55 protein-coding genes (2 of these 55 running past the window's edge) are annotated in these 57,671 nt (G+C 41.9%); 19 read left to right on the forward strand and 36 right to left on the reverse strand.

The genetic code is table 11. From position 1 onward, the window contains the following. From infB to NSMS1_RS16780, 6 genes are all read right to left on the reverse strand, one after another. Window positions 1-329, reverse strand: the beginning of a protein-coding gene (gene infB / locus NSMS1_RS16755; protein WP_224085743.1) for a translation initiation factor IF-2. 2,797 nt of this gene lie to the left of the window's left edge; 329 of the gene's 3,126 nt are visible here — the first part of the coding sequence; it begins with the start codon at window positions 327-329; its stop codon lies beyond the left edge, outside the window. A gap of 71 nt (window positions 330-400) precedes the next feature. Beyond that, window positions 401-691 (reverse strand): hypothetical protein, encoded by a 291-nt coding sequence (locus NSMS1_RS16760; RefSeq protein ID WP_224085745.1) that lies wholly within the window; start codon window positions 689-691, stop codon window positions 401-403. A gap of 105 nt (window positions 692-796) precedes the next feature. Then, complete coding sequence (locus tag NSMS1_RS16765) at window positions 797-1,069, reverse strand: YlxR family protein (RefSeq protein ID WP_224085747.1); 273 nt, start codon at window positions 1,067-1,069, stop codon at window positions 797-799. A 148-nt stretch (window positions 1,070-1,217) separates the two neighbouring features. Beyond that, window positions 1,218-2,495, reverse strand: a complete 1,278-nt coding sequence (gene nusA, locus NSMS1_RS16770) for a transcription termination factor NusA (protein ID WP_224085749.1) — start codon at window positions 2,493-2,495, stop codon at window positions 1,218-1,220. 160 nt (window positions 2,496-2,655) lie between these two features. Next, entirely contained in the window at window positions 2,656-3,117 is a 462-nt protein-coding gene (gene rimP / locus NSMS1_RS16775; protein WP_224085753.1) for a ribosome maturation factor RimP, read from the reverse strand. Between the two features lie 290 nt (window positions 3,118-3,407). Continuing rightward, window positions 3,408-4,847 (reverse strand): hypothetical protein, encoded by a 1,440-nt coding sequence (locus NSMS1_RS16780; RefSeq protein ID WP_224085755.1) that lies wholly within the window; start codon window positions 4,845-4,847, stop codon window positions 3,408-3,410. Window positions 4,848-5,063: 216 nt separating this feature from the next. Between NSMS1_RS16780 and NSMS1_RS16785 the strand changes: the two genes are divergently transcribed. Next, a complete protein-coding gene (locus NSMS1_RS16785) occupies window positions 5,064-5,771 on the forward strand; it encodes a peptidoglycan-binding protein (RefSeq protein ID WP_224085757.1) in 708 nt (235 codons plus the stop codon). On the opposite strand, the gene NSMS1_RS16790 is transcribed toward NSMS1_RS16785, so the two are convergent. From NSMS1_RS16790 to NSMS1_RS16805, 5 genes are all read right to left on the reverse strand, one after another. Further along, window positions 5,768-6,664, reverse strand: a complete 897-nt coding sequence (locus NSMS1_RS16790) for an SDH family Clp fold serine proteinase (RefSeq protein WP_224085759.1) — start codon at window positions 6,662-6,664, stop codon at window positions 5,768-5,770. The two genes, NSMS1_RS16785 and NSMS1_RS16790, sit on opposite strands and share 4 nt — an antisense overlap. Before the next feature lie 114 nt (window positions 6,665-6,778). Further along, the gene (locus tag NSMS1_RS16795) at window positions 6,779-7,579 is read right to left on the reverse strand and encodes a Uma2 family endonuclease (protein ID WP_224085760.1); all 801 of its coding nucleotides are present in this window, start codon (window positions 7,577-7,579) and stop codon (window positions 6,779-6,781) included. A gap of 72 nt (window positions 7,580-7,651) precedes the next feature. Continuing rightward, window positions 7,652-7,828: a hypothetical protein gene (locus NSMS1_RS35340; protein ID WP_317986520.1), complete on the reverse strand. Its 177-nt coding sequence runs from the start codon at window positions 7,826-7,828 to the stop codon at window positions 7,652-7,654. 102 nt (window positions 7,829-7,930) lie between these two features. After that, entirely contained in the window at window positions 7,931-8,023 is a 93-nt protein-coding gene (locus tag NSMS1_RS35345) for an HNH endonuclease (protein ID WP_317986602.1), read from the reverse strand. Between the two features lie 70 nt (window positions 8,024-8,093). Continuing rightward, window positions 8,094-8,333: a hypothetical protein gene (locus tag NSMS1_RS16805; protein ID WP_224085763.1), complete on the reverse strand. Its 240-nt coding sequence runs from the start codon at window positions 8,331-8,333 to the stop codon at window positions 8,094-8,096. 328 nt (window positions 8,334-8,661) lie between these two features. Here NSMS1_RS16805 and NSMS1_RS16810 point away from each other — a divergent pair, with 328 nt between their 5' ends. Further along, on the forward strand, window positions 8,662-9,135 hold the full coding sequence (locus tag NSMS1_RS16810; RefSeq protein WP_224085765.1) for a hypothetical protein: 474 nt from the start codon (window positions 8,662-8,664) through the stop codon (window positions 9,133-9,135). Window positions 9,136-9,422: 287 nt separating this feature from the next. Here the strand turns inward: NSMS1_RS16810 and NSMS1_RS16815 are convergent, their stop codons facing one another. The 3 genes from NSMS1_RS16815 to radA all read right to left on the reverse strand — a co-directional run bounded on the left by NSMS1_RS16815 (window position 9,423) and on the right by radA (window position 12,324). Next, window positions 9,423-9,662: a WD40 repeat domain-containing protein gene (locus tag NSMS1_RS16815; RefSeq protein WP_224095258.1), complete on the reverse strand. Its 240-nt coding sequence runs from the start codon at window positions 9,660-9,662 to the stop codon at window positions 9,423-9,425. A gap of 305 nt (window positions 9,663-9,967) precedes the next feature. Next, entirely contained in the window at window positions 9,968-10,723 is a 756-nt protein-coding gene (locus NSMS1_RS16820; protein WP_224085766.1) for a Uma2 family endonuclease, read from the reverse strand. An 86-nt stretch (window positions 10,724-10,809) separates the two neighbouring features. Further along, window positions 10,810-12,324, reverse strand: a complete 1,515-nt coding sequence (gene radA / locus NSMS1_RS16825; RefSeq protein ID WP_224085768.1) for a DNA repair protein RadA — start codon at window positions 12,322-12,324, stop codon at window positions 10,810-10,812. Window positions 12,325-12,499: 175 nt separating this feature from the next. On the opposite strand from radA, the gene rpaB reads away from it, so the two are divergent. The 8 genes from rpaB (at window position 12,500) to NSMS1_RS16865 (ending at window position 18,491) form a co-directional block, all read left to right on the forward strand. Continuing rightward, window positions 12,500-13,228 (forward strand): response regulator transcription factor RpaB, encoded by a 729-nt coding sequence (rpaB, locus tag NSMS1_RS16830; RefSeq protein WP_067774651.1) that lies wholly within the window; start codon window positions 12,500-12,502, stop codon window positions 13,226-13,228. Window positions 13,229-13,276: 48 nt separating this feature from the next. Then, window positions 13,277-13,930, forward strand: coding sequence for a cofactor assembly of complex C subunit B (locus NSMS1_RS16835; protein WP_224085770.1), 654 nt, complete (start codon window positions 13,277-13,279; stop codon window positions 13,928-13,930). A gap of 59 nt (window positions 13,931-13,989) precedes the next feature. Beyond that, window positions 13,990-14,640, forward strand: a complete 651-nt coding sequence (locus tag NSMS1_RS16840) for a Uma2 family endonuclease (RefSeq protein WP_224085772.1) — start codon at window positions 13,990-13,992, stop codon at window positions 14,638-14,640. 24 nt (window positions 14,641-14,664) lie between these two features. Next, window positions 14,665-15,183 (forward strand): DUF456 domain-containing protein, encoded by a 519-nt coding sequence (locus NSMS1_RS16845; RefSeq protein WP_224085775.1) that lies wholly within the window; start codon window positions 14,665-14,667, stop codon window positions 15,181-15,183. Continuing rightward, the gene (locus tag NSMS1_RS16850) at window positions 15,184-16,053 is read left to right on the forward strand and encodes an Rpn family recombination-promoting nuclease/putative transposase (RefSeq protein ID WP_224085777.1); all 870 of its coding nucleotides are present in this window, start codon (window positions 15,184-15,186) and stop codon (window positions 16,051-16,053) included. Continuing rightward, window positions 16,053-16,307 (forward strand): DUF4351 domain-containing protein, encoded by a 255-nt coding sequence (locus tag NSMS1_RS16855; protein WP_224085779.1) that lies wholly within the window; start codon window positions 16,053-16,055, stop codon window positions 16,305-16,307. Before NSMS1_RS16850 ends, NSMS1_RS16855 begins: the two co-directional genes overlap by 1 nt. A gap of 377 nt (window positions 16,308-16,684) precedes the next feature. Then, complete coding sequence (locus NSMS1_RS16860; protein ID WP_224085781.1) at window positions 16,685-17,419, forward strand: PEP-CTERM sorting domain-containing protein; 735 nt, start codon at window positions 16,685-16,687, stop codon at window positions 17,417-17,419. A gap of 397 nt (window positions 17,420-17,816) precedes the next feature. Continuing rightward, window positions 17,817-18,491, forward strand: coding sequence for a PEP-CTERM sorting domain-containing protein (locus NSMS1_RS16865; RefSeq protein WP_224085783.1), 675 nt, complete (start codon window positions 17,817-17,819; stop codon window positions 18,489-18,491). Window positions 18,492-18,645: 154 nt separating this feature from the next. On the opposite strand, the gene NSMS1_RS16870 is transcribed toward NSMS1_RS16865, so the two are convergent. From NSMS1_RS16870 to NSMS1_RS16920, 11 genes are all read right to left on the reverse strand, one after another. Continuing rightward, window positions 18,646-21,126 carry a pre-peptidase C-terminal domain-containing protein gene (locus NSMS1_RS16870; RefSeq protein WP_224085784.1) on the reverse strand — a complete coding sequence of 827 codons (2,481 nt, stop codon included), beginning with the start codon at window positions 21,124-21,126 and terminating at the stop codon, window positions 18,646-18,648. 731 nt (window positions 21,127-21,857) lie between these two features. After that, the gene (nblB, locus tag NSMS1_RS16875) at window positions 21,858-22,520 is read right to left on the reverse strand and encodes a phycobilisome degradation protein NblB (protein WP_224085785.1); all 663 of its coding nucleotides are present in this window, start codon (window positions 22,518-22,520) and stop codon (window positions 21,858-21,860) included. Window positions 22,521-22,711: 191 nt separating this feature from the next. Next, window positions 22,712-23,170: a CBS domain-containing protein gene (locus NSMS1_RS16880; protein ID WP_224085786.1), complete on the reverse strand. Its 459-nt coding sequence runs from the start codon at window positions 23,168-23,170 to the stop codon at window positions 22,712-22,714. A gap of 109 nt (window positions 23,171-23,279) precedes the next feature. Then, a complete protein-coding gene (gene mutT / locus NSMS1_RS16885; protein WP_224085787.1) occupies window positions 23,280-23,705 on the reverse strand; it encodes an 8-oxo-dGTP diphosphatase MutT in 426 nt (141 codons plus the stop codon). Window positions 23,706-23,866: 161 nt separating this feature from the next. Next, a complete protein-coding gene (locus tag NSMS1_RS16890) occupies window positions 23,867-24,211 on the reverse strand; it encodes a DUF760 domain-containing protein (protein WP_224085789.1) in 345 nt (114 codons plus the stop codon). 249 nt (window positions 24,212-24,460) lie between these two features. Next, window positions 24,461-25,417, reverse strand: coding sequence for an RNA polymerase sigma factor, RpoD/SigA family (locus NSMS1_RS16895; RefSeq protein ID WP_224085791.1), 957 nt, complete (start codon window positions 25,415-25,417; stop codon window positions 24,461-24,463). A gap of 925 nt (window positions 25,418-26,342) precedes the next feature. After that, window positions 26,343-29,615 (reverse strand): carbamoyl-phosphate synthase large subunit, encoded by a 3,273-nt coding sequence (gene carB / locus NSMS1_RS16900; RefSeq protein WP_224085794.1) that lies wholly within the window; start codon window positions 29,613-29,615, stop codon window positions 26,343-26,345. A 719-nt stretch (window positions 29,616-30,334) separates the two neighbouring features. Further along, window positions 30,335-30,889, reverse strand: a complete 555-nt coding sequence (locus NSMS1_RS16905) for a Dps family protein (RefSeq protein WP_224085796.1) — start codon at window positions 30,887-30,889, stop codon at window positions 30,335-30,337. A gap of 490 nt (window positions 30,890-31,379) precedes the next feature. Next, on the reverse strand, window positions 31,380-32,243 hold the full coding sequence (locus tag NSMS1_RS16910; protein ID WP_224085799.1) for a fructosamine kinase family protein: 864 nt from the start codon (window positions 32,241-32,243) through the stop codon (window positions 31,380-31,382). Between the two features lie 353 nt (window positions 32,244-32,596). Beyond that, window positions 32,597-33,145 carry a hypothetical protein gene (locus NSMS1_RS16915; RefSeq protein WP_224085801.1) on the reverse strand — a complete coding sequence of 183 codons (549 nt, stop codon included), beginning with the start codon at window positions 33,143-33,145 and terminating at the stop codon, window positions 32,597-32,599. A 305-nt stretch (window positions 33,146-33,450) separates the two neighbouring features. Beyond that, window positions 33,451-34,728 carry a M16 family metallopeptidase gene (locus NSMS1_RS16920; protein WP_224085803.1) on the reverse strand — a complete coding sequence of 426 codons (1,278 nt, stop codon included), beginning with the start codon at window positions 34,726-34,728 and terminating at the stop codon, window positions 33,451-33,453. 160 nt (window positions 34,729-34,888) lie between these two features. On the opposite strand from NSMS1_RS16920, the gene crtD reads away from it, so the two are divergent. Beyond that, window positions 34,889-36,397, forward strand: a complete 1,509-nt coding sequence (gene crtD / locus NSMS1_RS16925; RefSeq protein WP_224085805.1) for a C-3',4' desaturase CrtD — start codon at window positions 34,889-34,891, stop codon at window positions 36,395-36,397. 174 nt (window positions 36,398-36,571) lie between these two features. Beyond that, entirely contained in the window at window positions 36,572-36,931 is a 360-nt protein-coding gene (locus NSMS1_RS16930) for a Dethiobiotin synthetase (protein WP_224085807.1), read from the forward strand. Between the two features lie 32 nt (window positions 36,932-36,963). Here NSMS1_RS16930 and NSMS1_RS16935 read toward each other — a convergent pair whose 3' ends face one another. Continuing rightward, complete coding sequence (locus NSMS1_RS16935) at window positions 36,964-37,644, reverse strand: Uma2 family endonuclease (RefSeq protein ID WP_224085808.1); 681 nt, start codon at window positions 37,642-37,644, stop codon at window positions 36,964-36,966. 1,003 nt (window positions 37,645-38,647) lie between these two features. On the opposite strand from NSMS1_RS16935, the gene NSMS1_RS16940 reads away from it, so the two are divergent. The 3 genes from NSMS1_RS16940 (at window position 38,648) to NSMS1_RS16950 (ending at window position 43,026) form a co-directional block, all read left to right on the forward strand. Further along, window positions 38,648-40,387: a diflavin flavoprotein gene (locus tag NSMS1_RS16940; RefSeq protein WP_224085809.1), complete on the forward strand. Its 1,740-nt coding sequence runs from the start codon at window positions 38,648-38,650 to the stop codon at window positions 40,385-40,387. Window positions 40,388-40,750: 363 nt separating this feature from the next. Next, window positions 40,751-42,463 carry a diflavin flavoprotein gene (locus NSMS1_RS16945; RefSeq protein WP_224085811.1) on the forward strand — a complete coding sequence of 571 codons (1,713 nt, stop codon included), beginning with the start codon at window positions 40,751-40,753 and terminating at the stop codon, window positions 42,461-42,463. A gap of 323 nt (window positions 42,464-42,786) precedes the next feature. Further along, complete coding sequence (locus NSMS1_RS16950; RefSeq protein ID WP_224085814.1) at window positions 42,787-43,026, forward strand: hypothetical protein; 240 nt, start codon at window positions 42,787-42,789, stop codon at window positions 43,024-43,026. Window positions 43,027-43,056: 30 nt separating this feature from the next. On the opposite strand, the gene NSMS1_RS16955 is transcribed toward NSMS1_RS16950, so the two are convergent. From NSMS1_RS16955 to NSMS1_RS16990, 8 genes are all read right to left on the reverse strand, one after another. Continuing rightward, a complete protein-coding gene (locus NSMS1_RS16955) occupies window positions 43,057-43,842 on the reverse strand; it encodes a TrmH family RNA methyltransferase (RefSeq protein WP_224085817.1) in 786 nt (261 codons plus the stop codon). Continuing rightward, a complete protein-coding gene (locus tag NSMS1_RS16960) occupies window positions 43,842-44,054 on the reverse strand; it encodes a hypothetical protein (protein ID WP_224085820.1) in 213 nt (70 codons plus the stop codon). The genes NSMS1_RS16955 and NSMS1_RS16960 overlap by 1 nt, the downstream gene beginning before the upstream one ends. A gap of 12 nt (window positions 44,055-44,066) precedes the next feature. Then, entirely contained in the window at window positions 44,067-46,541 is a 2,475-nt protein-coding gene (locus NSMS1_RS16965) for an HD family phosphohydrolase (protein ID WP_224085822.1), read from the reverse strand. Window positions 46,542-46,683: 142 nt separating this feature from the next. Beyond that, window positions 46,684-47,619 carry an ADP-ribosylglycohydrolase family protein gene (locus tag NSMS1_RS16970; protein ID WP_224085825.1) on the reverse strand — a complete coding sequence of 312 codons (936 nt, stop codon included), beginning with the start codon at window positions 47,617-47,619 and terminating at the stop codon, window positions 46,684-46,686. Between the two features lie 284 nt (window positions 47,620-47,903). Then, window positions 47,904-48,347, reverse strand: a complete 444-nt coding sequence (aroQ, locus tag NSMS1_RS16975) for a type II 3-dehydroquinate dehydratase (protein WP_224095259.1) — start codon at window positions 48,345-48,347, stop codon at window positions 47,904-47,906. Window positions 48,348-48,372: 25 nt separating this feature from the next. After that, window positions 48,373-48,471 (reverse strand): DNA topoisomerase I, encoded by a 99-nt coding sequence (locus NSMS1_RS16980; protein WP_162470529.1) that lies wholly within the window; start codon window positions 48,469-48,471, stop codon window positions 48,373-48,375. Between the two features lie 415 nt (window positions 48,472-48,886). Then, on the reverse strand, window positions 48,887-51,532 hold the full coding sequence (gene topA / locus NSMS1_RS16985) for a type I DNA topoisomerase (RefSeq protein ID WP_224085827.1): 2,646 nt from the start codon (window positions 51,530-51,532) through the stop codon (window positions 48,887-48,889). A gap of 134 nt (window positions 51,533-51,666) precedes the next feature. Then, on the reverse strand, window positions 51,667-51,939 hold the full coding sequence (locus NSMS1_RS16990) for a hypothetical protein (RefSeq protein ID WP_224085829.1): 273 nt from the start codon (window positions 51,937-51,939) through the stop codon (window positions 51,667-51,669). A gap of 63 nt (window positions 51,940-52,002) precedes the next feature. Here NSMS1_RS16990 and NSMS1_RS16995 point away from each other — a divergent pair, with 63 nt between their 5' ends. The 3 genes from NSMS1_RS16995 (at window position 52,003) to NSMS1_RS17005 (ending at window position 53,913) form a co-directional block, all read left to right on the forward strand. Beyond that, window positions 52,003-52,296 (forward strand): hypothetical protein, encoded by a 294-nt coding sequence (locus NSMS1_RS16995; RefSeq protein ID WP_224085830.1) that lies wholly within the window; start codon window positions 52,003-52,005, stop codon window positions 52,294-52,296. 94 nt (window positions 52,297-52,390) lie between these two features. Then, window positions 52,391-53,410, forward strand: a complete 1,020-nt coding sequence (locus NSMS1_RS17000) for a DUF6745 domain-containing protein (RefSeq protein WP_224085832.1) — start codon at window positions 52,391-52,393, stop codon at window positions 53,408-53,410. Window positions 53,411-53,601: 191 nt separating this feature from the next. Next, window positions 53,602-53,913 (forward strand): RNA recognition motif domain-containing protein, encoded by a 312-nt coding sequence (locus tag NSMS1_RS17005; RefSeq protein WP_224085834.1) that lies wholly within the window; start codon window positions 53,602-53,604, stop codon window positions 53,911-53,913. 169 nt (window positions 53,914-54,082) lie between these two features. Here NSMS1_RS17005 and NSMS1_RS17010 read toward each other — a convergent pair whose 3' ends face one another. After that, window positions 54,083-55,273: a transposase gene (locus NSMS1_RS17010; protein WP_224085836.1), complete on the reverse strand. Its 1,191-nt coding sequence runs from the start codon at window positions 55,271-55,273 to the stop codon at window positions 54,083-54,085. A gap of 170 nt (window positions 55,274-55,443) precedes the next feature. On the opposite strand from NSMS1_RS17010, the gene NSMS1_RS17015 reads away from it, so the two are divergent. After that, window positions 55,444-56,892: a GTP-binding protein gene (locus NSMS1_RS17015; protein ID WP_224085838.1), complete on the forward strand. Its 1,449-nt coding sequence runs from the start codon at window positions 55,444-55,446 to the stop codon at window positions 56,890-56,892. Between the two features lie 72 nt (window positions 56,893-56,964). On the opposite strand, the gene NSMS1_RS17020 is transcribed toward NSMS1_RS17015, so the two are convergent. After that, window positions 56,965-57,671: the 3' portion of a DevA family ABC transporter ATP-binding protein gene (locus NSMS1_RS17020; protein ID WP_224085840.1), read on the reverse strand. The gene runs 7 nt beyond the window's last position; the window shows 707 of its 714 coding nt (coding positions 8-714); its start codon lies off the right edge, out of view — the gene reads right to left on this strand; its stop codon occupies window positions 56,965-56,967.

Consider the following 57,671-nt stretch of genomic DNA (forward strand, 5'->3'; position numbering starts at 1 on the left):
GGAGCGTTGGAGGTAGTGTTTCTCAATATTTTGGGTTTACGAATTTCCAAAATTTGTTGTTGTTTTTGAGGGGGCGCAGGTCGGTTGCGCGAGCCAGCTGGTGCTGAATTTGGTTTATGGGTGTTTGTATTTAATTCTTTTTTAGATGCTCCGTTTGTAGCTGCCAATTTTTCCGCAGTTTCTCGGATACTTTCTGCCTCAGATTCTGAAATTGTACTGCTATGGCTTTTGACCGCAATGTTGAGCTGGTCGCAAATTGCTAATAGCTCTTTGTTATCCAAATTCAATTCCTTTGATAATTCGTAGATTCTAACTTTGCCGTTGTTCATCCACTCTTCCCCTTAACGTGACAGTTTTTTTGCGGATGGTTGCCTGGAAGTGCGACATCTCCATCCTTTGATTACTGTTTTAGGTTGCCCTTGGTGATTTTGCCGGTGCCTCCAATCAGGAAAGAGAGATGTTTCGGGTTAATGCTGACATCGCCACCGCAAGAGGTGTTTAGAGAACGCCCATAAAAAGTTTTTATGATGTCCGTTGATGCCGAACTGCGCCTGAGCGCTACCAGGTTGCCATTTTTTAGGTTTTTGTTTTGCTGTTTCTGAGCCTTCCACAACACAATTGAGTAAAATTTGTTGGGAGTAATGCTTTGCTCCTCCAAATTTCGGTAGAGCCGCTTGCTAACTACACCCATTTACTATTTTGGCACTAACCCCAAAAAAGCAGAGGGTATGGTTATGGGCGAAATGTTCCGCTTGTGCCACTTTTCCTCTTTCAAATTACAGCCAAGGAATGTTTTTTAGCTGTAGCGTGAATTTTGGGGATCATTTTGGGCGAGATGCCACAATGTTTGGTACAGTGTGTCTGGAACTGACGCTTTTAGCGATCGCCCTAGTCGATTTTTTTTCTGAGCCGCTTGTAGGCAACTCACTTGTTGGCAAATATAGGCTGAACGCCCCATGCCCTCATTTAATTGTACATTCCCAGAAGGAAAGACACGGACAATTCGCCAAAAGTCTTGTTTTAGTCCAACTTTGCGGCAACTAATACAACGTCGATAATTAGGTTGCATCGGTCTTCTGTCACTGTAACAGAACTATGGATGATGATAATTAAACTTGACAATGCCAAGGATAATTTATCTGTATTTGCCTAATTTCTAGTTATATTTAAGACTAATACTTAATTTAATCTTACCAGAAATTCTTGAGGCTAATAAATTACTCATCATCATTGATGTCGAAAGACTCATCCTCTAATTCTTCTTGTTGATCTTCTTCGTCCTCAAATTCTTCAAATTCTTCCTCTTCTTGCTCTTGTTGGTATTTAGCACGAGCTTCCATAAATTTTGTGTCCTCGGCGGCTTGGTCGTACTTAGCTTTATCTTTAATATCAATTTTCCAACCAGTTAACCGGGCAGCCAAGCGGACATTTTGCCCTTCTTTACCAATAGCCAAGCTTAATTGATCTTCAGCTACTAATACATGAGTTTGTCGAGTCTCCGGGTCCATGAGGCGCACTTCATCCACACGCGCCGGACTTAAGGCATTGGCGATATATGTTGCTGGGTCTGGCGACCAACGAATTACGTCTATTTTTTCACCGCGTAATTCGTTGACTACTACCTGAATCCGCGATCCCCTAGCACCGATACAAGCGCCTACTGGGTCAACATCCCTGTCTAGGGTATCTACTGCTATTTTAGTCCTTGGACCTACATAGCGGGAAGGGGGGTTTGCCTCCCTAGCTACGGCAACTATCCGTACCACTTCGTCTTCAATTTCTGGGACTTCGTTGGCAAATAGATAAACTACTAAACCTGCATCAGCACGAGATACTAGTAGCTGTGGCCCCCGTTGCTGACCTTGGGAAACTTTTTTCAGATAGACCTTAAATGTGGCATTGGCGCGGTAATTATCGTTGGGTAATTGTTCGCGCTTGGGCAATTCTGCTTCTACTTCTGGTTGTCCAAAGGTGCTGCTGACTGCCAAAATTACTGATTGACGCTCAAAGCGTAAAACTCTAGCTTGCAGTACAGTTCCTTCCAAATCTTGGAACTCTTCTTGCACCATCTGGCGCTGTTGATCCCGGAGTTTTTGCGCTAGTACTTGCTTGGTTTGCATTGCCGCCATGCGCCCAAATTCACCTTGATCTGGTGTCACATCTAGCACCACTGAATCTCCTAGTTGAGCTTCAGGTGCTACTTGCTGCACTTCATCTAGGGAGATTTGATGGTCAGTATTGCTCACTTCCTCAACAATAGTTTTGGTTGAGAGGACGCGAAATCCTTCATCATCGATATCTAGTTCGACTTCAAAGTTATCGAAGTAGTCTTCATCGAACTGTTTCCGTTCAATATTTTGAGCGCGGCGATAACGTTCATAACCTTTAAGTAGTGCTTCCCTAATGGCAGCTTGTACAGCTAACCTGGGCAAATTCCGCTCACGACTAATGCTTTCTATTAAATCTTTTAATCCTGGTAAACTAACCATTGACATAAGCATTCTCCTTTAAATATGAGGACTTGGTTAATAGCTATGGGAAACTTAGCATGGGAAAAATAGAGGATAGGGAGTAAAAAGTCCTTCATTGCCTCCTTCTCTCCCAGTCCCTAGTTCCCCATTTCTGGTTCCTAGTACCTAGCCTTTAGTCCCTCTTCTATTCGCCCTCATGCAGCAATACCCTAGTAATTAAGGAACGGGGTATTTCTGTGACGCGGCCTTTTTGATTTATGTAAACTTTTGTCTCATCCCGGCGAATCAACTGACCAATCCACTCTTGTTGTCCTTCGTGGGGTGGGGAAGTGGAAACGATTACAGGAAAACCTTTAAAAGAGATAAATTCCCTGTCAGTTACCAGTTGCCGCGAAATACCAGGACTTGACACTTCTAAAACATAGGCATCTGGAATGATATCCGTTGCATCTAAAGCAGCTTCTAAAGCACGGCTCATGCGCTCACAGTCATCCAGACCAGTATCCTGTTGAGGGTTGCGGATATCTACCCGCAAGACTGGTGGTCGTTGGTTAGTGTGAAAAACAATGCCAACAACTTCCAATCCCAGTTGTTCTGCCACTGGGACTGCCAAATCTGTAATTGGTGGAACTAAAGGATGAGTCATGTGCAAATACAATAAAAAAAGTGGGCGTAAACCCACTTCCTGCGATAGGGATATCTTCCAAGAAGTCTTGTGACGAACCGAGGATGGTTCGCCCTAATTTGAGTGTAGCGCATTTTTTAGTTAGTCAGTTGACAGTTGACAGTTGACAGTTGACAGTTGTTTTTCTCCCTTGTCTCCCTCATCTTCCCCCACTCCTGGTCGGTGAATCTCGACTGCGCTCGATTGCCGCGTAGCCTTACCACTCCGTAGAAGCAAGCTACGCGTTAGCGTCTCCGTAGGAGAACCCCTCCCTACTCTCCACTTCCCAGTCTGGAATTTTGAATTTTGAATTTTGAATTTTGAATTGACTTGATTTGTCTGGTTTGCTCGATGATTTGGTCAATGTCTTCTTGGGATAGGCGTTGTACGTAGTTGAGTTTGACTTCTTCTAGGAAATCGAACAGTAGGGTTTGGATTTCTGATAATACGTGCTTTTTTTGCATTTCTGAGCCTAAAGCTTGGCTGAAACTTTGGGTGAGTTTGCCTGTGAGTTTGGCTCCTATTGGGTCTTCGACGGCGCTAACTATGGCATTGTAGAGATTTGTGGTGATTTGTGTTGCTAGTTGTTCGCTGATTTGGGTTTGGGCTTGTCCGATTCCGGGTAAAGTTTGTAAATTTTTGTAGATGGGAACTTGATGGAAGGCGCTATCGATGTTGTGCCGTAATAGGGCAACGAGTTCTGGTTGAATTTTGGGTAGTACTTGATAAACAATTGTATTAATGAGAAGACCAGCGATCGCTTCTATTTCGTTGACGTTATTTATATCTATATATGGACGTATTTTTTCATTTTGTAGCAACCAACGTGTAATCTCTCCCCTTGTAATTGACCCCTGAACCTGATTAATCACTCTGATAACGACAATTTCCGTTAGTTCTTCGGCAAAGTTGGCTACTATTGCTTGGTTAATTTGTTTGCTAATGGGTTGGAGATTAACTATCCGGGCTTGGTCTAGGCGAACTACAACAGGTATGATGCGTAACCACCGCAAAAAGGGACTTAATAAAAATAAGTCATACCAGCGCCAAAAAATAGCATTTAACCAACTAAATCCCGGATGGCGACGTTTGACATAAATCACACGCGCTGATAATTCCAGAGCAAATATTGCAACGAAGGGTAAATCTATCAGCCAGAAATTATCTAAAAACTCTCCGTTTTCCCCAATTCTACGGTAGTAATTGGTAGCAATTAAAGGACGAATGTTTTTATTAAAAAAGTTAATTTCTTGTATCCAGCCTTTTTTACTTAAGTAAGGCTGACTCCAGAAGGTAGCAAAAGCCTGTTTTGCAGAATTATTATTGATGCGATCGCGCATCCGATTTTTGATTCTCTCTAATGTGCCGCTTTTTCCTACGGCTGCAAATGGGTTCCCCTCAATCATCTCATTGCTGAGGCGACGGAGTTCTTCTAGTTGTTTATTAACTTGAGGTGATGTTAAACCTGTTTGGCTGACTTGCTCTGCTAAAGCATTAACTTTATCTAGATATTGTTGAGTTTCCCTGTGCTTTTCAATACCTTTTATCGGGTCATAAGTTTGGGTAACTTGTGGGATTTTTCGTAAATAGAAATCTCGCCAGGGTACGTAACTTAAATCAAAGATTACAAAGCATAAATTAATTGTGGCAATGGTTGCCATTAATCTCTCAAAGTATAAGTTTGGTTTTCTTATTGGTTTGGGGTTAGACATTTTTGGTTACATATTATACTAATTATTAACCAATGACTTCAAAATAAATAAGTTGCAATTTATGACTTGCGACAAAAAATAATAGGATTTTTTGAGATATTAATGTAAATTTAATCAAAAATCATAAACAACGAAAAAAAGACGACAAAGCAAAGTAAGATATTTGGTTTGTTAAGCTTTATCATTTTGCTGATTTAAGCCGAAGGAGTTTTCATTATGTGGTGTGATTTTGGAAAATCAGGCATAGCAATTGCTGCTACCTGTTTAATTACTTCTACTTTAGTAATTTCAAATACAAGCTTTGCTGCTCGCCAACGTAATTATACGCCACAACAATTCCGGGCTGTATTACGCGGTTTGGGCTATAACGTGAAAGTAACGAATACACCCCTAACTGATGCAGAGACAAAAAAAGCTATCAGTGAATTTCAAAAGGGTTATAAACTGACTCCAGTTGATGGCATAGCAGGGCCTAAGACTCAAGATTACGCTGCAAACATCATTCAGATATTGCAGGCAAACATAAACGCGGTGCTGAAGCCAAATCCGCCTCTGCCCCGCGATCAATTTTACGGCCCCAGAACTGAAACTGCCGTTAAGGAATTACAGAAAAAGTTTCAGTTACAAGAAACAGGTATTGCTAATCTAGCATTCCGCCAAAGACTGAACGAAGAAGCTAAGAACGCTATTAGTCAACCAACGCCAACGGCATCGCCAACACCAACGGCATCGCCGACAGCATCACCAACACCGACAGCATCGCCAAAACCGACAGCATCGCCAAAACCAACAACATCGCCAAAACCAACAACATCGCCAAAACCAACGGCATCACCAAAACCAACGGCATCGCCAAAGCCAACAACATCACCGACGGCATCGCCAACAGCAACACCAACAGCATCGCCGACAACTACACCTTAAGAATTAGCCTGAGTAGGCTCTTCTAAAGGTCTACCTTTTGGTGTAGGTAGAAGGGGACGACCACCATCATAAGGCATGGGAATATATTGAACACTAGGTCTTCCGCCTTGGGGTTGGGGATATAAATCCATTAGATCGTAGATAGAACGGGGCAGTCCAACTGTTATGGGCAGCCCCATTTCTGTGGCCTCTTCTACGGTGATGGGGTAGTCATGGGTGACTCGTCCAGTTGTCAAGGCTTCGATGATAGGTTCGATATTTTCTGGGCTGACTTTTTGTGCAGGCATACTATCTTTCAGCAGAGTCCGCACGAAGCGCTGTACTTGCTGAATGGCTTTACCTGCGAGGTCTGCCATAATCAGGGTTTGGTCGTCAATGTCGCCGATGGGTTTATCTTTGACGACTTTGAGAATGCTGGCGGCTGGGAAGTTACCTAGTTGGGGATCAACTGGACCTAGTACCGCGTTGGCATCCATGACAATTTCGTCGGCGGCGAGGGCAAGCATGGTTCCACCACTCATGGCATAGTGAGGAACAAACACGGTAACTTTGGCAGGGTGACGAATTAAAGCTCTAGCAATTTGTTCGGTAGCTAAAACTAAACCCCCTGGTGTGTGAAGAATTAAATCAATGGGTACTTCAGGGGGTGTAAGGCGAATTGCTCGGAGTATTTGTTCTGAGTCCTCAATGGTGATGTAGCGGGAGATGGGAATGCCTAATAAGCTGATGGACTCTTGACGATGTATTAATAAGATGACGCGGCTTTTGCGTTCTTGTTGAAATTCTTGTAAGGCACGAAGACGACGATATTCTACTTGGCGTTTTTGCCAGATGGGTTGTAGAGAGGATAATAAGAGAAAAATCCAGAATAAATCACCAATACCAAATCCCATAAAATTAATTGTCCTAAAATTTGCGATGTCTACGACGATGCTCCGCCTACGCACTTATTGTGACAATTTTTAGGCGATCGCAGTTCTATCTACAGGTTTATCTGGAAGCATAACTTACACTAGCTCATCGGGATTTACTCCTAATTGGCGCAAACGTTCTGCTAGTTGTTCGGCTTTTCTTTTGGCTTGTTCTGCTTCTTGTTCTGCAATTATCGCTCTTTCTGTGGCTGCAACAACTTCCTCGCCGGGTTCAAGAATCAATTCCCCTGCCAAGGTAAACCAGCGTAACCATAGTTTTTCAATACCTCGAAAAACTCCTTGCCATGTACCTAAACTTAAACCCAACTCTGGCATTAATATTCTTCCTTGGGTTAAATTTATCGGTTCATAATGACCGCCTACTAATTGAAATGCTCTAAGTTCGTTAGTGTAGCGACTGAAAACAATGTAATAGGGTATGCGGAGAATTTTTTCGTAAACTTCCCATTTACTAGGAGGTTTATTTTCTGCTTTTTGACTATTGCCTAAATCTTCGTCTTCTGTACCTGGGGATAATAATTCAACTACTACAAAAGGATTTGCTGGTTCTTGCCAAGTGACATAACTTAAACGTAAATCTTGACCTTTATATAATTTTTGTACTCCGACAACGCCAAACCAATCGGGGCGTTTGTACCATAATGGATGCTCTAAATCGTAGTAAAGATTCAGGTCAGCAGCACAGTAAACTAATTCAGGATTCCAATTAATTGGTTGAAAGGTTAAGTATAAAAGTATAGGTTGTAAAAAGTGAAAATCGTCTGGCAAACCTGGCTCCTCTGGGTTATCGCTGGGTAAATCATACATTGTAGGTAAAGTTTCCCAAGGAGGACGAGGCGGATCAGATTGAGGAATATATTTAGGAAAGGTAGTCATATATTATGTGGTGATGGTTTTGATATCAACTAAATTTTAGATGTTCCTGCTGTTTTTATTATCTGTTACTGATTAATTTTCTTTTGGATCTTCACTAGGAGGATGTAACCCAGCTTGAAACCAATAACCCCGCGCACTCTGAATAGAGTCATCTTCTGGATAGCGTTCATCGTTAATATCAAGTCGCTGACAAGTGGCTCTACCAATTGGTGTAATGCCAATAATTGTCCTACCATTAGCTGACCACATAAAATGCTCTGACCAAACTTGTTGACGAGGATTAAATAGGGGTACTATTGCTTTTGTCTCTGGGTCATATCCCGCAACAAAGTTATAACGACGCTCATTACATCAACGACAAGATAAGGCTAAATTACTAAGTTCATCAGAACCACCAATAGATTTTGGAATCAAGTGATCTATTGTAAATCTTGTGGTAGAAATGCGTTATGGAGAATGACAATATTCGCACAAATAATTAGCGCGTTTCCGCAAAATTTCTTTAGTAACGTCATCAATCATTGTTTTGAGCTACTAGCATCGCATTGATATGGGTAAAAATTCTATCTAGCTCTCCAATTTCTTCAAGTTCGATAACTTCTTCTGTTGTTAGTAAATCAGCTTTTTTGCGCTCTAAAAGTTCTTCCATCCGTGCTTGTAGTTGTTCATTAAATTTGAACAGTTGAAATTTATCTACTTTTTCTATTTTGATACTACCAATTAAAGATGAAGGTCTAGCAATTATGGTTGTCATAGAACGATATGTATGATTGATAGATACATTTTGATATAAAGATATTGTATCAAGGAAAAAATTCTATAAATTCTCGTTTCCAGAAGCAAAGCTAGTGATTATAACTACTCGCTGGTTTTGTGTGACAACATTTAAGAACCTCATCATCGGGTATACTTTGATTTGATTGTAGTATTTTGATTATTCAAACTTGTTTAAGGCTGGTAATCAGTAAAATCTTGTTTGTTCAATGGTATAAAAAAATTGGCTTAATTGCTTATAACTAACTATGGTTGACTAGCTGACTTGGGGAATACTGAAACTAAGTGCAGTTAAAGGTGTATGAAAAATGCCAGAATCTAAAGTCAGTGCCAAACTTACCCCAGCAGACAGGGAAGCGGTGATGCAAGCAATTAATACTATTAAAGAAAAGCTCCCATTCTTGGTAGATTTGACAACGGAGGAGCGTAAATCTTTACCTAAGCTGGGTGATAAGAGTCGCGCGTTTGTGAGTAAGGCGTTGGAAATAGCTACACAAAACCCTGATTTTTTACCGCGCTCTTTTGACTTAGACGAAATGCGTCGAGATATTGAATTATTTGAAGCGTTGTATCCCATTTTGCTGTCGTTGACGCAACTGCAAGAACTGGTGGATGATACATCTGTGGCTGTGGGCAGTGAAGCTTATGCTGCGGGGTTGATGGTGTATAACTATGCTAAAGCTAGTGGTAAAGGTGCTGGTTTAGATTCAATGGTTGATGATTTAGGACGAAGATTTGCCCGGAAATCTAAAAAAGTGCAGCCACAAGCCTCGTCAGTTTAGAAATTTACTCGGTGACTTTAGCGGAAAACAACAAATTTTAGCTTCTGAGCTTGGATGTTTCTGTTTGAAGTGAAAAACTCCGAGTTCAGAACTAAAACTTTCCTGTTGTAAGTGAGAACGTTCTTGTTTTAAACGAGAACGTTTTCGTTTGAAGTGAGAACGTTTTTGGTTGAAACGAGAACATTTTTGTTTAAAGTGAGAATGTTTTCGTTTCCAGTTAAAATTTTTGTGTTGAGAACGAAACAGTCGAGGGTTAAAATTTTAATTCTGATGTTCCGATCATTAAACTAGCTGCGTCGCCAAATTTTGATATTGCCGCTATAGTCTCCAGCCGCCAGCCAATTGCGATCGGAGTTAAAGGCGACAGACAAAACTGCGTAAAAATGACTGAGAGTGTGAATTTGTTCTCCTGTGACTATTGACCAGAGTTTGATAGTTGAGTCGTCACTACCACTAGCGAGAATTTGCCCATCACTACTGATAGTCAGCGAATAAACCGAGTCAGAATGACTAGTCAGGATAGTGATCTGAACACTTTATTTGGTCAGCAGACGCTACAAGAGTTATTGGTGTTACATCTACAGGTCGGGCAACTTGTAATAGATTAGATTTAAACGATTTACGCCGTAGCGATCGCTTCATTCAAAATCTCCCACACTTTCTAAGATACAAGGGGGTTTTCATTCTTCTCCTAAAGATTCACGACAAGAAAAGTAGAGATGTTGCACTGCAAATAAAAAAGCTAGAATCGCTCAAATGCTCAATCTAGCTGGCTGGCGACGATGCTCTGCTCCACCGTAGGCGATCGCATTTTCAATTTTGAGTAAACAGTCTAATCTTCCGGTTCAATTCCCGCAGCGCGGAGTTGTGCTGCTAGTCGTTCAGCACGTTGACGTTCTTGTTCAGCGCGTTGTCTTTCTTGTTCAGCGCGTTGGCGTTCTTGTTCGACTAACTCTGAACCCCATAATAGTAATTGTCCGTTTTCATCCCACCAGCGCAGCCAATTACCTGTACGATTTTCTCGCGTACCTTGCCATACACCAAGGTAAAGATTCATTTCCTCTATCCAGTAATGTTGGTTTTCGTTGGCGCTTTGTAGGGTATATCTAGCTGTATTTTGATCTAGGTGATACACTTCCAAATCCCCACTTGCTGGTTCAAAGATGGCGTAATTTGGTACTTTTAATACGCTCTCGTAAAAGAACCATTTACCTGGAGGATAGGTGAATTTGATGGAATATTCACTCCCCTCTGTATCAGACAAAAATTCCATGACAATTGCGGGGATGTCTCCTTCCAGTTGAGGAGTGTAACTGCGGATGACTTCTTCTCTACTAACCTTGATTTGAGGAATATATGCCCAGTCTGGGGCTTTAACAACGGTTTTACTATTCAAGGTGGCGCAAATGCCGTAATTTGTAGTAGTTAGGGCGTTGGCGGGTAGTTTTCCTGCAAGTTCTAAGCTTTCAGTCAGTGCTGCGGCTAGAAAAGGTTGGTTGATGTTGTCCACTGGATCGTCTGGTAGCTTGTAATCATCGGGAAGTTTTTCCCAGGTGATTTGGTAGTTGGGGGTGATGATGGCTGTCATATCTGGAGGGGAGTAGTAAGTGGGGGAGATAAGGGAGCAGGGGAGCAGAGGAAAAAAACAACTGTCAACTGTCAATTGACTAGTATCTATTCTTCGTCCATGTCTAAGTCGTCTTCTGTCAATTCTTGATGGGGGATAGCGGCAATAATTGCATCTATAACTTTGGCAACTGGTAAAATTTCGATGTCAAAGTCGGGAAATTTTTGACCCTTGGGAACGATCGCACGTTTAAATCCTAGTTTAGCTGCTTCTTTGAGGCGTAGTTCCATTTGGGAAACTGATCGCACCTGTCCACCTAAGCCGACTTCGCCTATCAATACTGTACCTGGGTCAACGATGCGATCGCGGAAACTGGCGACAATGGCAATGGCGATACCTAAATCGACGGCTGGTTCTTCTACATTTAACCCCCCAGCCGAGGCGACGTAGGAGTCTAGTTTCGACATGGGTATCCCGACGCGCTTTTCTAAGACGGCGAGTATCTGCACTAGGCGATTGTAATCTATACCAGTACCCGCCCGTCTGGGGGATGGGTAACTGGTAGGGCTGACTAAGGCTTGTAACTCAACTACAATGGGGCGTGTACCTTCGCAGGCGACAACGAGCGCAGTACCCGGTGCAGGATCATCACGGTTGCCTATAAATAACTCGCTGGGGTTAGAGACTTCACGGAGTCCGTTCTGCACCATTTCAAAAATACCGATTTCGTGAGTTGCACCGAAGCGGTTTTTGACTGTACGTAATAACCGATGGGAGGCGAAGCGATCGCCTTCAAAATACAGTACTGTATCTACTAAGTGTTCTAAAACTTTCGGCCCGGCGATCGCCCCTTCCTTGGTGACGTGTCCAACAATCAACATGGTGATGTCTTCGTGTTTCGCCACCTTCATCAAGGCGGCTGTACATTCCCTTACTTGAGCAACTGAACCGGGTGCAGAGGTAAGGGCAGGGAAAAATACGGTTTGAATACTGTCGATTACTGCCACATTGGGTTTAAGTGAATCGACTTCTCGTAAAATTTCTTCTAAATCTGTTTCTGGTAAGACGTATAAATCAGCACCTACACCTTCAGCTATTGATAATTGAGGTGTTTGTTCTGACTCCTCACCATCTTCTCCGACAACGTTTAAGGTTTTTGCTACACCTAAGCGAGAAGCTCTTAATTTTACTTGCTGTCCTGATTCTTCACCAGTTACATAAAGGATACGATATCTCTGCGCTAATTGGTTTGAGACTTGTAATAATAAGGTAGATTTACCAATACCAGGATCACCGCCAATTAACACCATAGAACCCGGAACTACGCCACCGCCAAGCACCCGATCGAGTTCTCCATAGCCAGATTCCCAACGGGCAATTTGGCGATCGGTTATTTGGTCAAATGTTAATGAAGCGCGCGGTTTTGCTGGCTTGACTGCTTTTCCATTATTTTGGGCTGCGTGCCAACCACTGACACCTCCTTTAGGTACATCTACGGAAGATTGAATGGTAAGTTGTTCTTCTAGGGAGTTGTAAGTACCACAAGCTGGACACTTACCAAACCATTGGGGAGATTCAGCACCACATTCGTTACAAATGTAAAAGGTTTTTGGCTTTGGCATTCTTAATTCTTAACTAATATTAAATATCTTAATTTTTGCTTAATTATTGCTCAGATTGAAAATCCCATAAATAGTAGGGTTAGAGCATTTTCCAGATCATTTGAGGGAATGATATCTTAATATTATGGTATTAAAAATTAATCATGAAAATTTTAGTTAAGGAGCGTTGAGAAACTTGGAAACTCATAAAGAAAAAATCCTGGTAGTAGACGACGAAGCCAGCATTCGCCGGATTTTAGAAACGCGCCTTTCAATGATTGGCTACGATGTAGTGACAGCTGGCGACGGCGAAGAAGCTTTAGATACTTTCCGCAAATCTGATCCCGACTTGGTAGTTCTGGATGTAATGATGCCAAAGCTCGATGGCTACGGTGTTTGTCAAGAATTACGTAAAGAATCAGATGTCCCTATCATTATGCTAACAGCCTTGGGGGATGTTGCCGATCGCATCACTGGGTTAGAATTAGGTGCTGATGACTACGTAGTTAAACCATTCTCCCCCAAAGAGCTAGAAGCGCGGATTCGCTCTGTATTACGTCGGGTAGATAAAACTGGTGCTTCTGGTATCCCTAGTTCGGGAGTGATTCATGTTGGTAATATCAAAATCGATACCAACAAGCGCCAAGTTTACAAAGGTGATGAGCGTATCCGCTTAACAGGCATGGAATTTAGTTTACTAGAGTTGCTAGTCAGTCGCTCTGGCGAAGCCTTTTCCCGGTCAGAAATTTTACAGGAAGTATGGGGTTACACTCCAGAACGCCATGTAGATACCCGCGTAGTAGATGTACATATCTCCCGCCTGCGAGCAAAGTTAGAAGATGATCCCAGTAACCCAGAATTAATACTCACCGCACGGGGTACTGGCTACTTGTTTCAACGCATAATTGAACCAGGAGAAGAGTAGAAATTGTTGACTGTTGACTGTTGACTAATGACTAATGACCAATGACTAATGACAAAATCTGATCCTAATCGAGTTTTACGGCGCTTACCTCTAGTGGTTGGAGGACTAGGCGCTACACTTTTGCTGATTAACCGTTTGTTAACACCGGAAATCACCAATTCCCAAGCCAGAGGTGATGTATTGGGGGTGATTTTGAGTGCCGTACTGATTTTAACGGGTTTAATTTGGCAACAGGTGCAGCCGCGATCGCCGGATGCAGTAGAACTAATTGGTGAAGAAGGTTTTGAGTTAGCAGCAGATTTACCAGAAGCCGTGAAAACAGAACTAGCTTGGGCATCCCATTTGTTATTGACTAATACGGTAACGCGATCGCTAGTGGTTTACTATCAAGGCAAAGTTTTGTTACGTCGCGGTATTCTGGCTCCCAAAGCAGAAGTCACACCAGGGCCAATTGTCAAAATGGTTTTGGAAAAACAAAAACCTATTTATTTAGTAGCTTTAAATGTCTACCCAGGACGGATTGAATTTGATTATTTACCTGAAAATACCCAAGGTGTAATTTGCCAACCAATTGGTGAGCAAGGATTATTAATATTAGGAGCTAATGCGCCTAGAAGTTATACCAAACAAGACGAAAATTGGGTAGCTGGAATTGCAGATAAATTAGCAGTCACGCTCCAATCAATAAATAGTAAACCCTAAAAACTCTCAAATGCTGTGCGTCTGTGCGTGAGATGATCTCTTCCCCAGCCTAAATTACTATGATAACAACGCCACAACTTGTAGAAACAAGAACCGTATTACAAAACATTAGTTGGCAAACATTCAAAGCAATATTGGCTGATATGGGAAATGGAAGAAACTCCCGACTTACCTATGACAACGCAATAGTAGAAATAATGACCCCACTCATGCCGCATGAGAACTCTAATCGCTTAATTGAAGGTTTTATTCTCGTGCTATGTGAAGAATTAGGCTTAGAGGTTAAAAGTACAGGTTCACTCACCTTAATAAGAGACGATTTAGAAAAAGGTGCAGAGCCAGATAGTAGCTATTATATTCAGAATGAATTTTTAGTTAGAGATAAAGAAAATATTGATTTAGATAAAGATCCCCCACCAGATTTAGTATTAGAGATAGATTTCTCTAGACCTAAAATCGATAAATTATCTCTTTATGCGGCGATGGGTATCCCTGAGTTTTGGCGATATAACGGGACTGTATTGCGAATCTATACTCTATCAGCTAATAAATACTCAGAAGTAGAATTTAGTCCTACTTTTGTTCCAGTCAAGATAAGAGACATTCCTCAATTTATCCAAGAAAGCAAAAAAATAGGACAAATAGCAGCAAAAAATGCCTTTCGTACTTGGGTAAGACAGCAAATTTCTAATGCACAGGCACATAGTTAAATCGAAATAAAAAATAAACAAATTATGCAAATTATTTATTGGTTACTGATTGCTGTCATGCTTGTAGGAATTGTTGGTGCAGTGGTTCCAGCGATTCCAGGAACAAGTTTAATTTTAATTGCAATTATTATTTGGGGAATTGTGAGTAGTTCTTTTGCAGCAATTAAAATTCCCTTAATTGTTACGGCAATTGTTTTAATTTTAAGTATCGGAGTTGATTTCCTGGCAGGGTACTTAGGCGCAAAACAAGCAGGTGCTAGTAAGTGGGGACAAATTGGCGCATTTGTTGGTTTGTTGTTGGGATTTTTCGGATTATTACCAGCTTTACCCTTTGGCGGCCCCTTGTTAGGTATTTTATTTGGGCCTTTATTGGGTGCAATTGTTGCCGAATATATTTACCGAAGAGAATTTTGGTTAGCGGTGAAGGCTGGTGTCGGTATTATTGTAGGTACTTTGGTAGGTAACTTAATTCAAGGAGTGTTGGCGATCGCGGCAGTTGCGGTATTCTTGTTGACAACGTGGTCACAAGTATTTGGTGGTTAGATGTCATTTGATAATCTTTGCAAGCTGTTATCAGAAAAATATCCCCAAAACTTTGCAAGTTGGGTTTTAGGAACACCGCAAACAAGTGTGAAAGTTCTCAAAACCGAATTAAGCATTGAACCAATACGCGCTGATTACGTCACCTTCTTACAATTGGAAGGACGTATTCTCCATCTAGAATTTCAAACCAAACTTGAATCAACACCCCCATTACCTCTGCGGATGTTGGATTATTGGGTGAGGTTATATCGTTTGTATCGTCTACCAATCACTCAAGTTGTGGTTTTATTGCTTCCTCCCGCACCAGACACAGTGATTGAAACTGTTTTTTCAGTAGAAAATACACGTCATGAATACAGAGTAATTCGGATGTGGGAGGAAAACTCAGAACTATTTCTCAATGACTCAGCTTTGTTACCATTAGCACCACTCACAGCAACAACTCAGCCACAAGTTTTACTACAACAAGTTGTGCAACAAGTTAATCAACTTGAACCTACACAACGCTCAGAAATATCTGCTTATACTCAAATATTAGCAGGGTTAAAATATAAAAAAGACTTGATTAAACAACTATTCCGGGAGGGAATGATGCGCGAGTCAGTCATTTATCAGGAAATTTTGGCTGAAGGTGAACAGCGAGGCGTACAAATAGGTGAGCAGCGAGGCGAACAGCGTGGTATACAAAGAGAGCGATCGCTTATTCTACGACTACTAAGAAAACAGGTGGGAGAATTACCTCAAGATGTGAGCGATCGCCTGGAAACTTTATCCTTAGAACAATTAGAAAATCTGGGCGAAGCACTGTTAGATTTTACTAGCTTGGCTGATTTGCTTTCGTGGTTAGATACTCATTCCGGGAGGGAATAGTGCGCGAGTCAGTCATTTATCAGGAAATTCTCGCCGAGGGTGAACAACGAGGCGAACAGCGAGGTTTACAAAGAGAGCGATCGCTTATTCTGCGACTATTACAAAAACGGGTGGGAGAATTACCTCAAGATGTGAGCGATCGCCTAGAAACTTCATCTTTGGAGCAATTAGAAAATCTGGGCGAAGCACTTTTAGATTTTACTAGCCTGGCTGATTTATTCTCGTGGTTAGATACCCATTCCGGGAGGGAATAGTGCGCGAGTCAGTGATTTATCAGGAAATTTTGGCTGAGAGTGAACAACCAGAGCGATCGCTCAATACTAGGGGAATTTAATTTAAGGGGTGTTGGCGATTGCATCTTTGGTGGTATTCTTATATACGAAGTTTTCATAAGTATTCTTTTATTTAAAAACTTTAACAGAGAATTTACTTTTACTGTCAATCCGTATGTTTTTAGCCTTCAGCAAAAAAGATAAATTTTAACAAAATGTAAATAAATTAACATCCACTTAAACAAATTTGGTGATTATATATTTTAATATACTGAGTAATTATGTACTTATACCGTAAATACGTAAGCATTTAATGAGTATCTGTAACTTAATATACTCAACTATAGTCTAAAAACACTATGAACGTTATCTCTAAAACAAGTTTTTTTAAACGAGCAATTGCAACATTTGCATCTTTGCCTGTAGCTGCTAGTGTATCGATATGTACTGATAATGCCCAGGCTGCTGTCTTGCAAGGCGAATTTATATTATATCCTGGTTACACTATTGGGTTTGGTAGTAGCAATGCTACCCTAACAAAAAATTTCTTAAGTTTCGCACCTAAACCAATAACACCAGTTAATATTATTGTTCAGACCGGAAATTTTTTAAGATTTAATACAGGTAATATTACGAACAATATTACTTTTGGGACTCTTGTTGGGCATGAAAGCTTATTTCTTGATCTCGGTTCAATTCCTGGCGGTGATGTAATTTCACCTAATACTGATACAAGCTCTTTGACGGATAGAAAAAATACTTTCAATCTCACTAATAGTACTTATCGACTTATTCCAAGTCTTACAAGTACTGTGGTTGAGGTTTCGCTTTCGGGGTTCTTCAAGGGTGATAATTCTGATGAAACAACAAATGGCTTTGGATTGCTAACCTTCGTAATCGGCAATAAAACAATTTTTGATGTTCAACAAGTACTTGCTACAGATGGTAGTATTTCAGACTTAAATTTCACTGGTATCGTTTTTACATCTGTATGTGGAGACTGCGGAACTATTCCAGAACCAGCGACAATATTTGGATTGGGGTTAGTCGCTGGGGTAATGGCTGTATCTCGCTGTGTCAAAAACTCAGCTTAGTAAACTTATCTTTATCGATTAGGTTGAATCTGAATTACGTCTTTAAACTCTTGTAATTTCATACATAATCTCAAAACTATCATTTTGATAATACCTAGAACTCCTTAGAGTATGTCTGAAAATCTATGAGGAGGTAATTAGCATTGTTTACAAAATCTTTTTTCTAAGTAGAAATACAAAGAACATTTAGTTTGAGAGTGAAGAGTTTGTAAAGTCGCATAGATGATGTTGCATACCCCCACATACTTATGTAATTCTACTATTAGGTAACAAATACAGTAATTTTCTGCACATAGCGTACTTTATATATTTACTGTGTAAGGTACGTAGTCTGAAGCTAGTGTTTAACTAACATTCAAGACATAATTTCAGTTTCCTCTACTTTTATTAGGAGCCTATGATGGTCATCTGTAAATCTAACTTTTTTAAAGGAGCAGTTGCAATATTAGCTGCTGCACCCGTAGCTGCTGCTGGTGTATTTACCTCTGCTAGTTCTGCTCAAGCTGCTCAGTTGGTAGGTGAATTCTCTTTTGCCAGTGATCCTACTGTTTCTGCAACGATAAAATCAGACTCTGTTACATTCACAAACCCAAAAACGTTTTCCATCAATACGGGTTTATCCACTGGTAACTTTACTGGTTTCACAAGTGGTACCATAAATAACATTACCAGCTTTAGTGCTGGCACATTTGTTAATCCTTTTCTAACTTTGCTTGGTGGTACCCTTAGTGGTAGTACTTTTATTGGAGAGGCTGCCTCATACAGTGTTAGACAAGCTGCTACAAACTTAGTAGCTATCGATATTACAACTACAGGAAAATTTAAGAATGTTCTTACGAATGAGTTGTCCAACGGTGAAGGGATTTTAACCTTACAAACAGGTGGTAGAGGTCTTACAGCCGCCGCTATTAGTTCCTTACTTGCAGGTGGAGGTTCAGTTACAACGACTTTTTCCGGCTTCTACTTTGGTACTCCAACAGCAACTCCTACCCCTGAACCAGCTACTATGCTAGGACTAGGGTTAGTCGGTGTAGGTGTGGCTATGTCTCGTCGTCGCAAAACTCTTGCTTAAGAATGCCCTAAATTTTAAAAAGTTGCTTTTAAAATAAAAAGCAACTTTTATATAATTCCTTGGTTTAGCTAGATTAATCCTAGTTAAATCAATTTTTTTAGTTTTAATTGGGTAAGTTTCACCTACCAAAATTGGTATTTTTTAATCAGTCTTCCTAAGCTATAACAACCCCATAATTAAAAGACTTGCTAAACTCTTCAAAAGACAGGTCAATGAATCCATCGTTAGTACCACTTATTGTTCTACCATCTACACCCCAAGGATTACGCACTACAAATCTTTTTTCACCATTAGTACTAGTATAAACATTTGTCACTGAGTAAGCGTGGTCGCCTACAATATAGGTTGTACCACTGCCTATTGTGGCTGTAGTTACAGCCTTGCCATTAGCTAGAGCTGCGTCAATAGCAGAAAAACAATTAATGTTTGTTGGATCAGCAGTAGTAAATTTATTTCCAGTAATAAACTGAAGAGGACGAGAAAGCGAATCACCGTTCCCAATAAGGTTATAACCAGCCTTGCCGTCTCTCCATTCACGCCATTGAGCATAAGCTTTTTCAACTAAAGCCACCCAAAGAACATTATTATTTCTTTTAGCAGCTACACTGGTAGCGATACGACGATCAACTGTCACATATTGTGCTTCACCAGGCTCGAAAATTGTAGTTGAGTAAAAACGTACAGTATAAGTATTATCTCCATTATCTGTAATCATATTATTGATAACAGAACTAGACTTGTTGCCAGAATCATCAGATTGACGACCAAAAGTTGCACCTAAAGCTGCTAAAAATGCACAATCACCTAAACCGCCTTGGTCAATATCACCAATTCGCGCTTCGTTAGCAGTGCCAAAAAGAGTACCTTGCACGACAGTATAGGTAAGATTTTTACCATTGAACACAGGTGTCGGTGCAACCGTACCCAAAAACCACTGACCAACTTTAGACTCAAAATTACTAGCACTCATATCTACAGTTGCACTATTAGCAACCTGTGTAGAGAGCCACTTCACAGGGTCTTGCAAAGTAAAAGGAGTGCTAGTACCCAACAATGTTTTGAGGTCTTTTACCTCATTAGCATCAATTGCAGAATTATCTTCTACATTTCTAAAGATACTCAGCATATCCTGACGGCTTAAAAGACCGTCGGTTGCTAAGTTGCGTGTCAATGTAATGAGTTGTTGGTCGAGAATATTTTTGCTAAACCAATCGTCAACAGCAGTATCAGTAGCAGTATTAGTAGCAGCTGTTGTTAGTGTAAATGTCTGTTGGATTGTATTACTAGCAGCACCAGTCTTGTCATAGGCTATGCCTTGGAGACTATAAGTACCATCTGCGAGATTTAAGCTACCTAAAGACAAGCTGTAGTTGAAACTCGCTTTATTTGCATTACTAGAATCAGCAGTAAAGCTAGTAGCATCAGCCACATTCAACCATGTTCCGTCTGCTTTTTGAATACGGAAATCTACTCTGGATAGGTCACTGACACCATTGCTATCTGATACCCAAGCACTATTGACACTGAGGGTATCTGTTGGGTTGAGGCTGGTATTATCGAGCTTAAAATCGAGTGAAGTTGGTGCAAAATTCTCAAATATTTTGAGATTGTAATTAGTAGTGCCAGCTTGTGAATAGACTCTAATGAAATAATTACCACTATCTAGAGTTGTACGAATCGATTCACTGTTGCTTCCTGTTTTGTAAGAACCAGTGATAACCTCACCGCCATCAAATAAACCATTGCTGTTAGCATCTCTAATGATCTGTACATCTGCGTTAGCACTCAAGCCATCAACAGCGATATTCAGATTACCACGAGCATTCAGACTAAAACTATAGAAATCATTGATGTTGGTTGAATCTACCTTATCTGTGAAGGTCTGAATATTAACAGTTGGAGAGATTTTTTTATCTGTAGTTAATGTCAGCCCAGGATTATCAACATTCAAACCTAAGCGTACTGTATTACTAGCAGCACCAGTCTGGTCGTAAGCTATGGCCTGAAGAGTATAAGTACCAGCTGTTAGATTCAAGCTATTGAGAGAGAGACTGTAGCCAAAACTCGCTCTGTTGGAATTGTTAGGGTCGGCGGTAAACGTATTAGCATCAGCTACATCTATCCAACTTCCGTTAGCTCTTTGAATGCGGAAATCCACTCTGGATAGGTCGCTAACACCGTTACTATCTAATACCCAACCACTATTGATAGTGAGGGTATCAGTTGCTTTGAGGCTTGTACTGTTGAGTTTAAAATCTAGAGAGGTTGGAGCAAAGTTTTGAAAGACTTTAAGATTGTAGTTAGTATCGCCAGTGTTAGAATAAACCCTAATGAAATAGTTTCCGGCATCTAGAGTTGGGCGAAGCGATTCACTGCTACTTCCTGTCCTGTAAGAGCCACTGATAACTTCGCCGCTATCAACTAAACCATTGCTGTTAGTGTCCTTAATTAACTGCACATCTGCATTAGCGCTCAAACCATCAACAGCAATATTCAGACTACTCCGAGCGGATAAACTAAAACTATAAAAATCATTAGGGTCAGTTGAGTCTACCCGGTCTGTGAAAGTTTGAAGACTAGAAGATAAGGTGAGTTTTCTAGCAGTAGTTAGTGTGTTACCCGCATTATCAGTCATAGTTATGCCTGGTTATAGTTTTTGAAAAAAAGGATGTCAGCATGAGTTAGCGTAGGGACGCAAAGCATTGCATCCTTACACGTCACCCATTTGAGATGTTGTAAAGACTTTGTGAATTGGAATTTATTTGCTGGTCAAGATAATTTGGTAAAGCACACCTTATAAATTTTTAAAAGTTCAATGCCAACATTAGATAGAGTGCAATCTGTTTAATGTTGCTTTTAAATCTTTATATTTAGCCAGGGTGCATTTACCCAATATAAAATTAGGGTATAAATACCGAATTTAAGAATAAATATCTAATAAAGTAACAATAAATATTTTTAAATAAAGAATAATTAAGTATATAAACAAGTATTTCTTTATACTTAATAATCTAGCCGTTCCTAACATGGGAGAACCTCACACAAATTGTAGATGCCAGCTTGAATAAGCAGCAAAAAAGACTTGAATAACTTATTCAAGTCTTTTTTTACTAATATCCAGCAGAAATATTCAAAATATTTAAGGCATATAATAGCATCAAACCTGGAAAATATAGTCTTTAATGTCTAATTTGCGGGAACTTTCTGCAAAATAAATCAAAAACCTATTTTTTCACAGCTTTGATAACTCTAGAACTTGCACACAACAGCTAAAAACATAATGTGTATAAAGATTTTACTCCCCTCCCCCTGTATTAGTAAGACAGGGGGTGAGGATGGGGTTACAAGAGATTTGTCGGACTCATATTAAACTGATTGTAGATATTGTTTGGCTTCAAGAGCGATCGCTTCTACTTCATCATTCACCAGCGTCTCTAGGATAGACTTAGCCTCTGCACCACCCAAACGTCCCAAAGCTTGGGCAACACGATAACGAATTTGCCAATCGGAACTGGTAGCATACGGAGCTAATAAGGGAACTGCTTGATTATTTCCCAACTCACCAAGAGAACTAATTGCAGCCGTTTGCACTAATTCCACATCTGAAGATAGTGCTTCTTTGAGTAGTTCAAACGATCGCGGATCTCCCATTTCTCCCAAAGCCGCAATAATACTGAATTGCACTAACCATTCTGGGGTGTTGTGATAAAGCTGCTGTAAATCATCAAAAGCAGCTTGTAATTTCAACGCACCTAAACAGTCGGCGGCTGCGGCTTGCACATCAGCTTCTGGATCTGTTAATAAACCGCGCAGTATATCTAACGATAAATCTAAATCCTGAGCGCCTAATGTATCGAACTGACTAACTGCTGAATACCTCACACGGGAATTACTGTCAGTAACAGCCACTTGCACTAACTCAAAAGCGATCGCAGGTTCTAAATCACGGATCTGATTTACCGCACGTAAGCGCTCACCTAAATCTTCAGAACTGAGTGATTCTCTCACCGACTCAGGGTTAATACTCATTTAGCTATCCTAATTTATGAACTTATTGACTGTGCCAATTTTAGATTTTAGATTGCCGATTTTAGATTTTAGATTTTTTGGTTCATACCCCGTTCTTAGTGGAGCCACTCTCATGGAGAGAAGTGGCAGAAAAAATCCCAAATTTGGAGGCTCAATCTAAAATCCAAAATCCAAAATCCAAAATTTTTTGACTAACTGGCTGCCATTGCGCGGATAATATCGCCACGGGTGAGGATGCCAATAACTTGACCTGCATCATCTAGTACTGGTAAGCGGTGAATCTTGCGATCGTGCATTAGTTGGGCCGCTTGTTTCACAGACTCATCAGGCGTAATAGTCACAGGATTTTTACTCATTACTTCGCCCACAGTTTGTCCCAACGCCTTATGCAGGTCGCGGTCATAAGCAGTAGGATTCTGTAAATAGATGACACTATCTAAAAACATGAAATATGCAGGAGGAGTCACACCAGTTTCTTGCCACATTAAATCAGTCTCTGAGATAATGCCCAACAACTTACCGTCATCATCTACAACAGGTAGACCACTAATGCGTCGTTCTGCCAGAACCTTAATAGCTTCTTGTAGTGGCGTTTCTGGCTTGACAACAACAGGGTTGTGACTCATCACATCGGCAACAATTTTAGGCATTGGTTCGCTGATACTCTTTTTCCAAAGTCTCTGCGCTTATTGTAGAAAATTCAGGAACTCTACTGATGTTGGTTAATAGATTGTTACGGTAGTTGACAGTTGACAGTTGCTATTCTCCCTTGTCTTCGTCTACTCCTCGCAATGCAGCAATAATCTCGCTATTAGCTTCAGGAAATGTAAACTGGTCTAGTTCATCTAACGTTACCCAGCGAACTTCATCACATTCCAGAGGTTGGGGAATGCCTTTGAGCCAGCAACAGTGATGTACTGTGAGAGTTACACGCAGATGGGTATAGGTGTGATCAATAGTTATGAGACGTTCGCCTACTTCAATTGATATCCCTAGTTCTTCTTTAATTTCTCGTTGAATACATTCTTCTACACTTTCTCCTGGTTCGATTTTCCCACCTGGGAACTCCCACAAGCCACCCATTGCTCCCCCTGGACGACGGCGGTCGATTAATATTTGCTGCTGGTCGTTCCAAATGACAGCAACGCCGATAATTTTATGGGGTGGAGTAGCGATCGCATTCATATTTTTCTGCTATAAATGACCAATAACAAAACTCGGCAGATTTACTATATATCTACCGAGTTTTTACTTATTAAAAATATAACTTAATACGGTTTACATATGTTGTTCGTAGTAAGGACTTTAGTCTACACAAACTTCACCACTAAAGCGCTTACTACAAACTATTCAGCTTCGTTTTGATGACTTTCACTTCCTTGTAAGACTGTTTCAAAGCTCATTCTCTGTTCAGCGTTACGCAAAAAGTAACCACTAATCATTGCTGAAGCCAACAAGCGTCCTAAATTCTCCCGGCTGGTGGTGATGGTAACACCAAAATGCTCTGGAGGTAAGTTACCCAATAATCCGACAATATTGCGTTCCATTACCTGAAAAACTTCTGGTGATGTGGGTTTAGAAAGTTGGGTAACTGTTTCTGGACTTAATGACTTAACATATTGCCACAACAAATTACTTGTTTCTGCATCGCTATCAAAAAATTCTGAAACTCTATTAAATTGGTTACTCACTTATTCCTCCTGCAATAACACTGCTGGCTGTGATGATAGTGACTTTAAATATATGACTTGAGTATCTGTCTATTATTGAACTTGTTTCACCGTTTGGTGTTCCTGTCACTTAATGTAACAAACTCATTCCTATACTAAAGTGGGCGTAACCGAACCATCATCAGGGGATTTTCTCACCTTTTGGTCATTGGTCATTAGTTATTGGTCATTAGTCCATAGTCTGAAACTCTGTTGACTGTTGACTGTTGACTAACTAGCCAAATACTCATCCATGTTGGCTTTAGACTTGCGGAGTTTGGTGAGGGCTTCTCTTTCGATTTGTCTAACTCGCTCACGGCTGATATTGAGTATTTCGCCGATTCTGGCTAGAGTTAGGGCTTGCCCATCAATTAAGCCAAAGCGCAGTGTAATTACTTCTTTCTGTTGCGGCGTTAGTTGCTGCATCAGCACTTCTAGGTCGTTAGATAGGGAAGATTGCATGACAAATTCTTCGGGAGAAGCGCCTGGATCTTCCAGCATCTCGCCTAGTTCGGTGTCGTAATTGTCTCCTAAGCGTAAATCTAAGGATAGGGGGAGACGGGCTTTTTCTAAGTATTCTCTGACTTGTCTGGGTGTAAGTTCTAGTTCTTGGGCTAATTCTTGGGCTGTTGGCGCACGTCCCAATCTTTGGGAAAGTTGACGTTGGGCTTTTTTAATTTTATTTAGTTTTTCGGTGATATGGATAGGTAAGCGGATGGTACGGGCTTTTTCGGCGATCGCACGGGTAATAGCTTGGCGAATCCACCAATAGGCGTAAGTGGAAAATCTATAGCCTTTGGTTGGGTCAAATTTTTCCACGCCCCGTTGCATCCCAATACTACCTTCTTGGATCAAATCCAATAAATCAACGTTGCGTTTAATGTATTTTTTGGCAACGGAAACGACAAGCCGCAAGTTGGCTTCTACCATTTTGCGTTTCGCAATTTCGCCATCGGCGATCGCTTCATTTAAATGGGCTGAGTCTATATTCGCAGCCTTTGCCCATTCTTCTAAGCTTGGTTCACGCCCCAATTGGGTTGCCAACTCCTCTCGCACTTCCTGCAAGCTGGTGGAACGCTGTACTTGCTTACCATAACGAATTTCTTCTTCATGGCTTAAAAGGGGTACACGTCCAATCTCACGCAGGTAAGTCCGCACGAGGTCTGTGGCTGTTGGAGCGGTCTTCATGGCGCTACTCTTTGGTGATGTTGGTTCTGTTGGTAGGGTCATTAACGGATAGATGCTCTTTGCCTTCAAAGCCCAGTTAGCCTGGGATGTTGTTTGATGATTTAGGAGTTAGACACCCGATTATCTCGGCTGTTATAGGAGTTTAAATAGGTCTTTAATTGCTAGACCTTACAGTGATTCCCTCTTCCGCACAACTATCCTTGGTTAGATAAATGGCGACAAGGTTAACATTTTTGGTCTGATCATTGTATTAATAATTGTAACATTTATGAGAAAAAATGATTCATTTAGAATTTACAAATTTATATGATTTATTTTTAGTAGCTAAAAACACATAAAAATGTAGAAATTTTGCTATTTTACTTATCCTCGTAATTTGCCAAGTTACTGAGATTAAGGTTTATTTATGAGAAAGATTTAGCAATAAAAATTGCTAACAAAAATTTCTATACAGTTTTTAACGACGGGTAGAATGCTCTAATTGTTGCTGTGAGCCTTGTCTAAGTTATGGCAAAAGGTGATTTTGCTGATAGTTTGGCTCACAACAAATATATTTGGTGATCTTTGCCATAGATAATCTCTATTGCCTTATATTTGTTAAAATATCTCAATAAAAACAATAATTATTTTTCTATAATAATTACTTAATTTTCTTTGTAAATACCGCTTAATGCAGATTTCATGATGAGAGATAGGGGAGTGAGGGGAGATGTGGTTCTCTGCGTTCGCGTAGCGTGTCGGAGACAGACGCTCCGTGTAGCTTGCTTCCACGAAGTGGTACGGCTACGCGGTAATCGAGCGGAGTCGAGATTCACCAACCGGGAGTGAGGGGAGATAGGGAAGAATTTTTACTTACCCTATATCCAACTCTGCGGTAAGTGAACCTATATACTTCTCATCCCCCTCATCTCTTAGTTCTTAGCCCCTAAAAATTTGGGCAATATTCTTGGATGATTTTTACATCCAAAGTAGTATTTTGCATCGAACGAATGGCGGCAACAGTGGCTTTAGCTCCAGCGATGGTTGTGATGATGGGGATTTTGTAGGCTAAACCTGTACGGCGAATTAATCGCGCGTCGGTTTGTGCTTCTTCTCCTGATGGGGTGTTAATAATCAGTTGGATTTTTTGGTTCTTGATGGCATCAATAACGTGAGGACGGCCTTCGTGCAGTTTTAGGACTAGCTCGACGTTCAAGCCATGTTCTAATAGAACGCGGCGTGTACCATAGGTAGCCATGACTTTAAAGCCTAAGTCAATAAACTCTTTAACTACAGGTACGGCTGCGGCCTTATCGCGATCGCTCATGGAAACAAACACCGTTCCTGATAGGGGTAGCCGTTCTCCTGCACCTAATTCTGCCTTAGCGAAGGCGCGACCAAAGTCGCTGTCGATTCCCATCACTTCGCCTGTAGAACGCATCTCTGGGCCTAATATTGTATCAGTTCCAGGAAATTTATTAAAGGGTAATACTGCTTCTTTGACGGCAATATGATTAGGGATAACTTCTTGGGTAAAGTTCAACTCTTCCAAGGTTTTACCCGACATAATCAAAGATGCCAACTTCGCCAAGGGTATGCCTGTTGCTTTAGAAACAAAGGGTACTGTGCGAGAGGCGCGGGGGTTGGCTTCCAAAATGTAAACTTGGGGTGAATATGTACTTGCACCAATGACGGCAAACTGAATATTCATTAACCCAACTACAGAAAGCGACTGTGCTAGTTGTACCGTCCAAGAGCGGATTTGATTGAGGACGGCTGGTGGTAGAGAAATTGAGGGTAGAGAACAAGCCGAGTCGCCTGAGTGAATCCCCGCTTGTTCGATGTGTTCCATGATGCCGCCAATCACTACTCGCCCCGTATGGTCGGCGATCGCATCCACATCAACTTCGATAGCATTTTCCAGGAACTTGTCGATTAAAATTGGGTGTTCTGGTTCTACTTGCACAGCAAAGGTCATGTAACGTTCCAACTCTGCATCAGAGTAGACGATTTCCATCGCCCTTCCCCCCAATACATAACTCGGACGCACTACCACCGGGTAGCCGATACGTTTAGCAACAATCAGAGCGTCTTCGTAACTCCTGGCAATTCCGTTTGGTGGTTGAGAAATATTCAACTGTTTAAGGATTTTCTCAAACCGTTCCCGGTCTTCGGCTCTGTCTATGGAGTCGGGGGAAGTTCCCCAAATTCTTGTGGTGAGTGTGTCAGAATCATCTGCTAACTGCTGTTGCAGATATTCCTGTAACGGTAGCGCCAACTTTAAAGGTGTTTGTCCGCCAAATTGGACAATGATTCCGACTGGGTTCTCCGCTTCGATAATGTTGAGAACATCTTCTTTAGTTAATGGTTCAAAGTAGAGGCGATCGCTTGTATCGTAGTCTGTAGAAACTGTCTCTGGGTTGGAGTTGACCATAATTGTTTCGTAGCCAGCACCTTTGAGTGCATAGGCGGCGTGACAACAACAATAGTCAAATTCGATTCCTTGACCGATCCGGTTGGGGCCACCTCCTAAAATCATCACCTTGGGTTTGGTTGTGGGGGTGACTTCGCTTTCTTCTTCGTAGGTGGAATAGTAATAGGGTGTAAAGGCTTCAAACTCAGCCGCGCAGGTATCGACAGTTTTATAAGCTGGGATAACTCCTAGCTGTTTGCGGTAAGTGCGGACTTCATCTTCGGTGGTTTTGGTGGCGTAGGCGATTTGGCGATCGCTAAATCCATCGCGTTTAACTGCATACATTTGCTCTTTTGTCAACTGTTGTAATGGTGTCCGCTTGAGGAACTTTTCCACTTCCAACAATTGCTGCATTTTATCTAGAAACCAAGGGTCAATCCCTGTGAGTTCATAGATTTCCTCCGCACTCATACCTAATTGCAAAGCATGACGTAACGAAAAAATCCGATCTGGGTTTGGTGTGCGTAGTTGGGCGCGAATTTGTTCCCCACTGGGTAATTTTTCGGCTTTATCGCAACCCCAACCAGCACGCCCAGTTTCCAGAGAACGCAACGCTTTTTGGAAAGACTCGTTAAAAGTCCGCCCAATGGCCATTGCTTCCCCTACTGATTTCATTTGTGTGGTTAGCACTGGTTCCGAACCTGGGAATTTCTCAAAGGCGAAGCGGGGAACTTTGGTAACGACGTAATCAATTGTCGGTTCAAAGGAGGCGGGGGTTTTCTTGGTGATGTCGTTTCTAATTTCATCCAAGCTGTAACCTACAGCCAACTTAGCCGCCATTTTGGCTATTGGGAAACCCGTTGCTTTGGAAGCCAAGGCTGAACTGCGGGAAACGCGGGGGTTCATTTCGATGACAACTACATCCCCATTAACTGGATTTACCGCAAACTGGATGTTAGAACCGCCAGTTTCTACACCAATTTCACGGATAATTTTAATCGCCATATCCCGCAGCCGTTGGTATTCTTTATCGGTGAGGGTTTGGGCGGGGGCGACGGTAATTGAGTCGCCGGTGTGGATACCCATCGGGTCAAGGTTTTCGATGGAACAGATAATGACAACGTTATCTGCTAAGTCGCGCATCACCTCTAATTCGTATTCTTTCCAACCCAGGAGGGACTGGTCGATCAGAATTTGCGAAACGGGACTTGCATCTATCCCGACTTGAGCCATTTCCTCAAATTCTTCTTGGTTGTAAGCAATACCGCCACCTGTCCCACCCATAGTAAAAGCTGGGCGAATAATTAAAGGATACGTCCCGATGCGTTGGGCGATCGCTTTGGCTTCTTCTAAAGTTGACGCTGTACCACTGGGGCAAACTTGCACCCCAATTTTATCCATTGCTTCGTTAAAAAGTTTCCGGTCTTCGGCTTTTTCGATCGCGGGTAACTTCGCACCGATCAATTCCACGTTATATTTATCTAGAGCGCCATTTTTCGCCAAAGCCACGGCGATATTTAAGGCTGTTTGTCCGCCCATTGTCGGTAGTAAAGCATCTGGGCGTTCTTTAGCGATAACCTTCTCGACGAACTCCGGTGTTAATGGTTCGATGTAAGTGCGATCGGCTGTTTCCGGGTCGGTCATAATTGTCGCCGGATTTGAGTTAACCAGCACTACTTCGTAACCTTCTTCACGCAATGCTTTACAAGCTTGAGTTCCTGAGTAATCAAATTCACAGGCTTGTCCGATCACAATTGGGCCAGATCCCAATAATAGTATCTTCTGGAGGTCTTGACGGCGGGGCATAGTTGTTGGGTGGGAGTACGAGAATACAAATCCTGATTATTTTAAGGGTCTTTCCCCCTCTTAGTGTTGTTGATTATCAAGTTTTCTAGGTTTGATAACAGCTTCTTGCTGGTACAACATGGAAAAAGTCAAAACGATCATATCTCTATATAGTGCGCTGGTCGCTGATTTTACAGCGTCGGTTTTGTTGTCATCTCCATCGCACTGAGTCATTTATTCAACCTTTGGTAGTATATCAATACTAACCTTTGGGGAGAGACATAAATCTCATAATTGCAGTAAATGATTAAGGTTTTATATTTTTATATTTAAAAACAGTTATCTTTATAGTTGCTTAAAAAGTTTTGTTTTGGCGATGGCGTTCCGCCCAGCGTAGCTGATCGCATATTAAAAAAAATCTCAGAAATTCTTCAGTGACCTCTTTACTATGTAAATCAAGTTCGCTCTTTTTAAATTACATAATAGTTATGTAAACAAATAGAAATAATCTGCAAAAATCTTTCATAATCAACTAAAAATATCAATAGATGAAATTAACCGCCGATAAATCAGCAGAAGTTTAGTCTTGTTAATTTGGTAGGGCGGTAAGGTCAGTCGAAAGTATGATATTGACAGATAAAAATAAAAAGAATAGCAGTAAGTGTAAATACTCACTGCTATTCTTGATTTTATTGAGGATTTAACCTTGTTAAGAATACTACTTATAAATTAATCAGAAATTAATTCTGAGCAGGCTGAACAAATCCCAAGGTTAAACTATCTTTAGCTAAGAAGTGAGCTAAGTGGTAAGCTCTTTCTTCAGTTTTTAACAAAATCTTTTCGTAAAGATAACGTGTACCACGATCTCCCAGGCTCTCAGCCTGAGCGGCTTGGCGGCGAATAACGTTAATAATAGCCTGTTCTGCTGCTAGGTCATTTTCTACCATTTTACGGGAAGAATAGACACCATCAGATTCTTGTTCAAAACAAGTTAATTCCGCCAATTTGCTAAAGCTTGCAGCAGGTACGCCGCCTAAACCGTTCAAGCGTTCACCAATTTCATGAACATGGTCTTGAACTTCGTTGTAGCTGGCATTGAAAAATTCATGCAGTGAGTAAAACTCTGCACCTTCAACCACGAAATGATGTTTTTGGTACTGTAAATAAAGTGCCTGAAAACTAGCTAGTAGAACATTTAGTCCTTCTGTTACCGGAGCAGTTACACTCCGATCTAATAAAACTGGATTGTCGTAGACTTGACCAAAATTTTGTAACAAAGTTTGTGTATCAGTCATTGTTCTCCTCGCTTTTAAGCAGTTATGGTTGTTAACTGCTTAGTTCCTACATATTAGCACTTCAAAAAGTGTAATAAGTCTAGTGAATATCACAAAATTCTAAAATTTTTGTTTCCAAAATGCCAATCTTTAGCTTTTAGTCAAATGAATTTATACTCAATAATTAATGTTTAGTTGTAACTCTTATTGAAAGATTTTCTAAACATCACTAAGCTTAACTAAAACCTCTATGCTTATTAGTAGACAAGAGAGACATAGTTAATTAAGAATGGCAGGAAACAACAAATAAAACAGAAAAATTGTCATTTTCTAGACAACCTACTCTACGGTAAAAAAGTAGGGTTTTCAGGAAAGATTATCAAAAAGTTGGGAGGCTGGGGAAAGATGAGGGAGATGAGGGAGATGAGGGAGATGAGGTGAGTAAAAATTCTTCCCTGTCTCCCCCTACTTCCCCTACTCCCCCATCTCTTCCCAGTCCGCAGTTTTCAACTCAACGTAAAATTTGCTCAATCATCCGGTTGGCTTGTGAAGCGTAGCCACCGCCAAATAAATTGAAGTGATTGAGGATGTGGTACAGGTTATAGAGGGTTTTTCGGCGTTCGTAACCTGCATCTAAAGGAAATTCTTGATTGTAACCTTTGTAAAAAGCTGCGGGGAAACCACCAAAAAGTTCTGTCATGGCGATATCAACTTCGCGATCGCCAAAATAAGTTGCTGGATCAAATATCACTGGTTCCCCCGCTACTGTACACCCAGCATTACCTCCCCACAAATCCCCATGTACCAAGGAAGGCTGTACTTCGTGATCTGCTAAAATTTCTGGAAGTGCGGCTAGTAACTCATCTTGTTTCGGAAAACTCCCACCGCGTCGCCTGGCTAAATGAAATTGATAACCAAGGCGATGTTTGGCGTAAAATTGTATCCAATCTGCTGTCCAAGTATTGATTTGTGGCGTAGAACCAATAGTATTATTCATGTCCCAACCGTAACCCTGCTGGTTGGTGGCTTTGTGCATCATTGCCAACTTCCGCCCCATCTCTTCCCAAGATGTGCTGTTACCGCCTCCCATCTCTAGCCATTCCAAAACGATATAACCAGAATTACCAGCAACACCCCAACAAATCGGTTTTGGCACACGGATACTATTTGTTGCCAGCATTTGCTCTAACCCCAGTGCTTCCGCCTCAAACATCGCAACTTGGCTGGCTTGGTTAAGTTTGACAAAGTACGTCAGCGTCCTATCAGATACAGCATACCCTTGATTAATACACCCACCACTAACCGATCGCCTCTGCTGACTCTGGAACTTTTCGCCAATCACACGGCTAATATGAACATCTATTTCTGTCCACATAATCTTTTGGAGAGTAGGGAGTGGGGAATGTAAGGTGGTTTCATACAACAAGAGAAAAAACTAGATCGAGTACGTTAAGCTTGGATAATAGTACGGAGTTCAAAAAAAAACGAGCGCTAGTCAAGTCGCTGCGCTCCAATTAAAAATTATAATCCCCATAAATAAATTTGGGTGCTTGTATCCTTTTTTTCTTCGGTCATCAAGAAGTTGTTGAACATTGGGCAGTGCATCGCCATCTGCTTATACTCGAAAGTGTAGAATATCAGCTACGGTACTGAGTTCTAACTTTAAAATGATAAGCAGCAGTTTTGCCTGTTACAGCAAATAGGTTTTTTGCTGTAACAGGCGTATGCTTACTGCAAATCTGCTCGTCTAGAAGGTGATGCTGCCAGGGTAATGGCAAACTTACTCCCACGTTTAAAGCCTGCAATAGTTGCATTATATTGCAAGGACTGGTTCGCTGGTAAGTAAGATGGCCCCCCGCAAGCTACGTTTAAATCCGTACCATTCTCAACTTTTAAATTAGAGCAGCCATAAATGACCGTTTTATTTCCTTTATCATCGATTTGGCTGATCTCAAGACTTTTAACAACCCCAGTTACACCCGCAGGCAATTTTATAATAGCGCTTCCAACCCTTAGAGCTTGTGGTAACTTCATCGCGTTAGCAGTGAAACTACATCCATTGACATTGTTAACTATCACAGTTGGGGGTATAACATCGATTTCTTTAGGATCTTTTGGGTCTGGTATTATTTTTACATCACCTACGACGGTACAACCTGACTTAATAGGCGCACTCAGTGAATCTGCAAATGCCATTCCAGGAAAGAAAGTTGCACAAATTACAAGTAAAACAGCAATAACACCAAAAATCTTCTGGGAATATTTGAATCGACTCATGATCTTTTCTCCTTAAGTAGATGTTGAAGAACCTCTGTCTAAAGGTAGATTCAGTAATTTCCTCATCAATTACGCAAATTTATTTTAAAAATTGAATTTTTTGTAGGTAAAGTATCTGTACAGTGACTTTTATGTGTCGCTGTACCAAACTAATGTCATTGAGGGTGTAAAGCTTTTAGTCTCCAGCTTTAAGCCCAGAAGTAGTGACGGAGCTTCCAAGCTATATCAACACAAACAGCTGCAAGCCCAAAGTGCGTAAGGCTTAACTCGATGACAACTAATTTGTTTCAACCTTATCTAATTTGTCAGTGTACAGATGGTTTCAACACAACTACCCCATAAGCTTCTGGGCAGAGGTACTGGTTGGCTGCTAAAAGTAAATCGTTAGCTTCTTGGGCTTGGATGTGGGCTGGGTAGTTGAATGCTGGTTCTAAATCTCCTATTAATGTTTGGTAGAAACCATATAAGCCAGCGCGATCGCTTGGTGTTTCGTTACCAAAAATATACCTATTGGTGACACGTTTGCGGACACGGGCAATTTCTTTGTCTGTGACTAACTCTGTTTGTAGTTTGCGGATGTGTTGAGCGATCGCCACTTCTACTGCCTGTATATCTTTTACCGCACATTTGGCAGAAATATAAAAAGTGCCTTGCAGGCGGTTACTCATATTACTTACAGAAATCGAAGTTACCAGTCCTCGTTCTTCCCGCAAATCTTGGACTAACCTTGATGTTCTTCCATGACCCAAAACACCTGCGAGAACATCTAAGGCGTAAGTTTGTTCGAGATAATTTAACCCAGGTACTCGCCAAACCATCACCAGCCTTGCTTGCTGGAGACTTTCATCAACAAATTCCCGACGCACTATTTCTGTAAATCCCGTTTCGAGGGTTGGGGAGTGGGGAGTGGGGAGTGGGGAGTGGGGGATTTTGTCAAACCCTTCGGCAATAACCTCGATTAATTCTTCTTCCGGTAAATTACCTACAGCTACGGCCGTGATTGATTGCGGTTGATACCAACTAGCATGGAAATCTCGCATCTGTTTGGCGGTGAGTTGGGAGATTACCGATTCCGGCCCCAATACCGGACGACGATAGGGTAACTCGGCAAAAGCCATTTCCATCGCCCGGCGGAAGGTACGGCGGCGGGGATTATCTTCAGAACGGCGAATTTCTTCTAAAACCACTAAGCGTTCCCGCTCAAAAGCCTCATCAGGAATACTGGCATTTAAAACTACATCTATTTGTAATGGCGCTAACTTAGCAAAATCTTGAGGCGCAGTATTTATATAGTAGTGAGTATAGTCTTGGCTTGTAGCAGCATTAGTCACAGCCCCCCGTTCTTCAATATGACGTTCAAACTCACCACTGGCTAATCGCTCAGTTCCTTTAAAAATCATGTGTTCTAGAAAATGAGCCATACCGTTGATAGCATCAGATTCTACAGATGAACCAACATTCAGCCATAAACTGAGATTTACTGCTTCAACTGGCATTTGTTCCACTACGATAGTCAAGCCGTTGGAGAGTTTATATAGCTTTGGGGCATTAAGCCGGGGAAATTTCCGCAGGGTTGAGGTCATGGTTGAGTGGTGAGTGAAGTTATCCGTTACTTTATTTTATCTGCGACTGGATTGGCGATTGGGCATTTTGTCATTCGCATAGGAAAAACAACTAACTACTAACACAAGGAGCGCAGTAAAATTATGAGTAGTAATATTAATTTTTGTAAAGCTAATCTTAATGTCTAATATTGTTGCTGAAAAAGGAAAACCGCGTGTAGTTGTTGTTGGTGCGGGGATTGGGGGATTGACGGCTGGGGCATTATTAGCTCATCGTGGTTACAGCGTCTTAATCTTAGACCAAGCCCTTGTACCTGGGGGTTGTGCTTCCACATTTAAACGGCAGGGATTTACTTTTGATGTGGGTGCGACTCAGGTTGCAGGCTTGGAACCTGGGGGTATTCATCACCGCATATTTTCGGAACTGGAAATAGATTTACCAGAAGCAACGCCTTGTGACCCAGCTTGTGCAGTATTTCTACCTGGGGAAAATACACCCATTAATGTCTGGCGCGACCCGCAAAAGTGGCAAGAAGAACGCCAAAGGCAGTTTCCGGGAAGTGAAGGGTTTTGGCAATTGATGGCGACCTTATTTGATGCTAGTTGGGAGTTTCAAGGACGCGACCCAGTTTTACCGCCGCGTAATTTGTGGGATTTGTGGCAATTAACCCAAGCAGTCAGACCTAGTACCTTAATTACTGTACCCTTCACATTGCTAACGGTGGGAGATGCTTTAAGGTTATGTGGTGTGGGTAATGACCAAAGATTGAGAAAGTTTTTAGATTTGCAACTCAAGCTATATTCTCAAGTCAATGCTGAGGAAACGGCATTACTTTACGCTGCCACGGCATTGAGTGTATCGCAACAACCGCAGGGATTGTATCATCTCCAAGGTAGTATGCAGGTATTAAGCGATCGCCTAGTCGAGTCCTTAGAAACAGACGGCGGTAAACTATTGATGCGCCATACTGTTGAACAAATTAAGGTAGAAAATGGCAAAGCCTCGGCGGTGGTAATTAGAAATCAGAAAACAGGCGAAGTTTGGACAGAAGAGGCTGACCATGTAGTCGCTAACGTCACTGTACAGAACTTAGTGCAACTATTAGGAGAAAATGCCCCAACTGGTTACAAACGGCGTGTGGATAAACTACCCCAAGCATCAGGAGCGTTTGTCGTATATTTAGGTGTAGATACAAGCGCCATTCCCCCAGAATGCCCACCCCATCTACAATTTATGTATGATGCTAACGGCCCCATTGGCGAGAACAACTCTTTATTTGTCTCTGTGAGTCATGCAGGTGATGGACGTGCGCCAGAAGGAAAAGCCACAATTATTGCCTCATCCTTTGTAGACCCCGAACAGTGGTGGAGTACCGACGATTACCCAGCATTGAAGCAGAAGTATACCGAAGAAGCGATCGCCAAACTAGCCCAATACTTCTATCTCAAACCAGAAACCATAGTTTATCAAGAAGCTGCTACACCACGTAGCTTCGCCCATTACACAGCCCGCGATCGGGGTATAGTAGGCGGTATCGGTCAAAGAATCCCCACATTCGGCCCCTTCGGTTTTGCTAACCGCACACCCATTAACCATCTATGGTTAGTAGGTGACTCCACCCATCCAGGCGAAGGTACAGCCGGCGTAAGTTACTCAGCACTAACTGTAGTTAGGCAAATTGACAGTTGACAATTGACAGTTAACTGTTAGCTAATGACCAATGACCAATGACCAATGACTAATGACCAATGACTAATGACTAATGACCAATGACTAATGACCAATGACCAATGACTATTGACTATTGACCAATGACTATTGACTAATATCTAATTGTGTAAACATCTACGCTAGGCTGGATAGATGAATTACGAGACAGCTCACAAACTCCTGGTAGGCCAGACAATAGCAAGTGAGGAAAACCCAGATGCCTTGTTGATGCGGATGAAATATGGAAAACCGCCCGTACCTGGTCAAATCACCTCAATTTTATTAGCCTTAAAAGTAGTATTTGAGGCTGTGAAAGATTCCCCCAGTCTAGACAGGGAACTAGTTTATGCGCTTTATCAGTTAACGGTGAAAGCGCAACAATTATTTGTGGCAGGACGTAGAGCTGGTGTAGACTGGCCGCCACTACTGAAAGAGGACTTACTACGAATTGCTTTAGCCAGTGAAAGTATTTTTTCTGGTGTTTGGCAAACCCTACCCCCTGGAAATTTTTAGGCGTGAGGAAATCAATTCATTTTTGCCAGTCCTTAAACAATTGAATCAGGGTCTACACCCATAGCACGCAACCTTTGCGCCAGTAATTCGGCGCGTTGTTGTGCTTGCTTGGCTTGTTCTTCAGGGGTTAAAAGTCGTTCTCCTTGTTCGTTATACCAATACAACCACTCGCGGTTAATTCCTTGGTATGTTCCCCGTTCCATACCAATTCCTAAGCCAACTTCGGCTAACCAAATCGGGTTTCCTTGTAAGGGTTGATACTCGCCATTGATTAATTTGTAAGCTTCTAAACGAGGTTTGCGGCGGCGGATGGGGTGATAAATAACGTAATACAAAACACCTAAGTTAGCGTACTTTGCTTTCTTGGTTGTATATTCACCACGGTAGTTTTGCGATACAACCTCTAAAACTAATGTGGGTAATTTCTCTTCTTCCCACAGCACATAACTAGGGCGTAAATACTCATCATAAAATCGCTCAACACCCAAACTCAAAAATCCATCTGGGACTATGGCGGGTTCATCTGGGTCGTAGTAAATACCCATATCCACGCCAAAAAACCAGTCCATGCGGTCTGGCCAAGCCATTGCTAATGTAGCTTTGAGTAAACCGGGAATTAAATCTTGTAATTCATTATCCACTGGCGTATCGTCAGAGTCGGGCAGCTCCTCAGATGAGGGTAAACAAGCACGGCGGTTGTACTCAAATACCATTGCCGAATGCCTAAATTGGTATAGTAAGCCTTACTATTATATATTTTTGACACTTGCAGTATTTGGGAAAGTCTACGACACGCTCCGCGTTCGCGTAAGCGTCTCGTAGAGAACGTAGAGAAGGCGCAGAGAAGAACGCAAAAGTGTTTTATAAATAAATAAAAATTGTTGTAATGAATGTTTAATACTCGCGCGAGAGTGTTTAATACTCGTGGACGAGTCTTTAATACTTGGCGACGAGTCTTTTTGACTCGCGGATGAGTTTTTAATACTCGTGAATGAGTCTTTGATACTCGCGCGAGAATGTTTCATACTCGCGCGAGAGTCTTTGATATTCGCGGATGAGTGTTTAATACTCGCACGAGAGTCTTTGATATTCGCAGATGAGTGTTTAATACTCGCACGAGAGTCTTTGATATTCGCAGATGAGTGTTTAATACTCGTGAGTGAGTCTCAGAACTTCATTAATGAGTTTTATAGCAATTCATGTGAGAGAATCAGGATCTATGCCGAGCGATCGCAGCCGTTCCGCTAGTAACTGTATTTAGGAAGACATCTCAGCAGAAGAAATTCAACAAATTTTAAATAATTTTGAGCAGCAACATCAATAATGAAGGGTGTACAAAGATACTTAGTATCTTGGGAAAGTCTATTTCTACCTCAGCATAAAGCCAATTCTAGATATTTTTTATATTTCAATAGTTATCAATAATGGATAAACCAGGCTTTTTGTTACGGTAATACTGCTAATAACAATAAGTTATGTATGATATCTTTGCTATTTTAAAATATGCCAAGAAATATCAATATTTAAAACGTGATACGCTAAATATAGTCAGAGTTTTAGGATATTTGTTGAGTTAAAAAAATAGCTAAAAAATAGCAATAATTGCTACAACTTGAATTTTAGGAAATATCGTTTTTATTACAACATAAAATTGCAGTTCGTCGCACAATGGGGGCAGAGAAATAATTACTGTTTACTTGCTCTCGGAGACGAATAATGGTAGCGATGTCTACGACCGGCAACGCCAACGCAGAAAGTGTTCAGCATCGGCTGACTGTAGAAACTGTAGAAATTGCCCCTAATACTACGGCGATTCGCTGTCTAGACTGGGATCGCGATCGCTTCGATATCGAGTTCGGACTGCAAAACGGTACGACTTATAATTCATATCTAATTAGGGGTGAACAAACAGTTTTAATCGATACTTCTCACCAGAAGTTTCGTCAACTGTATTTAGATACACTAAAAAGTTTAATTAACCCCAAGGCTATTGATTACATTATTGTCAGTCATACAGAACCAGACCATAGTGGTTTAGTCGAAGATGTGCTGCAATTAGCACCAAGAGCAACAGTTTTGGCTTCTAAAATTGCTTTACAATTTTTAGAAGGTTTAGTACATGATCCTTTTTCTAAGAGAATTGTTAAAAGTGGCGATCGCATAGATATTGGTAAAGGTCACGAAATTGAATTTGTCAGTGCGCCTAACCTCCACTGGCCTGATACCATCTTCAGTTACGATCGCAAAACCGAAGTTATCTATACTTGTGATGCTTTTGGGATGCACTTCTGCGACAATCGCACCTTTGATGAAGATTTAGAAGCGATTGAAGCTGACTTTAGATTTTACTACGATTGTTTGATGGGGCCTAATGCGCGATCACTGCTGAACGCAATGAAGCGCATGGGAGACTTGGGCAAAATTAAGATTATCGCCAACGGTCACGGGCCTCTGTTGTACCATCATTTAGATGTGTTAACCGAGTGTTACCAAAGCTGGAGCCAAAGACAAGCCAAAGCAGAAACCACCGTCGGTTTATTCTACGTCGGTGATTATGGCTATAGCAATCTGCTGGTGCAAGCCATTGGCGAAGGTATTCAAAAAACTGGTGTTGCGGTAGAAATGATCGACCTCAGCACCGCAGAAATCCAAGAAATTCAAGAATTAGCAGGTAGAGCAGCTGGTTTAATTATTGGTATGCCTCCCACAACTTCAGTAGCAGCACAAGCTAGTATTAGTTCTCTGCTATCTGTAGTCAAAGATAAGCAAGTAGTCGGCTTGTTCGAGTGCTTTGGCGGAGACGACGAACCCATTGATACTATCCGCCGCAAATTTATCGACTTGGGCGTAAAAGAAGCCTTCCCCGCAATTCGCATTAAAGAAGTTCCCGGCTCATCCGCCTACCAATTGTGTACAGAAGCGGGTACAGACTTAGGACAATTGCTGACAAGAGAACGCAACATCAAGCAAATTAAGTCCCTCGATGTCAACATGGAAAAGGCATTGGGACGCATTAGCAACGGCTTGTATATTGTTACTACTAAAAAAGATGATGTCAGCAGCGCCATGTTAGCGTCCTGGGTAGCACAAGCCAGCTTGCAACCATTGGGCTTTACTATTGCTGTAGCTAAAGACCGGGCTATTGATACTTTAATGCAGGTAGGCGATCGCTTCGTCCTCAACGTCTTAGAAGAAGGCAATTACCAAGAACTGAAAAAACAATTCCTCAAGCGTCTGCATCCCGGCGCTGACCGCTTTGCAGGAGTGAGAACCCAAACCGCCAAAAACGGCTCACCCATCCTTACAGACGCTCTAGCATACATGGAATGTGAAATCCAAAGCAGCATGGAATGCAGCGACCACTACATTTTATACTGCACCGTCGAAGACGGTCGTGTCTCCAAGCCCGACGGATTGACAGCAGTGCGCCACCGGAAGGTAGGGAATTACTACTAGGGATGAGGGGAATGTAGCTTTAGCTTTCCTACGGAACGCTTGCGAGAACGCTACCGCGTTCTCGCAGAGTACCCATAGGGTGGGAGATTAAACAGACAAATTAAGGGATTTTCAATAAATAAATTATCCATGTTGTGGGGCGGGCATCTTGCCCGCCCGGAATATAGGACGGGCAAGATGCCCATCCTACAAGAAGATTTTGGATGTTTTTTTATTAAGTCTCTAAATAAAAATTCTTCCTCATCTCTCCCATCTTCCGCTAGTCCTTATTCCCTAATACCTATGAATTTCATCCAATCAATTAAAAACTGGGCAACATCTACCCGGTTTTTCCAATTTTTTGACAAACCTAAAACAAAATCTATGACTGATTCCAAACCCCGTGACGTACAAATTCTTCCTATTGCTACAAATACTAAAGTTCTCAGAGCGCGTAGTTGGTCACGTTTGCGGTTTGAAATTGAATATGCCTTAGAAAGAGGGACAACCTCTAATGGTTATGTAATTGAAGGTGATAAAACGGCAATTATTGACCCGCCTGTAGAAAGCTTCATGGCGATTTATCTTGAAGCCTTGCAGCAGACAATCAATTTGAAAAAATTGGATTATGTCATTCTGGGTCACTTTAGCCCCAACCGTGTACCCACATTTAAAGCGCTGTTAGAATTAGCTCCGCAAATTACCTTCGTTTGTTCCCTTCCTGGTGCGGCTGATTTACGTGCGGCTTTTCCAGATACCAACTTGAATATTTTGGCGATGCGGGGGAAAGAAACCCTCGATTTAGGTAAAGGTCATGTGTTGAAGTTCTTGCCAATTCCTAGCCCTCGTTGGCCTGCGGGACTTTGTACCTACGACACACAAACCCAAATCCTCTACACAGATAAGATATTCGGCGCACATATCTGTGGCGATGATGTCTTTGATGATAATTGGGAATCCTTCAAGGAAGACCAGCGTTACTACTACAACTGTCTGATGGCTCCCCATGCTGTCCATGTGGAAGCTGCATTGGAAAAAATCTCTGATTTACAAGTGCGGATGTATGCTGTAGGTCACGGGCCTTTGGTTCGTAGCAGCTTGATGGCGTTAACTCAAGCTTATGCAGATTGGAGCCGCGCCCAAAAAGATAGAGAGATTTCTGTCGCTTTACTCTATGCTTCAGCTTACGGTAATACGGCAACATTAGCACAAGCGATCGCCCTTGGACTTACCAAAGGCGGCGTAGCAGTCAAATCAATCAACTGTGAATTTGCTACCCCAGAAGAAATTCAAACCACTCTAGAACAAGCCGATGGTTTCCTCATTGGTTCCCCCACTATCGGCGGTCACGCACCAACCCCCATACACACCGCTTTAGGTATCGTTCTCAAGGTGTGTGATAACAACAAACTAGCTGGGGTCTTCGGTTCCTACGGCTGGAGTGGTGAAGCTTTGGAAATGATTGAAGGTAAACTCCGAGATGCAGGATATCGCTTTGGGGTAGAAACCCTCAAAGTGAAGTTTAAACCCGACGATGTTACCCTCAAGTATTGCGAAGAAGTCGGTACAGACTTCGCCCAAACCCTCAAGAAAGCGAAAAAAGTCCGCGTACCCCAACAAGCTGCTACTCCCGTAGAACAAGCTGTAGGTCGTATTGTCGGCTCAGTTTGTGTAATTACCGCCAAGCAAGGCGATGTCTCTACAGGAATGATGGGTTCTTGGGTTTCCCAAGCCACCTTCAACCCTCCAGGTTTAACTGTTGCGATCGCTAAAGAACGCGCTATAGAATCACTTATGTATCCCGGTGGTAAATTTGCCGTGAATATCTTACCCGAAGGTAATCACTTGGAATACATGAAGCACTTCCGTAAAAGCTTTGCTCCAGGAGAAGACCGTTTCGCCAATTTCACCACAACAGAAGCAGACAACGGTTGTACAGTCCTCGCTGATGCTTTAGCTTATGTAGAATGCTCAGTTGAACAACGTTTAGAGTGTGGCGACCATTGGGTAGTGTACGCCACTGTTGATAATGGTAAGTTACTCAAACCAGATGATGTAACCGCCATAAATCACCGGAAAACAGGTACTCATTATTAGAAGTTAGTAGTAAGAACTAAAGTCCTTCAATTCAGAACTAAGTGCTTAAGCTGTCATTCATTTAAATTGGGTACTCCGATCTGCTATCACAGTTCCAGCATAAGGATTTAGTGTTTTAGCATTACCCGATCTAAATGACGAACAGCTTACTACTAACACGCCTAAACTCAGCCTGCGTTAGCAGGTTTTTTTTATGGGCAAAATTTCCCTAGCCGTTTAGTCAATGAATGTGTAAAGTTTATACAGCACATAGGTGTAAATATTTTTCATAAAGGCAAAATTTAAGACTGTAGAAACTGCTATCAAAATTTTTAATTAAAACTATGGAGCAAAGCGAACAACAGAAGCGCCTTGAGGCTGAACAAAAGTTTCAAGCAGCCCTCGAACAGTTAGAGGATATATTACAGGAAAATCCAACCGAGGAAGAAACTCCAAATACATCTACTGAAGATGTTAGTGAGGCTGAACTTGTGGATGATGGATTTGATATTGATTTAGCCGCCTTAGAAGATGCAGTTGCAGATATTGAACATTTCTTAGAAGAGAGAACAAAATCCCAATAATGGCGACTAACCTTGTATCTTAATTACGAATTACGAATTATCAAGTACCTGTCTCTGCGCTTCATATAACATTAAAGCAGCAGCGATCGCCACATTTAAGGATTCTACACCAGGACTGAGGGGAATCTTCACCTGCTGGTCTGCCATTGCTGCTAAATCTGGCGACAAGCCAGCACCCTCATTGCCCAACAAAATTAAACTGGGTTTTGTCCAGTCTACTTCCCAATAAGTTAACTTAGCTGTGGGTAAAGTTGCTATCACCTGCATTCCCGCTTGTTGACAAGCTTGCACCGTTGCTTTTAAATCTTCACTAACGGCGGTAGCCAAACGAAACCACTGTCCAGCAGATGCACGTAAAACTTTCGGATTATCCAAATCTACACTATCTTGACTCAGCCATAAACCCGAAGCCCCAGCAGCCGCAGCCGTACGAATAATTGTCCCTAAATTACCAGGGTCTTGGATGGTTTCAAACGCCAAAACAACACCAGTAAACGGTACTTGGCTTTGCTGTTCGCCACGTTTTGCCGTAGCCACCACCCCATCTGGTTGTACAGTAGTTGCGATCGCCTGTAATACTTCTTCACTGACAACCTCAGCGCGATCGCATCGACTACAAGCATCTTCCCACAATCTAGAATGGTTCGCTTGCCATTGTGGAGTACAGCACACCACCTCTAAGGGATAATTCACCGCACAAGCTTCTTCCAATAAATGCGTCCCTTCCAACAAGAACAACCCCTGCTTATGCCGTTCTTTGGTAGAGTGCAGCTTGCGAATTTGCTTAACTAAATTATTCTGTAAACTCGTTAACATTAGACTTCTCCAAAAATGATGAAAGCCTCTATCTGGACTGCATACAAGATAAAAATGCACTTATGATAAATTAGACAAATGTACGATAAAATCAGGCTTTGAGATGTTGATTTTGCTTGTTCGCTGGGCAATTCATCATCCCCAGGCGCAGATGGATGCAGTTGATTAGGGTCGAGCATTTCTAAATACCAAGTTGTCACTTCTTGGAGCATAGTTAGGGAAAATCACTCCTTAGCAGACTTCGACTTGGGATAAGCAATCCGTTTATGATGAAACTGCTGCCAAACTTCTACAAATATTTCGGCAATTTCTGTCATTTCTTCCCGCGTTAATCCTGAGTCAATTAACTGATTATCTTGCCATCTAGCGCGGAGAATATTGTTAAGCATGGTTAAAGCTTTGTCAGTATCTGCATCCTTAAGCGATCGCAATGCGGCTTCACAAGCATCGGCTAACATAACGATTCCTGTCTCCCGCGATTGGGGAATTGGCCCAGCGTAACGAAAATCGGCTTCATCCACAATAATGTCAGGATCTGCCTGCGCCATTTGTTCAGCTTGATGATAGAAATAGGCAATCAACATTGTCCCTTGATGTTCGGGGATAAAGGCTTGTATCGCTGTTGGTAAAAGGTGTTTCCGCGCCATTACCAAGCCTTCACTAACATGTTTTTTAATAATTTCCGCACTCTTCCAAGGGTCTTTAATTTCTGTTTCGTGTTTATTTGGCTCCCCCATTTGATTTTCAATAAAGCCCAAGGGGTCGTGCATTTTGCCAATATCGTGATAAAGTGTACCAGCCCTGACTAACTCCACATTACAGCCGAGCTTTTTAGCAGCCGCTTCCGCCAGGGTAGCTACAAATAAAGTATGTTGAAATGTCCCTGGCGTTTCCGTCGCTAACCGTTTTAATAAAGGTCTGTTGGGATTAGCTAATTCTGCTAACCGAATTGGGGTAACTAAATCAAATAGCTTTTCTAAATAAGGACTCAAGCCCAAAGCCACAATACTCCAAGCCAGTCCAGATAAAGTAAATAGTCCGGCTTCTTGGAGAATAAAATACCAGGATGAACCAAAAGCCGCACCAATCAAGACTTTCATCAACAGATAAACACCACCCTGTGTCCCGGCGATCGCTACACCCAACAGTGCTAATTCCTCGCGCGATCGCAGCCTGTAAGCGATGTAACTACCTAATATTCCGCCAGCCGCACCAGCTACTAACCCAATAATGCTAATTTCCAGGCTCATGGGTAGTATAAGCACGAGTAAGCCCATGACTGTTACACTCAACCTACGCCCGTAAAAGCTACCCAACAGCAAACCAACAGCACCCCAGGTAGTATAGGATATACCAGTTACCAGTACTCCAGGGACACTCAAGGTTAGCAATAAAATTAATAGGCGATCGCGTTGACGTAAAGGAGACTTACTTCGTGTCTCCACCAAAACGAAGATACAAACTCCCCCCGTTACTAAACCAGCCAATTTCAGCAAAGCCGGCCAGTTATTTTCTCGGCTAATCAGTTGATAATGCTCTAATACCTGAAAGTCCCACTCAGTAATTTTCTTGCCTTTATTGACAATGACTGCACCTTGTTTGATCTCAACCATGACAGGTTCAACTATAGATGCAGCGTGTTGAGCTTGTTTTTTAGTTTGTTCCTCATCTTTCTTGAGATTGGGTTGCAGTACAGTCAACAATATTTTAGTCGCCAAAGATGCAGAATTTTTGGGGATAAAAGCCTGTACTTGCAAGTTAATAGCTTTTTTTAATACATCATCTGGTAAACCGACAGGAATACCTTGGGCTAAAATCCGCTCCGCAATTTGGCGCACGCCCTTTTGAGTTTTTAACCATTCATCATCTGATAATTCCAACAGAACCGTGTCATGATAAACTGTCTGTGTAGCAATAGTATCTATGTGTAAAAGCTGGACACTAGCTTGAGCGTAGGCTTCTCTTGCTTGAGTAATTCGATTAATCAGTGAAGATAAATTTTGCTCGGCAGTTTTAACACGATAAGTAGACAGTTCTGCCAACGCCTGCATAAACTCAAGTTTTGTAGCGACTTCAGTATCTATCTTTGTAGAACCACCTTGGGCTTGACTTACCTGACCAAGGGAAATGTTAGGTGAGGGAACGCCTGAAGAAGAAGTTTGTGTGTCACTATTGGCGAACTTCTGTTTTTTCTGATTATCGCTGGGCTTGTTCCAGAACGACCCCAATTTCTTTTGATTAATACTATCCAAAGCAACCAACATCATCTGCCATTCTGACTCAGGACAAGACCGCAGATAATCCTGGCTTGATAGAGATAGGATTGAAGTATCATAAAAAGGAAAAGAACCTGCGGTAATGCGAATTTCGTTACCTTCAATCAGAGTTTTTTGTAAATTTTGGTCAATCTGTGCTGTAGTTTTCGCATCAATCATTAATACTGGTGCAGAACTTTTACTAACAGCTTTACGTCTATTTTCTGTTTCTTCTTTATCTTCAATACTATCAGTGTAAGGAGCTTTAATCGTTTGTGGTGCAATCGTGCCTATCTTAAGTTTAGGTTGATTGTATAACTTATGACCAAGTACTCCAGTAAAGGATACAATAGCGATCGCCAAAACAACTGAGGAACGCTGTTCATGCACCCAGCCTAGCCTTACTGCACTAATCCAACTTTTATTTTTGAGCGATTTTGCCATTTTGCTAGCTATCTCAGTCTAAAAAGCTGATACAACGAGCTTTTTTCTAAGTGTACAAATTAGGGAGTAGGGAATGGTGAAGATGAGGAGTGGGGGGAGATTAGGGAGTTTTGTACATCGTTTCTCCCTCATCTCCACTAACCTATTCTCCTCTAATAACACGAGGTGCTGCATAAACGGAAATGGGAACTGATTTATTAGACATGAGAGATCCTGATTTTGAAAACTCATGGGGATGTGAGTCAAGATTATACACTCCTGACCATACCGCCCCAAGGGCATCGGCTAATTCTAGCATTTGCTGGAGGTTCCTTTCTTCGTCCAATGCTGAGTCTGTTGATAAAAGTGACATCTGCCAATTAGCAGGAATACCCACAGTACTGTTGTAACTTCCAGATAAAGCACCAGTAATAGCTGTTATTGTTGATGAGTCGGCAGATTCTAACTTTAAGCTACGCCATACTGACAAACGAAAGTCTTCTAAAGTGCTGAGAAAGCAGTAAAAAGCTACAGCTACAGCATAAGAAAGTTTTTCCTCTTTACTCAACTGGGCTTTTAATCTTTCTATGCCAGCACGCTCTTCTAAAAGCTGATCTACAATTAATAATTTCTGCGGAAGTAATGTCTCGGTTTCCCCAATGAAAGAGATGATTTGCGGTATAAGTGTTTGGGAACGCAGTTTTTCTGTTAGCGATTGAGCGATCGCATACCCTATCGTTAGTGTACTATCACGAATAACTGGGTCATCATTACCAATTTTTAGCACCCGCAGCAAATTCTGACGCAGCTTAACCGGATTTTCGTGAAAAAACAACGCTACTGGAATTGTGGCAAAAATTATGTTTATTTGATTACCTGAGTTTTCCGGCGAAGGGTTAAATTCTTTTTGGTAAAGCCCTAACCATTCATCTAAATCTAACTTCCCCAACTTGATTAAGCTCTCCGCACCAGGAATAATACTTTTAATAAATTGAGAGCAACTTTCGCTGTATTTATTTCCGTCATTTATAACTAAACTTTCTCCTAATACTCCTCCCAGCAAAGTTCCCTTAAATCTACTAACCAACGAGTAGCGCATAATTGTAATGAGTTAAAAGCAAGTTGTTCTACCTTTCTACTTTTAACTCTATTTAAGAGAAAGTGCTGAGTACTGAGTAATGAGTAAGAATTTTCTTCATCTCCTCCCTGTCAACTGTCAACTGTCAACTGTCAAACAATTTTAGATTTTGGATTTACGATTTTGGATTTACGATTTTAGATTTGTTCCGCCCACCAGGGCCAGGGCTTGAACCAAAAATAATCCAAAATCCAAAATTTAAAATCTAAAATTAGTACGGTCAACTGTCAACTATTAACTGCCTTCTAACTTCTCAAATTCTCTATCAAAGCCTGTAAACCCAGTAGATAGCTCTGCACACCAAAACCGCTTATCTGCCCTATCACCACCGGAGCAATGTAGGAATGATGGCGGAAGTCTTCTCTACGGTAGATATTGCTGAGATGGACTTCTACTGTAGGTAAATTTACAGCAGCGATCGCATCTCGTAAAGCCACGCTGGTATGGGTATATGCTCCTGCGTTAATCAAAATTCCTTGATGTTTCCCCAGAGCCGCATGAATAGCATCTACTAACACTCCTTCATGGTTTGACTGGAGGGGAAACACTTGAGCCTGTAAATTTAGCGCTACTTCTGCTAATAATCTATTTATTTCAGCCAAAGTTGTAGAGCCATAAACGCCGGGTTCTCTTTTGCCCAGCATATTTAAGTTTGGCCCATGCAGCACCAAAATACTTAGAGGTTGCACTGTCAAAGTTTGTACCTTCAGGCTTCTAACGACGACGTGAGCGATCGTTTACAGGAATCGGAATCAGTTCCGGTTCCGGCTCTGCTTCTGGCCCTAGCAGAGACTCTATAAGTTTGCGGGCCAATTGTTTCAGCTTTTCCAGTACCTTTTCTATATAGTCCATTAAACTGACCGCTCCTGAGATACTAACTCAATTTTGACTAACAGCTACGCACCAACTTGCGTAATTTTGCACCTCTGGCCTACAACTGGGCTGATAGATAATTTTTTATTGCAGCCCCAGGCAAATTTTAAAGTTTCAGTGTTGTTATCTCCCTTACTTTTTAGATTATCACATCCGCAGCTTATCGCACTGCTTCTTAAGGTGGTCATTAGTTCATAGTCATTAGTCCTTAGTCATTAGTCCTTAGTTAATATTTTTTTAACTATTGACAGTTGACCTTGTATCAAGCACCCAAAATTCAAGAAAAAACGTAAATTATGAAATCCTGACTCAGCCAGAATTTTTGAATTTTGAACTTTGAATTTTGAATTGACTGTTAAGCTCCTTTTTTCTTTGTCGCAGTGCTAGACGATTTAGCTGTGGATTTGGATTTTGTGGCTGTGGTTTTACTGCTTTTGCGTGTAGTTTTAGAGGTTGACGCTTTGGCTGATAGTAACTCTAACGCGGTAGCTAGTGTCACATCTTCAACTGACGTACCTTCTGGGATACCTACATTTGTCTTACCGTGTTTGATGTAAGGGCCATAGGGGCCGTCGTAGATGTTGATTGGTGCATCGTCTTCTGGGTGTGTACCTAGTTCCCGTAGAGCAGCTTTTGATTTGCTACTAGTAGAACCACGAACTTTTTTCGGTTCAGATATCAACTCTAACGCTCGTTCTAGGGTAATTGTCAAGACATCATCACTTGCTTTCAGGGAGCGATAGTCTTTACCTTCTTTCCCTTGGTCGTGGACGACATATGGGCCGAAACGTCCTAAACTAGCTTGAATTTTCCCTCCAGTTGTTGGATGTGTTCCTAATGTCCGGGGTAGGGATAAAAGCCCAATACCCGTTTCTAAGCTGATATTTTCTGGGGTCACACCTTTGGGTAGAGAGGCTTGTTTGGGTTTGGGATTTTCGTCAGTTTTATCACCCAATTGGACGTAAGGCCCATAAGCGCCAATTTTCACGTAAATTGGTTCTCCCGTTTCGGGATGGCGACCGAGTTGGTCTGGCCCGACAGTTTTTTGGCGGAGGATGACTTCTACCTGTTTAGGGTCGAGGTCGGCTGGTGTTAAGTCTTTGGGAATTGAGGCTGTGATAACACCCTCACCATTTTCTACCTCAATATAAGGCCCATATTTTCCGATACGAACTTTCGCATCTAGGTTTTCTAGTTCTACGGTTCTAGCTTTAGTCGCATCAATTTGGCTTTCCCGTTCTTTGACTAGGGTTTCTAACCCTTTATCACCTAAATAAAAATCCCGGAGGTAAGGTAGCCACTCAGCTTCACCATCAGCAATATCATCCAGGGTTTGTTCCATTTTGGAGGTAAAGCTGGGGTCAACGATATCAGGAAAGTGTTTCTCTAACAGGTCGGTGACAGCGAAGGCGGTAAAGGTGGGGATGAGGGCGTTATTTACCAGTTGGGTATAACCCTTATCGATGATTGTACCGATAATGCTGGCGTAGGTACTAGGACGACCAATCCCTTCACTTTCTAGGGTTTTAACTAGAGTTGCTTCGGTGTACCTTGCTGGGGGTTGGGTTTCGTGACCTACCGCTTCAAGATTTTTACAATCTGGATGATCCCCAACTTTTAGGTTAGGTAGGATAATTTCCTGGTCTTCCAATGCTGCATCTGGGTCATCAGAACCTTCAACGTAGGCGCGTAAATACCCAGGAAAATCAATCCGCTTACCGGAAGCACGAAAACCTGCGTCTTCGACTTGCAACTGAACGGTGATTTGGGTTTGGCGAGAGTCTGCCATTTGACAGGCGACGGTACGCTTCCAAATCAAATCATAGAGGGCAAATTCTCGACCGCTTAAGCCAGTTTCTTGGGGTGTGCGGAAGGTGCTACCAGCCGGACGGATGGCTTCGTGGGCTTCTTGTGCGCCTTTGGATTTGGTTGTGTATTGCCGGGGTTGGGGGCTGAGATATTGTTTACCGTATAACTGTTCTACACAACTTCGCGCAGCTGCGATCGCCTGTTCTGACAAATGCACCGAATCTGTACGCATATAGGTAATGTACCCTTGCTCGTACAAGTTCTGAGCAATCCGCATTGTATCCCGTGCTGACAGGCGCAGTTTCCGGTTAGATTCCTGTTGTAATGTCGAAGTGGTGAACGGTGGCGCAGGTTTGCGTGTAACTGGGCGTTCGTCCACCTCTGAGACATTCCAAACTTTGCCTGTGAGGCGTTCTTGCAGGGCAGTTGCTTCAGTTTCACTTAGCAGCACGACATTGCGCCCGGCGGCGATTTGTCCTGTTGATGGGTCAAAATCGCTACCAGTTGCCACTTTCGTACCTGCTAGGGTAATTAGCTGGGCGGTAAAGGGGCCTTTATGTTGCTCCAGGTATGCCTTCAAGTCCCAGTATGTACCTTCACGGAAAGCGCGGCGTTGGCGTTCTTTAGTTACCAGCAGTCGCACCGCTACAGACTGTACCCGTCCCGCAGACAAACCCCAGGCAATTTTCTTCCACAACAGGGGCGAAAGAGTATAGCCGACTAAACGATCCAAAATCCGCCGTGTTTCTTGAGCGCGTACTAGCTGCTCATCGATATTACGGCAATCTTTTAAAGCTTTTTTGATGGCTTCCTGAGTAATTTCATGAAACACCATCCGCTTAGTCGGCACTTTTGGCTTCAGTATTTGGTATAAATGCCAACTAATACTTTCGCCTTCCCGGTCTTCGTCAGTTGCCAGAATCAGTTCATCAGCCTCTTTCAGCGCTTCCTTGAGCTGGGTGACAACTTTCTTTTTGTCTTTAGGGACAACATACACTGGTTCAAAGTCAGCGTCCACATTTACCCCAAGCTGCGCCCATGCTTCCCCTTTAACAGTGGCGGGAATTTCACTAGCTGACTGGGGTAAATCACGCACATGACCCATCGACGCTTCTACTCGATAATCTTTGGGTAAGTAGTTGCGGATGGTACGAGCTTTGGTTGGAGATTCGACAATGACGAGGGTTGACATGGAATTTCAAAAAAAAGAGCAGCTATGAAGCTAAACAGTCAAATTGATGTAATTTCGGTGAATTGTCAAGATGAAACGTTACGATTGCTTGAGTTTGAGCCTCATCAAAAATTGTCCATCGGGTTGAAAATCTTTCAAACTTCGGGTGTAGTCCTTTCTAGAGCATATGTTAGAAGAATGTAAATAGAATTTCCAGCTATTTCCATCTTTAACTTATCAACAGCGTAATTGGCGACTGTAGTTGGCAAAATACCCCGTGAGTTCATCTTAAGGCAGGAGATGAGGGGGATGAGGAGCAGAGGAAATAATAACTTAACACTCCCTACTGTATTCTCTTCCCTATCTCCCCCCACTTCCTCATCTCCTCCATATCTTCCCCATCCCCACTCTCCAAAATCCTGTGCCAAAATTAAACCAAACTTGAAACAAAAAGCGAAGTGGGGTTTTTACTCATTCCCAGGAGCAAGATTATGCAGGCGATTCGTCAAGGCGATGTTATTTTACTACCTGTGCAAGAAGTTACAGGAGAAATGATACCTCACTTAACCTTAGCGGAAGGTGAGGTGACAGGGCATAAGCACCGCATCACTGAGGGCGAGGCTCAATTATTTTATAAAGATGGCACACTTTACCTGCGTGTATTATCTGCGATCGCTTTGCTAACCCATGAAGAACATCAAGCAATTCCCATCCCTCAAGGTCATTGGATGATAAAAATTCAACGCGAATATGAGCCTGAAGGTTGGCGTTATGTCGCTGATTAACAATCCCAGCCTCTCTTAAAACCTCCGCGTTCCTTTGCGTTTAAAAAATCCTTCTCCAAAAAATCTTTATATTAAGAACAAATTTAAGTAAAAGATGATAAACCAGTTAACAACTGAGCAAGAGAGTTTAATTACTGTTTATCGAGAAAAGTGGCGCAATATTGCTCTTTCAACCCAACCAGTTAACCGGGATAAAGCTATAAAAACAGCAGAATTAGCATATTATTTACTTGGTAAACTAGTACCTGAAATTGTCTTTTTAGAAAGCCCTAATCAGTTTAATAATAATTTTCTAAAAATTGAGGTACACAATTTAATAGAAAAATCTTTAGTAAAACAAGTTCAAGTTCAAATAAATTTACCTCTTAAAGAGAAGATAAGCAGTCAAATCAATACCGAACTATTCAAAAAGATAAGAGGAAAAATCTATTATCCTTTTGGAGGTATAAGTATGAGATTATTAATGTCTATTAGCGAGAATAATTTTTTATCTTGGAATGATCTTCATTCCATAAAAAGATGGGTATATTATGCAACTTGTATTGATTATTGTATCTCTGTATTAGGTTGTAAATATCAGCATCATCTTTGGGAATTTTTGTTAGCACTCGCTCATGAATGTCCTTGGTTCTTTCCTTACAATCATGTTTGTATTATCTGCGATCGCCCCCTTCACATCCGCTTCGATAATCAAAATCAACTCCACGCCGAAGGCGAACCAGCCATAGAGTTTGCGGACGGATACAGCATCTACTCCTATCACGGCGTTACCCTACCGGAAAAATACGGCAAAGTCCACCCGCAGCGATGGCGATCGCAATGGCTATTAACAGAAACAAACGCCGAACTACGCCGCGTGTTAATCCAAAGCATTGGTTACGCACGTATCTGCCAAGAATTACAAGCAGTGGAACTAGATAACTGGGCTGAATATACCCTTTTACAGATTGACAACTCCATTGATGTTGAGCCAATCTTTTTATTAAAAATGACCTGCCCCAGTACAGGATTCGTCCACATTCTGCGGGTTCCACCTAAAACAAAATCAGCCCGTGAAGCCATCTGTTGGGTAAATTGGGGAGTCGATCCACAAGACTTCTCTATACAAACCTAATCGTTAATATAAAAATTTCGTATTTTACCATACATTTACACGAAAACATCGCCAAATGCTTTACTAATAATAAAGATGTGGTAATATTTAATTTTAGAGAAGTTAACGGTGATACCTATCTTGTTTTTAGAAATAATTGCAAGTAGCTCTCCGAATAAACATCTCTGCATCAATGGATTCTGGAGAGTTTCATGTCAATATACGTAGGGAACCTATCCTACAGCGTCACTCAAGACGACCTTACTAAAGTATTTTCCGAGTACGGTACAGTCACGCGCGTTCAGTTACCCACTGATAGAGAAACTGGGCGCTTGCGCGGTTTTGGTTTCGTAGAAATGGAATCATCAACCGCAGAAGATGCCGCCATTCAAGCTCTAGATGGTGCTGAATGGATGGGTCGTGTTATGAAAGTTAATAAAGCTCGTCCAAAGGAAGATAGACCCGCTCGTTCTGGCGGTGGTAGTTGGGGAAGAAATAGTGGTGGCTACTCCCGCCAATATTAAATCTTAACTAAAATTCAGTATTTGTATTGGCAGATCAGTGTTTGACTGGTCTGCTTTGTTGTTATTAGTCATTAGTTATTAGTCAACAGTCATTAGTTTTTTCTCCTCTGCTCTCCTGCTCCCCCATCTCCCTCATCTCCCCCACCTGACAGGTGTAGGTTTTTTACAATTAGGAGGAATTGAAGCAAAAGAAATCGTCAACAGGAGTATGAGGAAAAGCACTCCAACTGGGAAGATGAATAGGAAGATGGTTGAGTAAATCAGCAATCAGGGTCAACAGGCCTAACAAAAAACAAGAAATCTGACGCTGAGGATGAAGGTGGAAAGGCTGAGAAAAGACAACATGTCGAGGTGGAAGTTGTTCGAGAGTTGGGGGAGAAGATTGATTTTCCGCTTCGCCCCCCAGCATCACCATCCAAAGAGTGGCAACAGCGATGGCTAACCACAAACGTTCAGCACGTTGTGGTGAGAGCAAACGAGTATGATGCCAATCCCAACCATCTCCTTTGACATCCCGATAAACACATTCTGTAGAAGGACGTAAACCGTACCAGAGTGCAGAGGCGCTCGTGGGTTCAAGGTCAGTCAAAATCAACCAAGGGTCTTTGTAACCAAAATCCCAACGGGCAAGCAATGTACATTCAACGGGATTGGTGACAAAGCAAATAATTCGACCTGACCAAGATGTTCCAGGGGTACAAACCACATCTTTTAGTGGATGCCATGTATTCCCAGATGGCAGGCGATAAGTTCCTTGATGGTTAATACGTAAAAACGGATGCCAGCCAGCAGCCACAATCAATTCATACAACCAACAAGCATACAGTCCTCTGTCAGCAGTGACTATGACATCAAACTCAGTTGGGATGGCATCTTTGATTGCTGTGAGCAGATTGTGCCAATGCCCTTTCCAACTTCCTGGCTCATGTGCTTTGACCACACACCATGCTATCGGGATTCCACAACCCGCCAAGAGTATGTTTACTGATAAGACTACAAACTTATTGCCGATACTGGTTGCGTCTAGTGCTAGCGCAATACGCTTGATATTGGTAGGTAGCAAACTGATCACCCATAACAGCAATGGCGCAAAACAACTACTTACATCTAGAGTCCGACGATGAAGCCCTTTTTTGGCAGAGGCTTCCTCATACCATTCTTTTAATCTTTGACGTACTGTATTTGCCTTTTCTGAGTTGACTTGAGCTATGAATTTTGACACTTTGCTCAAGCTACTTGATCTTGTCATCACTATGCCAAAACTCCATGTTGCCAGCCCTACCACTTGTGGTAACGTCAGATGTGGCATTTTCTGTGACACTATATTTGTCCATTGTTTGAGGTACTCATTTTTCAGCATTTGAGCCTCTGTTTCACTTTGTCAGTCTGCTTTTATTTTCTGTCAAGCGTGAATGAATGCTCACACTCTTGTAAAAAACCTACACCTGTCAGCCCCCACTCCCTACTCCCTACTCCCTACTCCCCATTTATGTGCTATAGGATCAAAAAAGAGGTAAATCCAAAATAGACATGACTTCCACATTGCCTGAACCGCATCACAGCGACTCACCCAACTGGGAAGAAGAACTTGATAGCGCCATTTTTAGTTTTGAGGATATTCAAGCAGAACTTAACTATAAACAAGCACAGTCGGCGCTACGGAATTTAGTAGATAATATTGACCTCAGTTCTCAGGAAAAGGCGGGTTTAGAGTCACAAATCGCTGATTTGGAAACCATGTTAGGCAAGTTGGACAGCATGGTAGTACAAATTGCCGCTTTTGGGATGGTGGGACGGGGTAAGTCTTCCTTACTTAATGCTTTGGTTGGGGAAAGTGTATTTGAAACTGGGCCTTTGCATGGGGTGACTCGTGCGGCTCAACGGGTGAATTGGAGTATTAGCGAGGAATTGATTGGGGAAACTGAGCGGGCTTTGCGTGTTACTTTACCATCTGTGGGGCGATCGCAAATCGAATTAATCGACACTCCAGGCTTAGACGAGATTGATGGTGACACCCGCGCCGCTTTGGCGGAACAGATAGCTAAACAAGCAGATTTAATTCTGTTTGTCATATCTGGGGATATGACGAAGATTGAGCATGAGGCTCTTTCTCAATTAAGGGAAGCAGGTAAACCGATAATTCTTGTATTTAACAAGGTAGATCAGTATCCTGAAGCGGATAGGATGGCGATTTACCAAAAAATTCGAGATGAACGGGTAAGGGAGTTACTTACACCGCTCGAAATAGTCATGGCAGCTGCATCACCACTGGTAAAAACGGCTGTGCGCCGTCCTGATGGAAGTAGGGGTGTACAGGTACGTACAGGTAACGCACAAGTGGCAGAACTCAAGGTGAAGATTTTAGAGATTTTGCAACGTGAGGGTAAGGCTTTAGTCGCGCTTAACACGATGCTGTTTGCTGATAATGTGAATGAGCAACTGGTACAGCGTAAATTGATGATTCGGGAACAGAACGCCAATCAGTTGATTTGGAAGGTGGTGATGACTAAAGCTGTGGCGATCGCCCTCAATCCTGTTACAGTAGTAGATATACTTAGCAGTATAGTAATTGACGTTTCTCTCATTTTAGGTTTATCTAAACTCTACGGTATCCCCATGACCGAAGCTGGCGCTGTGCAATTGTTGCAAAAAATCGCCTTAAGTATGGGTGGTATCGGTGTTAGTGAACTACTAGCAAATTTGGGGTTAAGTGGGTTAAAAACTTTACTAGGACTTTCTGCTACGGCTACAGCAGGTGTTGCTATTGGCCCTTATATCTCAGTCGCACTAACTCAAGCTGGGGTAGCTGGTGTTTCTTCCTACGGTATTGGACAAGTTACCAAGGTGTATTTAGCCAATGGTGCGACATGGGGGCCAGACGGGCCGAAAGCAGTAATTAATCGAATTTTGTCTACCCTGGATGAAAATTCTATCCTCAATCGGATCAAAGATGAATTACAGGTAAAGCTCCATAGATAATATCAAAATAGTAGTTAATTGCAGATGCAATCCATAACTACAACAACAGTCATTCATAATTCTAATTACGAATTACGAATTAACCCCCACCGCATCTCTAACAAGATGACCATCTTCCATATAGACAATGCGATCGGCAATATCTAGAATGCGGTTGTCGTGGGTAACTAGGAGAATTGTACAGCCTTGCTCTTTTGCTAATTTTTGCATTAATTCTACGACATCGCGTCCTGATTGCTTATCGAGGGCGGCTGTGGGTTCATCAGCTAAAACTATTTTAGGCTGACTGACTAAAGCACGGGCGATCGCAACTCTTTGTTTTTGTCCTCCTGATAAGTTATCAGGATAATAATTCAGCCGATTTCCTAATCCTACTTCTTCTAACATTTCTTTTGAGCGAGTAATCATTTCTTGAGTAGAAACTCCTGGTTGCAATTCCAAGCCCATGCGTACATTTTGTAATGCTGTTAGGCTACCATGCAAATTATGAGCCTGAAATATATAACCATGATTACGTCGCGCTTGAGTTAATTGTTTACTATTAGCACCGCATAGTTCTTTTCCTAATATCCGTAAACTTCCAGACTGGGCTGAACGCAAGCCACCAACTAAAGTTAGTAGCGTAGTCTTCCCTGAACCAGAAGGCCCTGTCATAATAATAATTTCTCCTGCATTAATTTTGAGATTGATATCAAATAAAACCTGTTTCTGTAGTTGTCCGCTACCAAAGTAATGGTCAAGGTTTTGAATAAAAATAACAGGCTCAGGAGTATTGATAG

The sequence above is a fragment of the Nostoc sp. MS1 genome, from assembly GCF_019976755.1.
Taxonomy (GTDB): Bacteria; Cyanobacteriota; Cyanobacteriia; order Cyanobacteriales; family Nostocaceae; genus Trichormus.

What these genes read in the sequence shown, in the direction of transcription:
- NSMS1_RS16865 (WP_224085783.1), top strand. Translation starts at nt 17,817, where the DNA reads ATGATGGTCATCTGTAAATCTAACTTTTTTAAAGGAGCAGTTGCAATA.
- crtD (WP_224085805.1), top strand. Translation starts at nt 34,889, where the DNA reads ATGTCTAATATTGTTGCTGAAAAAGGAAAACCGCGTGTAGTTGTTGTT.
- NSMS1_RS16955 (WP_224085817.1), bottom strand. Translation starts at nt 43,842, where the DNA reads ATGTTAACGAGTTTACAGAATAATTTAGTTAAGCAAATTCGCAAGCTG.
- NSMS1_RS16805 (WP_224085763.1), bottom strand. Translation starts at nt 8,333, where the DNA reads ATGACAACCATAATTGCTAGACCTTCATCTTTAATTGGTAGTATCAAA.
- topA (WP_224085827.1), bottom strand. Translation starts at nt 51,532, where the DNA reads ATGTCAACCCTCGTCATTGTCGAATCTCCAACCAAAGCTCGTACCATC.
- NSMS1_RS17005 (WP_224085834.1), top strand. Translation starts at nt 53,602, where the DNA reads ATGTCAATATACGTAGGGAACCTATCCTACAGCGTCACTCAAGACGAC.
- NSMS1_RS16820 (WP_224085766.1), bottom strand. Translation starts at nt 10,723, where the DNA reads ATGACAGCCATCATCACCCCCAACTACCAAATCACCTGGGAAAAACTT.
- radA (WP_224085768.1), bottom strand. Translation starts at nt 12,324, where the DNA reads ATGCCAAAGCCAAAAACCTTTTACATTTGTAACGAATGTGGTGCTGAA.
- rimP (WP_224085753.1), bottom strand. Translation starts at nt 3,117, where the DNA reads ATGACTCATCCTTTAGTTCCACCAATTACAGATTTGGCAGTCCCAGTG.
- NSMS1_RS16935 (WP_224085808.1), bottom strand. Translation starts at nt 37,644, where the DNA reads ATGGTATTTGAGTACAACCGCCGTGCTTGTTTACCCTCATCTGAGGAG.
- NSMS1_RS17010 (WP_224085836.1), bottom strand. Translation starts at nt 55,273, where the DNA reads ATGCTGAAAAATGAGTACCTCAAACAATGGACAAATATAGTGTCACAG.
- NSMS1_RS16895 (WP_224085791.1), bottom strand. Translation starts at nt 25,417, where the DNA reads ATGAAGACCGCTCCAACAGCCACAGACCTCGTGCGGACTTACCTGCGT.
- NSMS1_RS16910 (WP_224085799.1), bottom strand. Translation starts at nt 32,243, where the DNA reads ATGTGGACAGAAATAGATGTTCATATTAGCCGTGTGATTGGCGAAAAG.
- nusA (WP_224085749.1), bottom strand. Translation starts at nt 2,495, where the DNA reads ATGTCAATGGTTAGTTTACCAGGATTAAAAGATTTAATAGAAAGCATT.
- NSMS1_RS16930 (WP_224085807.1), top strand. Translation starts at nt 36,572, where the DNA reads ATGAATTACGAGACAGCTCACAAACTCCTGGTAGGCCAGACAATAGCA.
- NSMS1_RS16790 (WP_224085759.1), bottom strand. Translation starts at nt 6,664, where the DNA reads ATGGGATTTGGTATTGGTGATTTATTCTGGATTTTTCTCTTATTATCC.
- nblB (WP_224085785.1), bottom strand. Translation starts at nt 22,520, where the DNA reads ATGAGTATTAACCCTGAGTCGGTGAGAGAATCACTCAGTTCTGAAGAT.
- NSMS1_RS16945 (WP_224085811.1), top strand. Translation starts at nt 40,751, where the DNA reads ATGACTGATTCCAAACCCCGTGACGTACAAATTCTTCCTATTGCTACA.
- NSMS1_RS16795 (WP_224085760.1), bottom strand. Translation starts at nt 7,579, where the DNA reads ATGACTACCTTTCCTAAATATATTCCTCAATCTGATCCGCCTCGTCCT.
- NSMS1_RS16965 (WP_224085822.1), bottom strand. Translation starts at nt 46,541, where the DNA reads ATGGCAAAATCGCTCAAAAATAAAAGTTGGATTAGTGCAGTAAGGCTA.
- NSMS1_RS16880 (WP_224085786.1), bottom strand. Translation starts at nt 23,170, where the DNA reads ATGCCTAAAATTGTTGCCGATGTGATGAGTCACAACCCTGTTGTTGTC.
- NSMS1_RS16870 (WP_224085784.1), bottom strand. Translation starts at nt 21,126, where the DNA reads ATGACTGATAATGCGGGTAACACACTAACTACTGCTAGAAAACTCACC.
- NSMS1_RS16970 (WP_224085825.1), bottom strand. Translation starts at nt 47,619, where the DNA reads ATGCGCTACTCGTTGGTTAGTAGATTTAAGGGAACTTTGCTGGGAGGA.
- NSMS1_RS16860 (WP_224085781.1), top strand. Translation starts at nt 16,685, where the DNA reads ATGAACGTTATCTCTAAAACAAGTTTTTTTAAACGAGCAATTGCAACA.
- NSMS1_RS16950 (WP_224085814.1), top strand. Translation starts at nt 42,787, where the DNA reads ATGGAGCAAAGCGAACAACAGAAGCGCCTTGAGGCTGAACAAAAGTTT.
- NSMS1_RS17015 (WP_224085838.1), top strand. Translation starts at nt 55,444, where the DNA reads ATGACTTCCACATTGCCTGAACCGCATCACAGCGACTCACCCAACTGG.
- NSMS1_RS16810 (WP_224085765.1), top strand. Translation starts at nt 8,662, where the DNA reads ATGCCAGAATCTAAAGTCAGTGCCAAACTTACCCCAGCAGACAGGGAA.
- NSMS1_RS16840 (WP_224085772.1), top strand. Translation starts at nt 13,990, where the DNA reads ATGATAACAACGCCACAACTTGTAGAAACAAGAACCGTATTACAAAAC.
- NSMS1_RS16920 (WP_224085803.1), bottom strand. Translation starts at nt 34,728, where the DNA reads ATGACCTCAACCCTGCGGAAATTTCCCCGGCTTAATGCCCCAAAGCTA.
- carB (WP_224085794.1), bottom strand. Translation starts at nt 29,615, where the DNA reads ATGCCCCGCCGTCAAGACCTCCAGAAGATACTATTATTGGGATCTGGC.
- NSMS1_RS16915 (WP_224085801.1), bottom strand. Translation starts at nt 33,145, where the DNA reads ATGAGTCGATTCAAATATTCCCAGAAGATTTTTGGTGTTATTGCTGTT.
- NSMS1_RS17000 (WP_224085832.1), top strand. Translation starts at nt 52,391, where the DNA reads ATGATAAACCAGTTAACAACTGAGCAAGAGAGTTTAATTACTGTTTAT.
- NSMS1_RS16960 (WP_224085820.1), bottom strand. Translation starts at nt 44,054, where the DNA reads ATGCTCCAAGAAGTGACAACTTGGTATTTAGAAATGCTCGACCCTAAT.
- NSMS1_RS16995 (WP_224085830.1), top strand. Translation starts at nt 52,003, where the DNA reads ATGCAGGCGATTCGTCAAGGCGATGTTATTTTACTACCTGTGCAAGAA.
- NSMS1_RS16780 (WP_224085755.1), bottom strand. Translation starts at nt 4,847, where the DNA reads ATGTCTAACCCCAAACCAATAAGAAAACCAAACTTATACTTTGAGAGA.
- NSMS1_RS16835 (WP_224085770.1), top strand. Translation starts at nt 13,277, where the DNA reads ATGACAAAATCTGATCCTAATCGAGTTTTACGGCGCTTACCTCTAGTG.
- NSMS1_RS16760 (WP_224085745.1), bottom strand. Translation starts at nt 691, where the DNA reads ATGGGTGTAGTTAGCAAGCGGCTCTACCGAAATTTGGAGGAGCAAAGC.
- NSMS1_RS16905 (WP_224085796.1), bottom strand. Translation starts at nt 30,889, where the DNA reads ATGACTGATACACAAACTTTGTTACAAAATTTTGGTCAAGTCTACGAC.
- mutT (WP_224085787.1), bottom strand. Translation starts at nt 23,705, where the DNA reads ATGAATGCGATCGCTACTCCACCCCATAAAATTATCGGCGTTGCTGTC.
- NSMS1_RS35340 (WP_317986520.1), bottom strand. Translation starts at nt 7,828, where the DNA reads ATGTGGTCAGCTAATGGTAGGACAATTATTGGCATTACACCAATTGGT.
- NSMS1_RS16765 (WP_224085747.1), bottom strand. Translation starts at nt 1,069, where the DNA reads ATGCAACCTAATTATCGACGTTGTATTAGTTGCCGCAAAGTTGGACTA.
- NSMS1_RS16845 (WP_224085775.1), top strand. Translation starts at nt 14,665, where the DNA reads ATGCAAATTATTTATTGGTTACTGATTGCTGTCATGCTTGTAGGAATT.
- NSMS1_RS16850 (WP_224085777.1), top strand. Translation starts at nt 15,184, where the DNA reads ATGTCATTTGATAATCTTTGCAAGCTGTTATCAGAAAAATATCCCCAA.
- NSMS1_RS16785 (WP_224085757.1), top strand. Translation starts at nt 5,064, where the DNA reads ATGTGGTGTGATTTTGGAAAATCAGGCATAGCAATTGCTGCTACCTGT.
- NSMS1_RS16940 (WP_224085809.1), top strand. Translation starts at nt 38,648, where the DNA reads ATGGTAGCGATGTCTACGACCGGCAACGCCAACGCAGAAAGTGTTCAG.